The sequence below is a fragment of the Corallincola luteus genome (genome assembly GCF_004336975.1).
Lineage (GTDB): Bacteria > Pseudomonadota > Gammaproteobacteria > Enterobacterales > Neiellaceae > Corallincola > Corallincola holothuriorum.
In genome coordinates, this window is the sequence record NZ_SJXE01000014.1 from 1 (window position 1) to 53,544 (window position 53,544).

A 53,544-nucleotide genomic window follows, 5' to 3' on the forward strand; every position below is an offset into this window, starting at 1 on the left:
CATACATTATGGCTCTGGCTTTTAGCTAACCCACGAAGGCGGAGGTCAGCACCTTTTGTGGGAGTCATATTGTCTATACCTCACGGAGGATTTATGTTTGTAAATGGAGTTGGTGTAGTCCTTTGTGGAAGTGCAGAAGACTATGTCGGTATGTCTATCGCGTGGCTTACGAAGGTTGAAAAGGATCATGTTCTGATCTCAGTACCTAAAGGCGCACTAGGTACTGAAAAACTACTCGAAGAAGGCCGGTTCACGCTTAGTCTTTTAGCTGAAACTCAAACCGAAATTGCACGCCAATTTGGTGGCAGCAAGCAGAAAGTTGTAGTGGAGAAAGATCAGACTTTTTTGTTTTCAACTGACTGGGGCACGCCGGCTGTGGGGGAGTGTAGTGGGGTATTTCTTTGCGAAGTAATAAGTTCTTCTTAACTAAATGATCAAGTGTTGGTTACCGCGCAATTATCTGGCCCAGTAGATTCCACTGAGCTGAGCCCGCTGGTTTTTCGTAAATCAGACTTCTTCGCTTAGCGGCTGGGTTCAACAATGCAAGTCACTAACTCGTCGCTACGCTCCTCGCGGGGACAAGTGCCACAAAGCGGCTTTGCCGCTAACTTGACCCTTGTTTTAGGCGTTTTCTCAATCAGATTTGCAGGATGCAATGTCAAACTTAGAAATTACGTATCGCCCGATGAGCGCTGAAGAGTTCGTTGGTTATCGAGAGTATTCAAATAACTTCCGAGGCTCCGAATTAGCTGCTGCATACGGTCACTCTCAGTCCGATGCGATTTCGCTTGCTAACGAAGAACTGGATGAGTGCTTGCCTGATGGTCTTTCGACTGAAGGTAACCATCTAATGTGTATTGAACACAATGGTGCCGGTGTAATCGGATACCTGTGGTATGTGTTCAACTCCGGTGAAAACTCAGCGTTTATATACGACTTTCAAGTTATCGAGCAGTTTAGAGGAAAAGGCTATGGCCGAAAGATCTTTGCCAAACTTGAACAAACGCTGAGATCTGAAGGTGTTGAGCAAATTGAACTATTGGTAGCCTACGAAAACAAGCAAGCAGCCAATCTATATGCCGAGCTGGGATTTAAACCCACAGGCGTCAACATGGTGAAGTGCACGAAAACTAACAATACACGTCACTAACTCGTCGCTTTGCTCCTCGGGGACAAAGGCTACAGCGCTCTGCTGGTAACAAAGAGGCACTCTCCCGACGTTGATAGATCTAACTATATTGAAGGGTTTGTTTTCTCGGCGTCATGAATTATCGGGCGAACATCTATTCCGGCCACTGTCACTCTTTGTGCAAAAACCGCACGAAAGACGCCAGTAGCCGGAGGCCGTTGGCACCAGCGTTAGACTGTCATGGCTGAACCAATGAATACTGAAGCAAGTTCAACCTATTCTGGTATGTATACTTCTTTATAAATCATCGTCTGAGGTGCTGATTGGTGGGTCTATTTTGTGTCAGTAAAAAACGAACAAAACAGAGCCCCATTCCTAGTAGGAAAATGCTTGATGGTGTCGGAACAGGCTGGGGCAATGGTAGAAATTGGTCAATATTTCGCACTTGTATATCGCCGTTAAAACCTGCGCCTGTATCATCATAAAAATTGATGAATGCCGTTTCTGATATTGAGCCATTGGTGACGGTTAGAATGTCACCAAATGTGAAATCCACTCCGTCATCAAAGAAGTCTTCTACATCCATCTCCCAGCTTAAGAAGTTCGCACTGACAGCACCAAAAGTTGAAGTTTCAAAGGGTTCAAAAGAGGCTAGGTTGACCTCATCTCTTTTCCATTTGAGCGTGTAGATCATCGCCTTGCCATCAGAGGTTTTGAGGATCTTTACCTCTTTAGCTTTTTTCTGATCAGCTTTTGAGAAACTCATCTCAACGATGCCATCTCCATTGCTATCTTTTTTGCCTTGGGTTGCTATCTCTACGCCGCTAATGCTGCGCAAAATGGCTGTTGCATCGGTGTTTTTATCGACACTTATTTTAATCAATCCTGCTTGTGCTGAAAATGGCAAAACAAGTAGCGCCAGCCCCAATACAAGTATGTGTTTGCTCATGACGTTCATCAGCATATCTCCAGTCAATTAGAAGTAAGAAAGCTTCCAAGAACACTCGAAATGGAGCATTTAGCACATCAAATAAGAGGTTTTTCTCTGTATGGCTTTTTGAAGCGTAACAACATGCGGCGTTTGCCATTTTCTATATCTGAAATTATAGCTGCTATATGAAAACACTGAGCTTACACCCACGCAAAGTGAACAGCGCTAAGCGCCTTTCATCTCTGCTTAAGTGGTACAAGCAAGTATGCTGTGATGGTGGAACTAAGAGCTCGCAGGACACCTACCCGAGGCGATGGCCAACGGACTAAGATTTTGTTTTTTTGATATCTTTTTTAGCTTCTCGGTGAAGTGCTACCGTGTAAGTCATTTTTGCTGTCCTTGCAATGTTGAATACCCAGCTCATCCTTAAGCTGATCGAGTGTATTGGTATTGCCTGATGTTTTGTTCATCTTCAGCTCAATACTGCGTTTGGCGATGAGAGCCTTCTCTGATTGGCTCACTGATGTGTCCGTCATGGCTAATCCTCACCTAGTTGCTTTTTGAATTCTTCGAGTGATATTGCGTCGTCGGCATCATTGGCTCTATCTGCGATGACAGAAACCTCTTCGCTTTCATCGAGCTGATCAAGGAACCAGTTGTACTGATCCTTAGTGAGGATCGCACCGACAACTTCACCATTTTCAGTCAGTAATACCTCACGTTGACACGACTGGATCTCAGCGATGGCAGTAAGCGTCTGTGCTGTGTTGTTAATGTCTATTTCCTTTAGATCTATATCATCCATCCGTTATCTCCTTTGGGGAATGATGCGTAGTTTTTTAAAAGGGGTGAGTACGAATGAGGAGGGTATCTATGTGTTATCACAGCCTGTGATCATTCAAAACAGAATGCATGAATCCCTTCACCGCAACGAGTTTATGCCTGTGGTAACGGAAATACAATGTGAATGAAAGTTTAGCGAGCCACACTCCCGACGTTGACAGATCTAACTATACCGAGGCAGTTGTCCTCGTGGCGTCATACTTCCGTGTGTGGTGCGATTACTTTGTTTTAGCCTCGCTTGAATTTGAAGAGGTATTTGTCTCATTTGACCAAGCGCTGGAAGCAGTGCAAACAGTGACGGCTAATCCTGAACGACAATAGCGGGGTCTACAGCAGGCCTATCACGGCTCTGCTAAACCTCTGCACATTTGCTTTAGTTTTGGCAAGCCAAGGCACGCACGAAAACTGTTGGTCTAGGGCTTTGCTCTGGTGTGTATTAGAACGAAGCTTTTTACTTGGCGGAACCTATTTGCGGCACCAACATCCTGACGATGACCAAAATTTCATTAGATAGATCACACCTTTGTCATTGAACCGGTTCTGCCGCACCGGGATATCTCTAATAGTGTGAATTACCGCATTCGTTGCCAGATGGGATTTCCCTTATAGTTTCAGCATTCATCGGCAGTTCTCTATTTCACTGTTGATTCGCAACTCTATTTATCGAGATCCTATTTGTTGACCCGAAGAAAACCGATAACCACTTGGCTATCAGCTGTTCTGTTATTGCTATCCATGTTGACCTTTGCGGTAGATGCTGCGGCAGATGATGCTGCGACTTTGGTTGAGATAAACTCGATAAGACAGTTGATCAAAGAGGGCGATATTGGTCATGCCAAATTGCGGTTTCAGGGGGTAGAGCGCCCAGAAGATGATTATGCCAGTTGGATGGCTGAGTACTATCTGACTGAGGCTGAGTTGATGTTTGCCCTGAACCCCACTGAAGTTCGAGAGATCCGGGCTGTGATCGGTTTGGCCCAAGGGGAACTCTCTTTACGGATCGGCTCGCCGCTATATGCGGATGTATGGCTATTACAACTGCGCCTGAATGCGACAGATCGTGAACTGGATTCGGTCATGAGCCAAATTGACCAGGTCGTAGAGTTAGCGGTAAGCCACAAACGTCCAGAGCTTGCGATAGAAGCGCTGTTGTTTGCCGCCGAGTTAACGAATGAATATGGATTCAATTTGCTTGGTTTTGAGCTGCTTCAGCGTGCATCCGCCATTGAATCAGGTTTAGGCTCTGCGCGGATGGAAGCGGAACTCGCCCTTGCTTATGGCAAGTTTTATGGTTCCACGCTCATTTTAAAACGTTCAATATCAGAGTTGAATCTAGCGCTTGATTACTTCAAGTTGCACGGACCGTTTCGACGCTATATTGATAGCCATATTGCGATTGGTCAAAGCTACTTTCTAACGTCAGATTACCAACAAGCAGAAGCGCATATATTGCTGGCGGAACGGCTGGCCAGCGAATCGGATCTTGCCGCTCAGCACCGCGATTCTGCATACGCATTGGCCAGAATACGTTTGGCGCAAGGGGAGTGGCTACAAGCACGGGAATATGCTCTGAAGGCATTAGCCCTTAGCATTTCTCTGACTGATCAGTTTGATTTCTTTAAGATGCGCAGCAAAATCGCGCTGGCGCAAAACGACCTGTGGACGGCAGAAGCCGCGCTAAATCGTGCTTTTCAGCATTACAACCAACTTCCTCAATCAAAGCAGGAGACCCACAGTGGAATTGAAGTGTGGCAATTGTCTGCAATGCTGGCTGCGGGCAAGGAGCGTTTTCAACAGGCTTGGCACTACGCCCAAAAATATGAGGCGCTTGAACAACAGGCGCAACGAAAAGTCGGTACTAGCGGCATCGAAAGCCTATTGATTGAACTGGATGTGACGCAGTTGAACAGTCGTAACCGCCGCTTGCTTGATAGCAACCACGAGTATCAAACAAAATTGGCGGTTGCAGCAGAACGCTTGCGTATGCAGAACATCATTGATCTGCTGACGGTAATTCTTGTCGTATTCATGATCGCTTTCTTTGCTCGCCTGGTTTACGAGAAGCGGCGTTTGGCTATGCTTGCCAATACCGACGCTCTGACCGGACTAAATAATCGTCGAGTGGGCTTGGAACGCACGCAAACGTGGTTAAGCCAACACCCCGATAAAGAATTGAGCGTTGTGCTTATTGATATCGACTTTTTTAAGAAAGTTAATGACCAACATGGGCACCAAGTAGGGGATCAGGTGTTACAGCAGTTTGCGCAGATCCTTCGTGACCATTGTCGCGGCAAAGATATCGTTGCTCGTTTAGGCGGTGAGGAGTTTCTGTTGGCGCTTCCTTGTGATCAACATAATGCAATGCAACGCGCCGAAGCGTTGCGAGCGAGCTGTGAACAAGCGCAGTTTTCCAATGGCCTACGTGTTACCGCCAGTTTTGGTGTGGTCGTCGGCAAAGGTCATCCGTTTGAACTGCTGTATGAAAAAGCCGACCAAGCACTTTATCAAGCGAAGCGTGAACGGAATAAGGTGGAGCTGGTTTCGATAGCGTGAGCGTCGTTGCATCTTTCTTGCGTACAGAAACGAACCTCATAACGCCGCATTCTCGTTTTCACCGGCACAGATGGATGCAGGTAGTCTCCTCTTCCTGCTAACTGCTTGATAGTTATAAAGTCGAAAGCGTATATTGGTGATTGATTGGCCGGCGCTGTTAAGGGGTAAGAATAGTAGGTGAAAAAATCACAAATAGTAGAAGACAAAATTATTTCAGCAGTGAGAACGTTTGCTAGCTCTATAAACCCGAGTGGCAAAGTCGTAGCTGATATGTCTGAACTAATTGAAGTGACATCTCAGTTGCCTCTTTCGAGTTTTGATTACTGGGAACGTTTTATTCGTTCAGAATTTCATTCAGCTATTAGGGGGTCTACTCCCTCGAAGTGGAAAGTATGGTCAAAACCTAAGGAATTAGTAACTTGGATTGATCTTATTAGCTGGGATGGTTACAAACGCGAGAAAGCGCTGCGAGCCTTGTCTGGGACTGCCCCGAACACTTTCTTTTTTTCTCTTGCGGTTCGTCGACTCAACGATTGGGTGCCTCAAGTCCGCAGAGCCGCAAGGGAAAAACTTCCTGAAATAGCAAATTCGGCTGATCCTAAATATGTAGTTGAGGCTTTATGCGTCACGCTTTCGAATTGGAATTCATGGGGCAGAATAGAAGAAGCAGATAAAGAGGTGCTTTTGAAAATTATCTGTAAAAAGGAAATAGCAGAGTCCCTTCGGTCTAAGTTAGTTTCATCTGCTTCTGGACCTATGCCATCACTTTTTTCTCAGCTTGGGCGCACACCGATACTTGATGGGAGAATTGAAAAAATAGCTAAGTCCGCTATTCAGCCTTCGGTGCGAGCTAAGGCATACCGCAGCTTATTTGAAGGGCGAGTTGTATGGTTTGAAGGTCGAAAGTGGGAGTGGACGGATATACGGTACTGTGAAGGCAGACTAAAACCTATCGTTGGTGAACGAGCGTTGGAAGTTGAAACTCCACTATTAGACTTACTGGAACTGTCATCTGAAGATCGCTCATCTATCGTTAGACGCGTTTCAGCAGAGATATTGATACGGGAGTTAGGCAATCTAGATTCAAAAGCCAGAGCGCTTGCTGAGCGTTTTGCCTCAGATAACTCGCACTCTGTATCTGAAAGGGGGGATTTTGCCTTAAAGAAATTGGAGGAGGCGGCATGTGCCGATGTCTCTTAACAATCGCATGTTGTTGAACTGTTTTTCCAGTGCGCTACCAACCATCTGTGTATGAAAGTGTTATGGTTTTATTATGAATAAAGATCAACTCTGCAGAATGTTAGAACATGACCAAGGTTTAAGTTGTTCAGTGTGTAAGAAAGAGAGCAAGAAGCACTGGACTAACTCAGATGGCCTAGAAAACGACCTGACCAAGGTTGGTGACGTTGAACCCGAAGATAGTAGGGGATACGACGAATATAAAGAACGAGGTTCAAACCCTTTTTCGGAGACTGCGCCGCTTAGCCTATCTTATTACCCCTATAACTGTAGTAGCGTATATAAATGTGGCTCCTGTCATGCTGTCATCTTAATCTATTTAGAGACCGGTGGTCATGGTGCAAGGTATCAAGCAAGGTGGGCTCAAAGTGGCTTGGAGATAACGCCCTGATCTAGCCATGTAGCACAGCCACTGAGTGGCTGAGGCATCTTTCTAGGTTCGTTTTGTATTTACCACTTACGTCAGCACAAAGCGCTGTAAGCTAAGTTTGCCGTTGATGACTATGCTGGTGGAGCGCTTTATAAATACCTGTCTGGCAGAGTTGTGTGGCAGTTTGAGGTATTGTCTGTTCCCTGATCTTTATCCCCCAAAAACAATCTCCTCACGGTTATCCAGCCACAGTGGGTGCTTTGCCATGACTTTGGTGAAAAAGGGGCTCTGCAAGTAGCTGTTCAGCCATCGTCTTAGGTTAGGGTAGGCAGACTGTAGGTACCATTGACGCTCTACTTGGGCGAATTGGCGGATAAAGGGCAGCAGGGCGATGTCGGCCAGACCCTCTTGGTTATTGAATAAAAAGGCGTTGTTGATTAAGCGGTTTTCGAGCTGTTTTATATATTTCTCACAATCTATTCTGCACTCAATCATGTTGTCTTCATGATAGCGCTTGGCGCATCTATATTGTTCTAAGCAGGTTTTAAACTCACTGTCGAATATATGAATCAGACCTAGCATCTCAGTTAGGGCATGCGGAATCTCTTTTTGTAAGAGATTATCTGGGTCTGATTGGTGTAGCGCCCAAAGCATCACGTCTAAGCTTTCGTCGATGACGCTGCCATCGCTAAGCACTACAACTGGCACGGTGGCTTTAGGTGAGGCTTCGATCATCTCTTTGGGCTTATCGCTTAACACGACATTTCGCAGGGCGACGGGCTGTTTGGCCTTAAAAATCGCCATACGAGCACGCATCGCGTAGGGACAGTTTCTGAGTGAATAAAGCACGGGTAGCGCGCTAGCCTGGCTGTTGTCTGGGTTCATTGTTTTCGACTTGTTTTGATCTGGGAGTGACCCGCATAGCAAGCCACTTTAAGGTATTAATCAGAGAAATACATGAGTAATATTGCGCCCTTGATACTAAGCCGACTGACTTGCTGGATCCCCTTGCCACATGACTCCTAAAATCGAACTGTTAGCGCCCGGTGGCGACATTGATGCCATTAAAGCCGCAATCATAGCGGGTGCGGATGCCGTTTATTGTGGTTTGGATACCTTTAATGCACGAAATCGTGCCGCTAACATTTCATTTGATGAGTTGGTCGGTGTTATTCGGTTAGCGCATCACTATGACTGCAAAATCTTTTTGACGCTTAATATCGTTATATTGGAGCGCGAGTTTAAGCCGTTAGTTAAGTTACTGAGTCGGTTGGCGAATACCACTCTCGATGGTGTAATTGTGCAAGACTTAGGCTTGCTTTATGTGCTTAATGAGTACTTTCCGTCATTGGATATCCACGCCTCGACCCAGTTAACTACACACAATGTTGGTCAAATACCTTTTCTTAAACGGTTCGGCGTGTCGCGTGTGAATCTGTCCAGAGAATTAAACCTACGTGAAATCACTGCCATGGCGAGCGCTGGGCGTGAACACGATGTGCTGACAGAGGTGTTTGTTCACGGGTCATTGTGTATTGCCTTTTCTGGCCTCTGTTATTCCACATCCGCCAGCGCCGGGAACTCAGGTAACCGTGGCCGTTGCAGCCAAGCGTGTCGAGAAGAGTATGAAACGACGCCATCGGGCAATAACTTTCCGCTAAATATTAAAGATAATTCAGCCTTCTTCGACTTACCTAAGCTTATCGATGCTGGGGTGCACTCTTTCAAAGTGGAAGGGCGGATTAAAGGCGCTGGCTATGTTCATACGGTGATTGATAGCTTCCGCAAACAAATTGATGGTTTTGTTGCTACGGGCGAATTGCTCGAGGACGGTGAGCGACTGTATAAAGTCTTTAACCGTGATTTTTCCAACGCCTTCTTGCGTGGTGATCTAAACCAATCGATGTTTATTGAGAACCCGCGTGACAACTCTAAGTCTTACGCCATTGAGCAAAGCAATGCTATCTCTGTTGTTGAGATCCAAGAAGTTGAGCAGACGTTGGGGGATGAGAAAGAGCAAATCAATGTCGATGTATCCGAGAAAATAAAGCATTTATCGATAGAGAAGATATCCCTGCGTATCAAATTTTCTGGCACCGTCGGTCGCCCTTTATCGATCACTTGCGTTACCCAAGCGTATGTTCCCGGCAGTCTCTCGCTAGAGGAAAAAACGGTCACGCTGCAATCTCAGGGCGTGTTGGTGGCAGCGAAAGAGAACTGCATCGATCAAAGCGCCATTGAAAAACGGTTTAATAGCTTTAACAACGCCAGCTTTGATTTGATAGCACTAGAGTCAGGTGGGGTAGAGGAGGGCGTTAGCATTCCTTTTAAAGAGTTATCACGGTTGAAAAGAGAGCTGCATGCGGTATTAACGAATAACACCCCTGTGTATGCTGAAGTGACTCTGCCCAAGCTGGCACGTCATCGTAAAAATGAAGACGTTAGCGCGGGTTCTGGTGCCAGTGGGTCAGCAGCTAACCCAGCCAAGCTATCCATTTTGATATGTGACGATACCGATTTGGATCTGTCGCATGTCACTGATGCCGACATCTACTTCAAGTTGCCTGATGCCTATAAGCGGGGCTGCACCAAGTATGTTGATTTCTTCAATGAAAACCCCAATTTGATCCCGTGGTTTCCTGCTGTATTGATTGGCAAAGATTTTGATGTGGCACTAAATATTCTGGAGCAGGTGACGCCGCCGCTGATCGTGACAAACAACACCGGGATCGCCAACCGAGCATTTGAGCTGGGCATCAAATGGATCGCCGGTCCGTTCTTAAATACAACCAATTCATACAGCTTGCTGGCGATGAAAGAATACTTTGATTGTGCGGGTGCGTTTATTTCCAATGAGATAAGCCAGCAGCAAATGAAGTCGATTGCCCGGCCTGAAAACTTCAAACTGTTCTACAGTATTTACCATCCGATTTTGCTGATGACCAGCAGGCAGTGCTTCTTTCAGCAGAGTGTGGGGTGTGAGAAGCCACGTATAGATAATGGTTGTATGTTGTCTTGTGATAAGTCGACCAGCATTACCAACGTGAAGGGAGCGTCTTTTGCTATTGATAAGCAAAAAGCGGGCTACCCCAGTATTTACAACAGTGATCAGTTTTTGAATATGGCGATTATTAGCGAGCTGTCAGATCTGTTTGATGGTTTCATGATCGACCTGACCAATATCGGCTCTGGTGGCAAAGAGATGCCAGACAAAGCCACTCTGATCAAACAGTTTGAACACCTACTCAATGAGCAAGGCTCATCCGCAGCATATGAGACTGCGCAAGCGACCATCAACGATATGGTGATTGAGTCGACCAATACGCAGTATCACAAGGGGCTGTAATCTCCCAAGATTTACGCTTCTGAGTTCTATATGGCTAGCCGGCTTATGAGTCTCCTTTAAGTCGGCTAATGCCTACGTAGAGCAGGCCAATGGTCAGTACTATCGGGAGCAAAGGATTACTTCCTTCTGCTTCCGGTTGTACTTCGATAAATAGATTGTATCCAATCCACCCGCCAAGTATTAATCCCAAGCCTAAACAGATAATGCCAAATAGTTTTCCTAGCATCTGGTTTACTTCCCTTTAAACGGATAGAGCAACTGGCCAATGAACGTGCGCGGCAACCGTGATGTGGTGCCGTAGTGCGCAGGCCAATGTTGGGTTGGCATGTGGTAGGTGCCAAATAGGCGGTCAAACAGCGGGGTATGGGCGCTGTAGTTGGTATCTAACGCCGGTTTTTCCGAACTATGGTGCCAATGGTGGTATTGCGGTGTGACCAGCAAATACTTGATAGGACCAAATGGAATGCCGAGGTTACTATGGATGATGATCGCCTGCAGGGCGGCAAAGGTGACGTAGAGATCCAGAGCTTCTTTGCTTGGTGCTAACAGATACAGCGGGATCATCACCAATGAGCGTTCGATAAACACCTGCACGACGTGGCCGCGAGAGCCTGCCAGCCAATCCATGCACTCTACTGAATGATGTACGGCGTGAATTCGCCACAGTTTTGGGATCTCATGGAAGATCCTGTGTTCCCAGTACAGGACGAAATCAGCACAAATAATGATCAGCACCACCTGTCCCCACAAGGGGATGGATTGGATAAAGCTTTGTAGATCTGCACTGACGGCCCAGTTGAAGTGGCTAACAAAGAAGTTCGCGACCAGCAAGATCACTGAAATCAGTAGATGATTAAAACAGAAATAGAAAAAATCCAATCCCCACTCTTCCCGCAGGATCACTTGCTCTTTGTATTTGGGGAACAGTTTTTCTAGCGTGGTAAACACGATAGTGGAACCGAGAAACGCCAAGATCAGCCAGTCGACACCCAAAGAAAGTGGCGCAGGATCAACCGGGCCCACCGGGATCATATAGCCACCTAAAGCAAAGCTGATCAGGGTTAGGCTGATCCCTGTTGCTCCCATGCGTTTACGTTTGTTGAGGGCAAAGGTCATTACGCCAAAAAATAGTGAGAAGTACATGGCGTATTTCAGCAGGTGTTGTAACGATTCTGCATTGTAGGCGGCGCGTAATTCAGGTGTGGTGAGATACGAAGGGTATAGGTAGGCAAGCACCGCCAATAGGCTTAATCCGCCGAGAAACATTGATAGGTAGCCACTGATACGGCCTTGCCCGACCACAAACATTTTCTCGGTACGTGGGGTAACCTGGCGTTGCTGGTATTGGTAACTCATAAACGATCTATCTTCCTTAATCTAAACGCGTGAGTACGTTGCCTGTTGCTCCGTTGGCGTAACTATTGGCGTGTCCGTGACTTTCGCTGGTTGCGCTACTATAACGACACTGCTGTCTGGGAGACAAATCTAATCTGAATTGCTGATCTTTGCAGTTGCCTGTGTGGCGGGTTGTTGCACAGGAAAAAATCAGATGCACGGTCAGCGGAATATTTTGTGATCGTTTCAGGGCGGTTGGGTAAGTATGGGGCTATTCAAATGAGCCCGCAGATGCGGGCTCATTTTATCATCGTGCTGTGGCTAGTTAAGATCAGAAGGCGCCGTCGGCGCTCTGAGTTTGACCGGAATTAAAGCCATTGTTACTGCCGTTTTGCCAACTAAGGCCTGCAATAGCATTGTTCTCTTCCCGCTTTAAGCATTTCCATTCAAAGTCAGTGTTATTGGGCAGATTAATGCTGCCACTCCAACTGGGGTAGCTGGTGGGATCTAACTTCACTGCTTGGGCGGGGTCCCAGTTGCCGAGTTTGTCATGGTTGCCTACCACATAAACACTTTGTCCCATGTAGGTATCCCCGTTGTGACAGGTAAAGTTGATATCGACCGTGGTTGTTTGTGTGCCTTTAAAGCTAATGGTAGTGCTGGTGCCAGCACTGCCGCTATGGAAGAGCTGAGATTGCGAGGATGCCTGCCGCGCATCGGGATCTTGCTCGTCGCGTTTCAGGCAGGCCCAGCTGATATCCATATTGGCGGGTACATCAATAGTACCTGTCCACGTAGGGTAGGCGGTTGGGTCCAGTTTAACTGCCTGCGCTGGGTCATTGTTGCCAAGGGCAGGGGTGTTGCCGGTGACATAAACGCTTTGGCCCCAGTCGGTTTCAGCGTCAGCACAACTAAAGTTGACCGGCACTTCTGGTGGGCAGACACCGCCGTCGCAGCTGCAATCGAGACCATAGACATCACAGGGATCTTGGATCATTGCGCCGACATGGATAGCCGATGCTGACATAGCCGGTACCGAGAAGTGTGCATTACCCGCCCCATCAACCGTAATGATGGGACCGGTACAGGTGAACTTGTTGCTGTTGAAATCGCCATTGATGATGTCACAGTAGTCACCTTGCGGCATGTCGGTCGCAAAGGTTCGATCTAAGGTTTGATTACCTTCCCTGTTAATCGCGACAAAGCCTAAGCCACCGCGACTAAAGGCGATCTGATGATTGCCGTTGTCCCACCAACGCGAGGCCACAAACTGTTCTGCGGTATGGTTTCTGAAGCTCACCATATTGGCGATGCCGCGCCAACGATGTTCACATACCCAGTCACCGTCAAAGCAGCCATTGCCACTGTAGGCACCGCTGGATGGTGGACCTTGGTCATGGTCGTCAAAGTAGTAGCTAGACATTACTTTGGGATAACCATAGGGGTAGGCCAGCATGAAAACATTGCCCAGATGATAGGCGTCACCATCTTTGTAAGTCAGGGTGTCGTTGGTTTTTTGCCGCTGATCATCGTGATTGTCAGTAAATATCACCGCGTTGTCTGATGGCAGCCAGCCACCCCAATGGGTGTCGATGTTTTTCAGATCTGCGATGGGACCTCGACCTTTAAAATAGTGGCCCATCGTACGTTCGAAGTTGAATTCAGTGACATCGCCCAGGTGCGTATATTCAGAGGGCTGGATCGGCTCATCGGCCGCGCCAATCACTTCCTGGAAGATATATGGATTACCTTGAACTTTATTCAGGATCGCTTCGATATCTTGCACCGGTATATGTTTGGCAGCATCAATTCGGAACCCTTTGACGCCCATAAAGATCAGGTCGTTAAAGTAGTCGGCGATCTTTTGGCGAACATACTCGTTTTCTGTTGCCAGATCGTTCAGGCCGACCAGATCGCAATTTTGTACCTGCCAACGGTTGCTGTAATCGATAGGCGTGGTGCAGCTATGAAAATGCTCGTTGTAGTAGGGGACGGAGGGAAAGTAGCGGTCGTGGGCTGCCATGTGGTTGATCACCATGTCGGCGTAGATATCAACCCCAACACTATTACAGCGCGCCACCATGTTCATAAATTCGGAGCGGCTGCCGCTACGGCTTTCGATGTTGTAGCTCACCGGCTGATAGCGCGTCCACCATGGTGATCCGCCGACATGTTCCTGTGGCGGTGATATCTGCACCGCACTGAAACCTTTCGGGCCCAAGTGCTGTTCGCACTCGATACCGATTTCATTCCAGCTCCATTCAAATAAGTGTACAAAAGCTGTCCTTGGCGCAGCCTGGACATTGCTTACCATACTGGCAGCGCCCAGTATCAGGGCTGCCGCCGCTGATGGGAGTTTGTTGTTCATTCCATTAATCCTGTTTCTTATGTTTATTTTTTACAGACCTTTCGCTCGTGGGAGCGGTAACATCAGGCTAGTTTTTGACTTGCTCAGCGTCAAAATTTGGTCGTTTGAATTGTGAAGATTCTCTCGGCGGGCAAAATTTATTCGCACTGTGGTGCGTAAGTTCAAGCTTGGTGAGAGGGCTTACATTGGCAGAATGGCCTTTGCTGTGCCGCTCAGGTGCTGTGATTTAGTCAAGCGATTGGCGTCTAGTTTGGCTGTGATACGAAACAGATTGTGGCGCTGATATGGGGGCATCAATAGATTCTGTCGGTTTGAAACCATATACTGCTTTGCAGTTGTATTTTAGGCAAAAGGTGTCGCACGGAATGAAGCGAGAATTACTGGTTATGCTGACACTTGTGTCAGTGGTTGCTTGCAGTAGTACAGACGATGAGGTGCCAGAGCAGGTATTTAAAGGAGAGCAGCTTATCCAACCCATGCCTTTGCCTGGTGGAACCTGGGAGCGATTTATCTATACCTACCCTGATGCAAAGAGGATTAACTGGGGTTTGGTCGGTAAAAAGGATGTGCTGGAAGTCGTCGAGTTTTTTGGTGAAGAGTTAGGCGATCTCGCTGCTTATCGGATGCGCCAGGACAAAGCGGATGCGGCCAAATGTGCCAGCTTTGAATCTGAGTTGTTAGATACGGTGGTCAGGAACGGCTATCAGGAGATGTTATGGCAGACTCAGTGTGTAGAGCTGGAAACGGAAAGATCACTATTTAGCTATCATCTGTCTATCTCCGGTCATGACTCTTTTTTCGTACTTTCGCGTCGCTGGCCTTACATGCCTAAGCAATCATCGAAGAATGCGTGGTTGGATTATTTCTCCGACGTCATGTTATGTGATGACCGACTTGAAGCGCGTCCTTGTCCATATTAGTCAGGCATCAATAATCAGGCGGCGTTCACACCTTGGAGTTAAAGAGGAAAGCGATGGATCCTATCTCTATCACCTGTGGCGATCAGCAATTTTCCCTCCGCTTGTTGCATCGTGATGATGGCGCTGCGCTGGCTCGCTACTTTGCTCAAATGGGCGAGGATACGCGCCGCCGCTTTGGCCCTCATCCCTTGACGGAAGCATTTGCTGACGAATTGGTACAGAAGGTTGATGACAGCGCTGACCGCTTTGTGATGACCACCGATGATGGCAAGATCGCGGCTTATTTCATTTTTGAGCGGCAAGCCTTTCCCCATGAGATGCAACGTTATGCTGAGCAAGGCATTGTTTTGGCCGCTGGTCAGGACATCAGTTTTGCACCCTCAGTGGCGGATGCATATCAGAACAGTGGTGTTGCCTCTGCGGCAATGCCTGCACTGATTGGTTATGCCCGCAGTATGGGCGCCAAATCGTTGGTGTTAATGGGCGGGACACAGGCCACGAATGAGCGTGCTGTGCGCTTCTATGAGAAGTTCGGTTTTCGTCGTCATGGCGGTTACCAAACCGAACTGTATAATCATGATATGCGGTTACTCCTCACGGAATAGATAAGATTAGGGGAAGGTATACTTGTGTTTGTTACTAAATTAACTGACCCTAGTTTTATTGATCATCATGTGGAGGGCGCGTAATGGACCATGTCACTAACGCTGTAGAACTCTCTGCATTGGAAGTGCCTGATTATTTCCCTTCATGGTTAAAGCCGTTAAGGGCTTTTCCTATTGTTCAGCATCTGATGTCATCACCAAAGCTTTCTGGGCAGGATATGGCGACTTTAGTGGCGAGCTGGCCTTGGCCTGAACCCGATGCTGAACAGACATCTGATGATAGTCCCCATTTTCGTTATAGAAATACTGACAATGATGAACAGTTTTTAAGCTGGCTTGCGGCCACCGATTGGCCTCAGGCGGGTGAGTGCTGGGTGTGGTTATGTCAGGAGAGTCCACTGTTACGTTGCCCCGTCTCTATGGTCATGCCGCTGTTACAAGAAGTGCGAGAAGCGCTGCATGCCAGCACTGATTTCTCATTGGCGATTGTTGATGTTGATGGTCGCTATGGATTGATCATGGACACTTATGTGGGTTATTTGCCCGGCGACGATGAACTACATGAACCGATTGTTCACGAAGTGACTGATTGGGGGCTGAGCAGTGTCGAATGACAGTCTGAATGACAAAGGGCAGGTGAGTTCCACACTGTGGCGCTATTGCCCACAGTGTGCCAGCCAAAGTATCAGTGTGACTGAGGGCAAGGCGTTACAATGCGGTGATTGTGGCTTTCTCTATTTTCATAATGTGGCGGCTGCTGCAGGGGTTTTGATACGTTGCGGCGATCAGTTTCTATTTGCTGAACGGGCGAAGCAACCTTCGCTAGGTATGCTCGACCTTCCCGGTGGTTTTGTTGATGCTGATGAGTCATTAGAGCAGGGCTTGTGCCGAGAGCTCAATGAGGAGCTAGGGTTAGCGTTAAAGCCCGATGCGTTGACCTACTTGGGGTCTATGCACAACCGCTATCTCTATGCCGAGGTTGAATACTGTACCGTCGATGCGATCTTTTCCCTCACCTTGGCCGACAAACCCAATCTGGTGGCTAAAGATGATATCTCTGCGTTTCAATGGCTGACGCGGCAACAAGCTGCCAGTGTCCGCTTTGCTTTTCCTGCCGTTGAACAGGCGGTTGCTCGCTGGGTGTTATCAGCCAAGTAAGCTAAATGCTTCTGTGGCTTGGTTTGAGCTTTCGCATGAATCTATTTCTATTAAAACAATATAGCGTCTATCACGCTTGACCCCCATCGGAGCAGCAATGCAGTTAAACAGGTTTTGGATGTGGTGTGGCGTTATCTTGTCTGCCACAGTGCTGATCGCTTGTGAGCCAGCGAACAAGGTCACACCAGAGAGTGCCAGCAGTTTGATGGTGCCGCAGGATAAGGCTGCTGACACCGATCCTGTCGCCATGTTGCAGCCTTTGGTGGTTGACCGCTATGTCAGCTTTTATGGTGAGATCCATTGTGATGTTTGTATAGAGAAAATGATGACGGTCACGTTGCGACCTGATTATCGTTATCTGCTCAAAGTGGAATCGGCAGACCCATCGGTTGAAACTGCATTTCAATTGGGTTACTGGCAACAAATGATGGAGAGTGGTCGTCAGACCATCAAGCTGCTTGCTACCCCTTATCAATTTGCCGTTTCATCGTCCCATCAATTGCACCTGATTGCGCCCGCTAGCTTAACCTCTGATGATCCGCAAAATCATAGCGTTTTGGCGCAGAGCAACGAGCACCTGCACTCCAAGCCGCTACCGATATTTGCTGTTTATCGATATATGGCAGACGCTGCGATGATGCTGGAGTGTGGCTCTGCATTGCGTTTGCCTGTACTACAGCAGGGAGACAGTCTGGCGCTTGAGCAAGCCTATTTGGCGGCTGTAGAGACACCTGGACAACCTTTGGTGGTGGCGTTACAAGCGTCCATTGTTGCTACGCCAGGAGAGGAAGGTGGCGATGAGCGTTGGCTTGTCGAATCGTTTGAAGCGATTAGTGCCTTGAACTCCTGTGAGGCAAAGTTGGCTGAGCCTGGGGTTACCCACACTTATTGGAAACTGCTATCTATCGATGGTCAGCAGATTCTGACACCAGAAAACCGCAGGGAGATACATCTTGTGTTGGGTGCTGATGGCAGAGCGCATGGTTTTGCTGGTTGTAATCGATTTTTTGCCCAATATGAGTTGTCTGGCGAGCAACTTCAGATTGATGCTATCGGTGGTACTAAGATGGCATGTCCCGATGAGATGGCAGCAGAGAAAGCGTTCTTAGCCGCCCTTGGGGTGATTGACAGCTTTAAGATCGAAGGGCAAAAACTGATCTTACTGCAAAACGGTTCGCCGTTAATGCAACTGGAAGCTGTCTATCTTTACTGAGGTAGAGGGCTAGTCGGTTTGTTTGGCATCACTTGGAGCCACAATAAACCGATTCTTGCCTTGCTCTTTTGCCACATACAGCGCTTGGTCTGCAGATTTCACCATATCGTCTGCCACGAAAGAACCTGGCGGAATGATGGTGACGCCAATACTGACGGTAATGGCGGTGGCAAACTCTTCCAGTTGCAAAGGAGCTGAGATCCGTTGCAGCAGTTGTTCCGCCAAATGATGCACATCGTCCGGCGTTGCCAGTTGCTCTAACAGCAGTGCGAATTCATCTCCGCCCAATCGTGCGACAGTATCGCCTTCGCGTACCACTGCTCGGATCCGCTTACCGACCTGGACTAACAATTTGTCACCGGCAGGGTGGCCGTAGGCATCGTTAATGGCTTTGAAGCCGTCAAGATCCAGCATCAACAGCGCGGCGTATTGTGTTCTTCGCGTGGCGAGCGTGTGTTCTAGCCGTTCTTGTAGCAGGGCGCGATTGGCAAGCCCGGTAAGGCTGTCGTGGAAAGCCAAATAGGTCAGTTGCTTGGTGCGACTCTTCAGGTGTTTTAGTTCGGTGACATCATGTCCTGATGAGAAGTAGTAGGTTCGATGGCCATCATTCAAACTCTTAAAAGGTGTGATCACTTTCTCTTCGTAGTAAACCGAACCATCTTTGCGTCGGTTAACGAAGATAGATTGGAACGTTTGCCCTGATTCTATTTTTTTCCAAAGCTGTTTGTAGAAAGAGTCATCATGGTAGCCAGACTTCAGCATATTGACTGATCTGCCGAGGCACTCTTTTTGGCTGTAACCGGTGACTTGTTCAAAGGCTGGGTTTACATAACTGATATAGCCGCGCTCATCAGTGAGACAGATGATCTCCTGACTCTCTTCGATGATCTGGGCAAGCCGCGCCATCTTCGCAACCGTGCGGCGTTGGCGTTGACTGACAATATGCCAACGGTAGGCAGCAATAATTGCGATTAGAAGGAGTCCTAAGAGTATCGGTCCACCAAGCTTTGCCCGCTGATTTGCGTAAGGGGTGAGGTTGTTTAACGGCATGGTGGAGACGACTTTGAAAAAACTCTCTTCTAGATCCAGCGACGCAATGCTCTGATCTTTCGCTAACCGCTGATAGCTAATCACATCGTGGAGGTAGAGACGGTCTTTGCCTTGGGCTACGCCGCGAGAGTTTCTAACGGGCATCGGCCAGATAGTGCCCAGTTGATCACTTCGAGTATCACTTGTTTCAGCGTCTATTTCACCAAATAACCACAACCCTTCGCCGTTGACGAAACTGAGGTGGCCATCAACGGAATTGTCCAAAGAAACGAGGTGCTGGCGTAGGTGCTCGCCGTTGAGATTGATTACGACCCCACCAACAAATTTGTTGTCGTTGTCATAAAGTGGCATCGAAAAGCGGATCACCGGTCGAAATGGGCGCTCAATTTTGCCGTGCTCACGATTGAAGTCAAAACGGGAAATATGCACAGTCTGCGGACTTACCTTAGCCAAACGCTGAAAATAGCGCTGACCTGATTTACTCTGCAGGCGTTGACCAGTGGTGAGTTTGCTGAGGTTGCCTTTGACTTCTACTCTGACTACCTCTTTGCCGACAGCGTTGATCTGTCTGACTTGATGGTAGCGTGGGTGATGCTTGGCAAACTGCAGCAGCAGGCTCTGCGCTTCATTGGTTTTTTCTGATTCACTGAGTCCTTTCGATTTTGCTATCAGCGACAGTCGGCTTTGTAGGAAACGAACGTCTGAGATGGCGCGGTTGAGATCCTCTTCTAAATTGGTGGTAAGCAGCTGCAGAACTTTGCGTTCTTGAGTCAGGTGGCGATCTTGCTCTAGTTGCTTGGTATAAAAATGCAGAGCAACAGCAATCACCGCCAGGATGATGGAAACAAACCAGAGCCATAAATAACCGCGGCTGGGGGAAGACTCTGTGCCTACCAATTGACTCAATTTAGAATTCTCTTGATTTGAATGGGCGGGGCAAGATGCCCACTTCAACGAATAATCACTATGATTCATCTCAAATATCATTGAGATAGTAACCAAGCGGGGCTATTTACCCAACTTGATTACTATAGCAATTTTATTTCGCGGCCAGTATTTCTTGCGCAAGTTGATCGGCTAATTCGCCAGTGGGTCGATTTTCTTGGCTGGCACGTTGATAGAGAGTGCTTAGCGTATCGTATATCTTTTCTACTTTTGTATTGGCTTTATTTGCACAGTAGCCGCTGCGCTCAAATGAGATATTGATAATACCTCCGGCGTTAATGACGTAATCCGGCGCGTACAGGATCCCAGCATCGGTGAGCGCCTGATCAATGTCCGGCGTGGCTAACTGGTTATTGGCACAGCCTGCGACGATCTTCGCTTTCAGTCGTGGTAACGTCTGACTATTCAAAGTCGCGCCCAGTGCACATGGGGCGTAGATATCGACCTCTTGATCGTAAATCTCGGCTGGCTCAACGACGCTGGCGCTGAAGTCATTTACAACCCGGTTCAGGTTAGCTTGATTCACATCGGTAACGATCAACTTCGCGCCAGCATTGGCTAAGTGTTTGCAGAGGTAATAACCGACGTGGCCGACCCCCTGCACAGCAACCGATTTACCCTCCAAACTATCACTGCCGGTTAGGTGTTTTACTGAGGCTTGAATGCCGACGAAGGTACCTGTGGCAGTAAAAGGTGAAGGATCACCGCTGGTATGTTCGAGACCAGCAACAAAGTTAGTCTCTTTTGCTACTTCGGCAATATCTGCCGGTGTGATTCCTACATCTTCGGCGGTGTAGTAGCGACCACCAATGCGAGCGACCGCGCGACCAAAAGCCTGCATCATCGCCGGGGTTTTCATGTTGCGGTCGGCGATAATGACCGCTTTGCCGCCGCCAAAGCCAACACCAGCAACGGCGTTTTTATAGGTCATGCCGCGGCTTAGTCGGAGTGCGTCTGTCAACGCTTCCTTATCGTCAGCATAGCGCCACAGTCGGCAACCACCGACAGCCGGGCCGAGTTTGGTGCTGTGTACTGCAATAATGGCCTTTAAGCCTGTAGCAGCGTCACTGAAATAAGCGACTTCTTCATGGTTATCGAATGCATTTAGATCGAAAAAAGACACGTAGTTACCCTTATTTACGCCGAATATGTGAACCATATCACTGTCGGTGGAAAGCATCTACTACAGGCGCTTGGCATTTTTTCTGCGGCTGTCATTCAGGCTTTACAAAAAGGTCATTCGCGCTTGAAGTCAGCGCTACTGTGTCATAAGGTTGCTGGCGATTGATTGGGAGGATGTTTGATGTCGGAAGCAGAAGAAAAACGGGACGCACTGCAGGGTTGGGTGCGAGAGCAGTTTCAGAAGGCGCAAAAACATTTAGCGTCGAAAGGCATCGTGCCCGCTCAAGTATTAGAGAAAGAGAGCCGCTATTTACCGCCTTTGGTTTCTATCTGGAAGATTGTGACTGCTGATAAGCCGGCACAAACAGTTTGGGTGATCAGTGGCGACTTGCCAACTGACCATGTTGAAGTGGGTGCTGCCGCCACAGCGCGTGATGCATTGCGCTATTTTGGTTTACGCTGGCAGCTTCAGGCCGAGCAGTTGTTTCAAGTGCCAAACAAAGATAAAACCAAGGTAGATTTCGCTAATTTGCTGGTGAGCCGAGCGGAAGGGTTGGCACAGCTGCATGAAAATGATGCGCTGTGGGCTAATGAAGGCCAGGCGTAGTTACCTGCTGCTTTAGTGATGCTGATCTGACTGGTCAAGCTCGGTGATTTTGCCGAGCTTGCACTTCATCCGCTGTCTTGGGATCCCCGCTTCCATAAATACTGGGGCGATCGCCTTAAACCCCTGCCGCTTAAAGTTGTCAGTGGCTTCCAGTGCGCTGTTAATAAATACGGCGTCCATCTGTTCCTTACGCGCGATATCTAGCAGCGCGTTCACTACAGCTTTGGCAACCCCTTTGCCCCGTGCCGGTATGATGACGGCGATACGACCAATATGACCGTTAGGTAACAAACGCCCTGAAGCGATTGGGTTTTGCGCTTCATCAACGGCGAGGATATGAAAGGCGTTTATATCCAGATCGTCAAACTCGATAGATTCAGGGATACGCCACTCGCAGCAAAATACTCGGTGACGAACCTGAAAAAGTGCATCTTTGGCAGCAAGCCAGTGGACCTGCCGGACTTCGTAGTGACTCATTTATTCTTCAAACAGTAAACCCTGATTAACAAGTGTAGTCAGTACTTCGGTGAATAGTGAACTATTGTCGGTTAACGCTAAGCGTTCTGCGTCGAACTGCAAGTTGTCGGCCAGGATCTGTTTATCATTAACTGATAGTTTTGAGTCAAAGCGTTCGCCGTTGATATAAAGCTCACCCGGTTGAAACAGCGCCGGCTTGTTGCAATAGAGCGCTTTTACGCCACTGTGCCAAGTGAGTGAGTGACCTTCCGCTAATAGGCTTGCAACATCTTCACTGGCTAGCGCTGGCTCGGGAGTGTCTATGGCAACAGTGCGATTAGGCGTTGATAGCTGTGCCAGTAAGAAAGGATAGAGTAGGGCATCATCTTCTAACAAAGTGCGCATGCTGGCTTTCAATGTTTGCATATCTGCTGCGGATAATTCGCCGTGGTGGCTAAACAGCGCTTGGCGTCCAGCATCGCTAAAACGCTGTTCGCCCAGCTCATTGTCGACCATGTAGTCAGCCAGGCCATTAAATAGATCGCGCTGACTGGGAGCGCGAAAGCCGACTGAGTAGTTCAATGATGGCTCAATGGCGTAACCTTCATGGGGGCAGCCAGGAGGAATATAGAGAATATCCCCGGGCAGCAGCTCTGCATCGATAATCGCTTTGAACGGCTTGACCTGAAGCAGATCTGGATGAGGGCAGTGGGCTTGGGTCGGCTGGTGTTCACCGACGCGCCAATGGCGTTTACCTTGACCCTGAATAATAAAGACATCGTACTGGTCGAGGTGTGGTCCAACACCCCCTCCCGGCATAGAGAAACTGACCATTAGGTCATCGATACGCCAGCTGGGGATAAAACGAAATGCGTTCAGCAGCGTTGCCGAATCGGGGATCCAGTGGTCGACCGCTTGCACTAGCAAGCTCCAATCGGTTTCTGTCAGCTGGGAAAAATCATCGAATGGACCATGGCGAACTTGCCAATTGGTTTTGCCAGTGTGGCTGACAATACGGCTGTCTACCTCTTCCTCCTGGGCTAAACCGGCTAAATCGTCTGCGTCGATGGGATCGACAAACTGAGCGAAGCCCTGTCGGATCAGCAGGGGCTTTTTCTGCCAATATTCAGCAAGGAATTGTTCTAAATCGAGGGTCAGTTGATAGCGGGCAGAGCTGCTCATGGTGGTAAGCCTTGTTGGTGGCAGGTTGAAGAGGTTTGAGGCGAGTGTCGTGCGCGCCTCATGGGTGCTTGTTTACTGAGGTTATCTAACTAATTGGAATCGCGCCAGTTGTGCTTCTTTTCTGGCTCGTAGGCATAAAAAAACCACCTGAACTCAGGTGGTTTTTTTGCCCAGATAAACGTCTATTTCAGGTCGTCAACAAAGGCGATGGCACGACCGATATAGTTCGCTGGTGTCATCGCTTTCAGATCGACTTTAACTGACGCTGGTAGCTCCAGGTTATCGATGAACTCAGCCATTGCTTGCTGGTCAACACGCTTGCCGCGAGTTAACTCTTTCAGCTTTTCGTATGGCTTTTCGATGCCGTAGCGACGCATGACTGTTTGAATTGGCTCGGCCAATACTTCCCAGTTCTGGTCTAACTCAGCCAGCAGGTTGACTTCATTCACCTGCAGCTTGCTGATCCCTTTCAGGGTAGCTTGATATGCGATCACTGCATGGGCTACACCAACGCCCAAGTTACGCAGGACGGTAGAGTCAGTCAGATCGCGCTGCCAGCGGCTGATTGGCAGTTTGGTCGCCAAGTGGCCGAACAGTGCATTGGCGATGCCTAAGTTACCTTCCGAGTTTTCAAAATCGATAGGGTTAACTTTATGCGGCATGGTGGATGAACCGATTTCACCGGCAATAGTTTTCTGTTTGAAGTGACCTAAAGCAATATAGCCCCAAACATCACGATCGAAGTCGATCAATACGGTATTGAAACGAGCAATGGCATCGAAGATTTCCGCGATATAGTCATGAGGCTCAATCTGGGTGGTGTATGGGTTCCAGGTGAGGCCTAAGCTAGTCACGAACTCTTCAGAAAACTTGTGCCAGTCCAGTTCAGGATAAGCAGAGATGTGAGCGTTGTAATTACCGACCGCACCATTGATTTTGCCTAACAGCTCAACGGCATTGATCTGGGCGATCTGGCGCTGCATACGGATATAGACGTTGGCCATCTCTTTGCCGAGCGTTGAAGGCGATGCTGGCTGTCCATGGGTACGTGACATCAGCGGAATGCTCTTGTATTCGAAAGCGAGTGCTTTAACGGCATCGCTAACTTCGTTTAGCATAGGTACCAATACCAGGTCGCGGGCTTCGCTAAGCATCAGGCCGTGAGACAGGTTGTTGATATCTTCTGAGGTACAGGCGAAGTGGATAAACTCTGATACCGCAGCTAATTCAGCCAGGCTTTCGGTTTTTTCTTTCAGGAAGTACTCAACCGCTTTTACGTCGTGGTTGGTGGTACGTTCAATCTCTTTAACACGCAGCGCGTCAGCTTCACAAAAGTCAGTGACGATGGCATCAAGCAGGGCATTGGCTTGTGCTGAAAATGCTGGTACTTCCGCTATTTCCGCAGTGGCGGCGAGTTTTTGCAACCAACGCACTTCAACTGTGACGCGGTATTTAACCAAGCCGAATTCGCTGAAGATGCTGCGCAGTGCATCGACCTTGTTGCCGTAGCGACCGTCAACCGGTGAAATGGCGGTTAAACTGGATAATTGCATGTTTGCTCCTGCTAGAGAGTTAGATTACCTGGGTTTGGAGGTAACGGGCTGTGTCCAATATTTTTTTACGACTTAATAATAACTGTCGACGTTTACCGCCAACTTGTCGCCACAGTACGGCTGCACGTAGGCCTGCCAGCAGCGACGCACGGATCTGGTTCTGACACAGATCCTGCTTCAGATAGGTGGGTGAACCTGCGACCTGGATCCGCGGCCCCAAGGGGCTGATCAAGTCACTGTAGATAGCTGCCATATTACGCACCACTTGTGCGTCGATCTCCGCGTTGTGATCTACCTGTCGTTTTACTTGAGAGATCCGTTCGCCCAACATGGCTAAAAGGCCACGTTGTTGCGACACCTTACGTTCAAGGCTAAGCAGATTGACAACGTATCGGGTTAGCTCGGCGTCTTTCGAATCACCACTGGGGTTGAGTTGGTTGACCAACGTATTAATTCCCAATTTGAGATTGGCTGAACCGCCGAAGACATCTTCCGTCGATTTTGGATCGGTGACTAAGATACTGCTGAGCGTGGTCTGCAGGGCCTCGTTGTCGGCCTGACCTGTTTTAGCGATCTGTTGTACTAAAGCGGTGGCCTGACAGATGCCAGAAAAACTAATCACTTGGTCAATCAACGGTGTGCTCAAGGTCTACTCCTATTAATCCCTGATAGGTGAGTCGATGATGGCGCCGCCAAGGCAGACATCACCTTGATACACCACGACTGACTGTCCAGGGGTGACGGCTGCTTGCGGCTCGTCGAACCGTACTTCGATTGTATCTTCGCTCAACCGTTTTAGCGTACAAGGCACATCGGTTTGGCGATAACGGGTTTTTACCGTACAGCGTAATGTATCTTGTGGGCCTTGACGATCCACCCAATGCAACTGGTCGGCGACCAATCCGTTGCTAAACAGGCGAGGGTGATCATGCCCTTGGGCAACTAGCAATACATTTCTTTCGAGGTCTTTATCAACCACATACCAGGGGTTGTCATTGCTATTCTTTAAACCACCAATTCCCAAGCCCTTGCGTTGGCCTAAGGTGTGATACATCAACCCTTGGTGTTCGCCAATAATGTCACCGTCGACTGTTTCTATCTTGCCGGGCTGTGCCGGTAAGTAACGCGCCAGAAAATCACGAAACTTACGTTCGCCGATAAAACAGATGCCAGTGCTGTCTTTTTTCTTTGCGGTGACTAAATCCTGCTGTTCGGCGATCCTGCGTACTTCAGGTTTTTCTAACTCACCGACCGGAAACAGGGTTTGTGCGATATGTTGCTCAGCCAACGTATAAAGAAAGTAGCTTTGATCTTTGTTGTTATCTAGTCCACGCAACATCTGCCATTTGCCGTCCACTTGCCCGCGTCTGACGTAGTGACCGGTAGCGATGTAATCAGCACCGAGTGCCTCAGCGGCAAACTCAAGAAAGGCTTTAAATTTGATTTCGCGGTTGCACATGATGTCGGGATTGGGCGTGCGCCCCGCTTTGTATTCAGCGAGGAAATACTCGAATACATTATCCCAGTATTCGGCGGCGAAATTGACCGTATGCAGTTCAATGCCCAATTTATCGCAAACCGCCTGCGCATCTTCTAGATCTTCGGCGGCAGCGCAGTACTCGTCGTTGTCATCCTCTTCCCAGTTTTTCATAAACAACCCTTCGACCTGATACCCCTGCTGGAGCAGCAGGTATGCCGATACGGAACTGTCTACGCCGCCGGACATGCCGACGATAACTTTGGTTTGACTGTTGTCTGTCATATAGGAAAAAACCGCCAAGGATCTAAGTGAATACGTTTCAAGGCGCGGGATTTTACCACAGTGGTAGGGGTCTGTTTAAGATCAAACTTTCAGAAGATTCAACTTGACCGGTCAATTTGTTGATCAGGGCAGTAGTGAAGCAGTGTGAGTGGCGCTCTTTGGCCGGACAAATAGTCTTCAATTCCCTTTAAAACAAGGCCACTGCGATGACGAGAAGAGGCGGCGACCAACTCCGCTTTTGTCATCCAATGGGTGCAAGATATCTCTGGATCCAGAGGCTTACTGGTCGGTGGGAGTGAGTCATATTTGTAATAGAAACAAAATCGAAGATAACTGCGGCCTGCTTCTGCAGTCGGAGCTAGGTACACACCGACTAGGCCTTGGGGTGAAATATCGAGGCCAGTTTCTTCCAGTATTTCCCGCTGCGCGCCCTGAATTAAGGACTCCCCAGGCTCTAGATGGCCTGCCGGGTTATTGAGCAGCATCTGCCCCTGCTTTTGCTCCTCAACCAACAAAAATTTGCCATCGTATTCGATCACGCAGGCGAGGGTCACTTCAGGTTTGAACATATAATCTCTCCTGCAGACTATTGGCTGCACTGCGTTGGTTGCTAAGTCGGCAGTCGCCACTAAAAGTGGTTGTGATCGCCGGTTACTCGATCAACTTTGCTTCGCCATTAGCGAGTCCATCAATGGTCCAGTTACCAATGCGGTAGCGAATTAGGCGCAGCGTTGGGCAGCCAATGGCGGCCGTCATTCGTCTCACTTGACGGTTTCGTCCTTCGGTAAGCGTAATTGATAGCCAGCAGTCGGCAATCGATTTGCGCTCTCTTACCGGCGGAGTGCGAGGCCAGATGTCGGGGGCAGGCATGCGCTCAACAGTGGCGGGTAAGGTCATCCCATCTTTGAGCTCTATACCTTGGCGAAGTTGCTCAAGGGCTTCATCGGAAGGAATATTCTCAACTTGAACCCAATAAGTTTTACTGGTCTTACGTCCAGGCTGAGTCAATTTCGCCTGTAGTGCCCCATCATTGGTCAGAACCAAAAGTCCTTCGCTATCTCGGTCTAAGCGTCCAGCGGCATAAACACCGGTTTCTGAAACATAATCTGCGAGTGTTGCGCGGCCTTGGTCGTCAGTGAATTGGCACAACACATCAAAAGGTTTGTTAAGTAAAACGACCTTTCTTGGTGCAGCAGGTTTATCCCGTTTGGGGGATTGTTTTTTTAAACGACGGTGATGTGGTTGTTTACGAGAGGGCTGGGGCATGTTAGGCGCTTTGAATCTGTCAGACGATCTATTATGATGGCGCAACTTTAAAAACGCCAACCCTTAGAAAGGGGCCAGGAGAGAAGCTAAATGGAAAGCAAGATTGTTGTGCCTGCAGACGGCCAGAAAATCACAGTGAATGCCGATGGCAGCCTGAATGTTCCTAATAACCCAATTATTCCTTTCATTGAAGGTGATGGCATCGGTGTTGATGTTACTCCTCCGATGATGAAAGTACTTGATGCAGCGGTAGAGAAAGCCTACGGCGGCGAGAAGAAGATCTCTTGGATGGAAGTGTACTGTGGTGAGAAATCTACCCAAGTATACGGCGAAGACGTATGGTTGCCGGAAGAGACTCTGACAGCAGTTAAAGATTACGTTGTTTCAATCAAAGGTCCTTTGACTACGCCTGTTGGCGGCGGTATTCGTTCTTTGAACGTTGCTCTGCGTCAGATGCTTGACCTTTACACTTGCTTGCGCCCAGTTCGCTACTATGAGGGCACACCTAGCCCACTGAAACAGCCTGAACTGACTGACATGGTGATCTTCCGTGAAAACTCAGAAGATATCTATGCGGGTATTGAGTTTAAAGCGGGTACAGACGAAGCGAAAAAAGTTATCTCATTCCTGCAGAATGAAATGGGTGTGACTAAGATCCGTTTCTCTGAAAACTGCGGTATCGGTGTCAAGCCGGTGTCAAAAGCAGGTACTGAGCGTCTGGTTAAAGCAGCGATTGATTACGCTATCCAGAATGATCGTCCTTCTGTGACTTTGGTTCACAAAGGTAACATCATGAAGTTCACTGAAGGTTCATTCAAAGATTGGGGCTACGAGTTGGCTCTCAATGAGTATGCCGGTGAACTGCTCGATGGCGGTCCTTGGGTTAAGATCAAGAACCCTAACAACGGTAAAGAGATCATCATCAAGGATGTGATTGCTGATGCATTCCTGCAGCAGATCTTGTTACGTCCAGCAGAGTACGATGTGATCGCTACTTTGAACCTGAACGGTGATTACGTTTCTGATGCATTGGCTGCGCAAGTTGGTGGTATTGGTATTGCACCTGGTGCCAACATTGGTGACGGTATTGCTTTGTTTGAAGCAACACACGGTACAGCACCTAAGTACGCAGGTCAGGACAAGGTAAACCCTGGTTCACTGATCCTTTCTGGTGAGATGATGTTACGCCACATGGGTTGGACTGAAGCTGCTGACCTGATCGTTAAGGGCATGGAAGGTGCGATTGCCGCTAAGACTGTGACCTATGACTTTGAACGTTTGATGGAAGGCGCAACCTTGCTGAAATGTTCTGAGTTCGGCGATGCGATGATTACCAACATGTAATCATTTTTATCATCAGCAAATTAGCTGATGATAAAATGGCGAAGAACGTCAAAAAAAAGACACCTAAGGGTGTCTTTTTTATTTTGCATGTTTTATCTGCAAATAAAAAAGCAGGCTTATGCCTGCTCTTTATTCTCCCACTCCGTCACAGGAAACCTACTTAGAGGCATCCGGTACTTTTATGTCGTGGGCATGCATGCCTTTCGGACCTTCGTGAAGTTCAAACTCTACCGGTTGCCCGGCTTTAAGCGTGCGGTAGCCTTCCATTTCAATCGTTGAGTAGTGAGCGAAAATATCTTCACCCCCTTCATCAGGAACGATAAAACCAAAGCCCTTAGCGTTGTTGAACCACTTAACTGTACCCGTTGCCATAAATTCTACTTCCTTACCTCAGTTCCTTAAGACTTGAACTCCTTGAACTCACGGTTGTGATGTTTTGACTCTGCCCATATATATGAGAAAGTAATATCACGCACCAGTGTCAAAAAATAGTCGATCTGGTATGACAGTCAAGGTTTTTACTGGGTTTTTTTAACGTTCGTGGCGAAAAATATATCTGAGCCAGATCAGAGTTCGCGGCGTATCTAAGACGTACTACTATTGAATTATGGCTAAGCAAGACGAGCTAGAGCAGCATCACGGTTTAGAGGTGGCACCGGCAAAACCGAAAGTACAACCGCCGCCGATGTACAAAGTGATACTGAACAACGATGACTACACCCCGATGGATTTCGTTGTAGAGGTTTTACAAACGTTTTTTAATTTAACTGCCGAGCAGGCCACGGAAGTGATGCTGTCGGTACACTATAAAGGTAAAGGGGTTTGTGGGGTGTTTACTGCTGAGATAGCAGAGACCAAAGTGGCACAAGTGAATAGTTATGCCAGACAGCATGAGCACCCGTTGCTATGCTCTATGGAGAAGGCTTAGTTTGCTGCAGTAGCAGCTGGTATGGTGAACAATTGTGAGGTACGCCGATGTTGAATAAAGACCTCGAGATATCCCTGAACGGTGCCTTCCGCGAAGCGCGTGAAAATCGCCATGAATTTATGACCGTTGAACATTTGCTGTTGGCGTTGCTCGATAACCCAGCAGCCTCCGAGGCCCTGTCTGCTTGTGGCGTAGGTTTAGATAAGCTCCGCACTGAGCTGACCCGCTTTATTGCCGAGACAACGCCACTGATCCCTGAACATGACAACGAGCGGGAAACTCAGCCTACCTTGGGTTTTCAGCGTGTACTGCAGCGTGCGGTATTTCATGTTCAGAGCTCTGGTGCCAGCGAAGTCAGCGGTGCCAATGTATTGGTCGCTATTTTCTCAGAACAGGAATCCCAGGCGGTTTACCTGTTGAAAAAAGAAGATGTCAGTCGCCTTGATGTGGTTAATTTCATCTCTCACGGTATTAGCAAGGTCGACCAGCACAGCGGCCCTGAGCAACCGCAATTAGATCAAGAGAGAGAAGGTGAGGGCGAGAACGCCAGCGAAGATAATCGCCTGGAAAGCTTCTGCACTAACCTTAATAAGCTGGCTGAAGATGGCAGCATAGATCCATTGATCGGGCGCGACCAAGAGTTGGAGCGGACGATCCAAGTGCTGTGCCGTCGCCGCAAGAATAATCCATTGCTGGTGGGCGAGGCGGGCGTAGGTAAGACTGCCATTGCTGAAGGGCTTGCATTCCGCATCGTCGAAGGCAGCGTACCGGAAGTTATCGAAAAAAGTACTATCTATTCGCTGGATATGGGTGCCTTGTTAGCTGGCACCAAATACCGTGGTGACTTTGAAAAGCGTTTTAAGAATGTGCTGAAAGAGCTGCGTAAGGACCCTGGTGCGATCCTGTTCATCGATGAGATACATACCATCATCGGTGCAGGAGCTGCCTCAGGCGGCATGATGGATGCCTCTAACCTGATAAAACCCCTGCTGTCTGGTGGTAGCCTTCGTTGTATTGGCTCTACAACCTATCAAGAGTTTCGTGGGGTATTTGAAAAAGACCGCGCTTTAGTACGTCGTTTCCAAAAAATTGATGTTCTGGAACCTAGCGTTGCCGAAACCACCAAGATCCTCAAGGGACTTAAGTCTCGTTATGAAGAACACCATGGCGTTCGGTATACGGTCAGCTCGTTGAAGGCGGCGGCAGAGCTATCTGCCAAGTATATTAATGAGCGCCATTTGCCGGACAAAGCCATTGATGTCATTGATGAGGCCGGTGCGCGTTTACGTTTAGCTCCGCAAGGCAAGCGGAAGAAAACCATCAGTGTGCATGACATCGAAGATGTGGTGGCACGTATTGCCCGTATCCCCCAAAAAACCATTAACCGTTCAGACAAAGATCTGCTGAAGAATTTGGATAAGAACCTGAAGATGGTGGTGTTTGGTCAGGATGAGGCGATCGATGTGCTGTCTGAGTCGATCAAACTTGCCCGTGCAGGATTAGGTAATGAGCAGAAACCTGTGGGTAGCTTCTTATTTGCCGGGCCAACAGGAGTGGGTAAGACGGAAGTTACGCAGCAGCTCAGTAAAGCCATGGGTGTCGAGCTTGTGCGCTTTGATATGTCTGAGTACATGGAGCGTCATGCCGTCAGCCGTTTGATTGGTGCGCCTCCTGGCTATGTTGGTTATGACCAAGGTGGCTTGCTGACTGATGCCGTTCTCAAGCACCCCCATTGTGTGGTTTTGCTGGATGAGATCGAAAAAGCCCATCAAGACGTTTACAACTTGCTATTGCAGGTGATGGACAATGGCACGCTCACCGACAATAACGGTCGCAAAGCGGATTTTCGCAACGTGATATTGGTGATGACTACCAACGCCGGCGTTCGTGAAACTGAACGCAAGTCGATGGGCTTTAAAGAGCAGGATCGTAGCTTTGATGCGCTGTCAGAGATTAAACGCATTTTCACACCTGAATTTAGGAACCGTTTGGACAGTGTGGTTTGGTTTAATCATTTAGATGAGCTGGTGATCCAGCAGGTGGTCGATAAGTTTATTGTCGAACTGCAAGCACAGCTGGATGACAAACGGGTGTCGTTGGAGGTGAGCGAAGAAGCGCGGTTATGGTTGGCTAAAAAAGGCTATGACAAGGCGATGGGCGCACGTCCGATGGCACGTTTGATCCAGGAACAGTTGAAAAAGCCGCTGGCTTCGCAGCTGTTATTTGGCGAGCTTGCTGATGGTGGTAGCGTGAAAGTCACTGTTGAAGATGATGAGTTAAACATCGACTATCACTGTCAAGACGAAACCTGCTTGGCGTAATACAGGCAACAGAATAGTAAAAGCCCGGACATGATCCGGGCTTTTTTAATTTTGTAGCTAGGCGCTTAACGGGCGCGGAAGACGATACGGCCTTTTGATAAGTCGTATGGGGTCAGCTGCACAGTTACTTTGTCACCCGTTAAAATACGGATGTAGTTTTTGCGCATTTTACCGCTGATGTGTGCAGTCACTACATGCCCGTTTTCCAATTCTACACGGAACATGGTGTTTGGAAGTGTATCCAGCACAGTGCCCTGCATTTCAATATTGTCTTCTTTCGCCATCTCTAGTTGATATTCCTGTTACCGCCCAAATTTTAGACCGCGGAATTTTGCCCAAATTTAGGCTTTGTGTAAAGCACAACCCTCATTCATGTTGATGCCACTGCCCATTTTGCAATATTTGATACGGTTTATAGCGTATTTTGTAGCTCATTGCGGGACAGTCATCAATCTGGAAACCCAGATAGAGAAAAGGCTTTTGTTGTGACTTGGCTAATTCCAGTTGCCGCAGTATGGCATAGGTTCCCAGAGATAGCTTGGAATAGTCTGGGTCATAAAAAGTGTAAACAGCAGAAAGACTGTCTTCAAGGGTGTCAGTAACCGCCACAGCCACTAATTCTTCTTGATCATAAAACTGCACGAAAAGAGGGGAGTGCCAGCGGCTAAAAAGAAAATTCTCATATTGTTCGTAACTGACAGGATTCATGCTGCCTTCTGCATGCCGGGTTTCGACATAACGGCAGTAGAGAGGGAACACTTCTTGTCGGTCAATTTCTCTGCTGACAACCGTAGTCAGATGTTGCTTGCCAAGTTTTTCCGTGCGTCGCTGACTTCGACTTGCGACAAAACTCGTGACCGGTAATCGTATCGGCTGGCATGCATTACATTCTGGACAGTGCGGGGCATATAGACTGTCGCCACAGCGCCGAAAGCCGTGTGAAAGTAGATGGCGATATCTGAAATCATCATGTTCCTCTTCAGGATCCATAATGACTAGTCGCTCAAACTCTCCCTCTAAATACTGGCAGGGAACCACTTGGGTGATGCCTAAACGAATACTAACTGAGTCCGACATAATCGAATACCTGATGGGTGATATTGCGGGGTTGCCATAACGTGTTGTCGGTGTTGTAACAGATCTCCATATTGAGCTGTTCGATATAGTCAGCTCTGCTGACCTCTATAGCACCTAAAGAGGTCAGGTGAGGGTTGGTAATTTGGCAGTCTATCCACTTCGCGCCGGTACCGTGCATGATACTAATAAGTGCGACTAAAGCGACTTTACTGGCATCGGTCATACGGAAAAACATCGACTCACCGGAGAACTGGCGGCCACTGCAGACACCATAGAGACCGCCCACCAAAGCATTTTCGTGCCAGATTTCGATTGAATGGGCGACACCCTGTCGATGTAGCTGGTTATACGCCAGCGCCATCTCTGGCACGATCCAAGTGCCGCTTTCCGTTACCCTTGGCGCTGCACAGCCTTGTATAACCTGATCAAATGCTTGGTTTACCGAGATGGTGAATCCACTACGGCGGAGGCTTTTACGCAGGCTGCGAGGAGTGCGGAACGTTTCTATTTCAAATACGCAACGGGGATCCGGTGACCACCACAGTAAAGGCTCGTCTTCCGAAAACCAGGGAAAAATACCTGATTGATAGGCGCGTCTTAAGCGTTCAGCAGAAAGATCACCACCAATAGCCAGCAGTCCGTTAGGATCCTGTAACGCCTGTTCTGTTGGTGGAAAGGCGTAGTTAGTTGGATCTAATTCGGTAATAAATTGGGTCATAACGTTGGTTGTTGTGAGCCTAATATCAGCATAATTGAGCTGGCGAAAAAGAAAAGCCCGGGCGAGCCGGGCTTTACTAAAGGGGAATCGTTGGTTGTGATCTATTGTGCGTCGAGAAAACGCTCTGCGTCCAAGGCTGCCATACAACCCGTTCCAGCAGAGGTAATCGCCTGGCGGTAAATATGATCCATCACATCACCAGCGGCAAAGATCCCTTCGGTGCTGGTTTGTGTTGCATTTCCTTCTGTACCGCTTTCTACTTTCAGGTAGCCATCTTTCATATCTAGCTGACCAACAAATAGGTCGGTGTTTGGCTTATGACCAATAGCGATAAATACCCCTTGCAGAGCCAGCTCTTCGGTAGCGTCTGATTTGGTGTCTTTAATGCGTACACCGGTGACGCCCATATCGTCGCCTAGGACTTCGTCCAACGTCCGATCCAAGTGCAGCACGATATTGCCATCAGCAACTTTTTGCATCAGTCGGTCAGTCAGGATTTTCTCTGAACGGAACTGATCACGACGGTGGATCAGGTGCACTTCTGCAGCGATATTTGACAGGTATAGGGCCTCTTCAACCGCCGTGTTACCACCACCAACAACGGCAACTTTTTGATTGCGATAAAAGAATCCATCACAGGTCGCACAGGCAGAAACACCACGTCCTTGGAACGCCTCTTCTGATGGTAGACCCAGATACATCGCGGATGCACCGGTACAGATGATCAGTGCGTCACAGGTGTAGCTACCCGCATCCCCGGTTAGTTTGAAAGGGCGCTGGGTCAGTTCAGCGGTGTGAATATGATCGAAAATGATTTCGGTATTGAAGGCTTCAGCATGCTCCCGCATACGCTCCATCAGTGCCGGGCCAGTGAGATCCTTTGGATCACCGGGCCAGTTTTCAACCTCAGTCGTGGTGGTTAATTGACCACCTTGCTGCATACCGGTGATTAGAACCGGGTTGAGGTTAGCGCGTGCTGCATAAACGGCAGCTGTATATCCTGCAGGGCCTGAGCCTAGTATCAGGAGGCGGGCGTGTTTCACGTCACTCATGCTGCTCTCCGAGTCGAGTTACTCAAAAATCGAATCTATAAAAACGAAAGGGGCCGATAATATCGGGCCCCTTTGCTAGGGTAAAGCCTATCGTGAGACTTTATATGTGGACGTGATCACAGGGTTTCAAGGGCTGGAACAAAATCGTAACCCAGCTCTGTGGCGACAGATTCACAGGTCACTTTTCCATGGCGAACATTAAGCCCTTCTAACAAGTAGTTATCTTGCTTCAAGGCGGCTTCCGCCCCCAGGTTTGCCAGCTTGATGATATAGGGCAGGGTTGCGTTGCTTAATGCATAGGTGCTGGTGCGCGCAACAGCGCCCGGCATATTGGCCACACAGTAGTGCACGACATCATCAACAATGTAAGTGGGTTCTGCGTGAGTGGTGGCCTTCGCAGTCGCAAAGCAGCCCCCTTGGTCGATGGCAACGTCAACGACCGCCGCGCCAGGCTTCATCTTTTTCACCATTTCTGCACTGACTAGCTTAGGTGCTGCCGCACCGGGGATCAGCACGCTGCCGATCACCAGATCCGCCGCCAGTACTTGTTCTTCCAGCGCCAGCGAGGTGGAAAAGATGGTCTTAACACGACCATCAAATTCGGCATCAATGGCGCGCAGCACATCAATACTGCGATCCAGTATGGTGACATCAGCGCGCATGCCGACAGCCATCTGGGCAGCGTTTCGGCCAACCACGCCGCCACCAATAATGACCACTTTTGCCGGGCTAACGCCAGGCACTCCGCCAAGCAACATGCCGCGGCCAGCGCGAGATTTCTCTAATGCATAGGCTCCAGCTTGGATGGACATACGCCCTGCGACCTCTGACATTGGCGCCAGTAGCGGCAGGCGACCTAACGCATCGGTTACGGTTTCATAAGCGATACAGGTGGCTTGGGAGTTAACCAGATCTGCTGTTTGTTCCGGGTCCGGCGCCAAATGCAGATAAGTGAAAAGCGTGTGCTCTTTGGTCAATCGTGCGCGCTCGATTGCTTGCGGCTCTTTTACTTTGACGATCATCTTGGCAGTGGAAAACACTGCTTCGGCGTTCTCTAGGATCTCTGCGCCAGCATGTTGATAGTCGGCATCAGCAAAACCGCTCCCTGTGCCTGCTGTGGTTTCCACTACAACGCGATGCCCATTTTTCACTAATTCAGCCACGCCTGCAGGCGTCATGGCTACTCGAAACTCGTTGTTTTTAATCTCTTTTGGTATGCCGACAATCATCTTGTAAACCTTCATCCAAGTTGGGGTTGATACACTTCAAATTATAGGGGCTCTCGGTTAGGTTTTTCCTTTAAATAACTTGTTAATTTTGTGTAAAACAGCTATAAAATAATCAATGAGTAGTGGAATTCACTAGTTTTATGCAATCAAAGCAGATTAAAACACTTGATCGTACTGACCGAAATATCCTGCGTGAGCTGCAGCAGGATGCCCGCGTCTCCAATGTGGAGTTGGCGCGTCGTGTTGGATTAAGTGCTACCCCTTGCCATGAGCGGGTCAAACGTTTAGAGCGAGATGGCTATATTCGTGGATACCAAGCAGATCTGGATCCGTTCAAGCTCGGCTCTACGCTATTGGTATTTGTCGAGATTACGCTTAACCGCGAGGCGCCAGATCTGTTTGAGAAATTTAATCGTGCGGTCATGTCGTTAGATGTGTTGCAGGAGTGTCATCTGGTCTCAGGTGACTTCGATTACTTGTTAAAAGCCAGGGTAACGGACATGTCGGAATATCGCCGACTGATGAGTGATACCCTATTAAAACTGCCCGGGGTGAGCGATAGCCGCACCTATGTTGTGATGGAAGAGGTGAAACAACGCCCCGCTGTATTGATTACCTGAGCATTCAATGAGATCTTATAGGGATCTGAGTGCAGGGAGTGTGTGTGAACAGGATAACTAAGCCAGCGACCCTTAATGGCGTACAGCGCCTATTGGAAGCGGCATTAATCGTCAGCAGTGTCAGCGCAGTGTTTTTACTACTGGCGTTGTACAGCTATGCGCCTACCGATCCGGGCTGGTCTCAGACCGCATTCGGTGCTGACGTTAAAAATATGACCGGCGCTGCTGGGGCGTTAGTCGCAGATCTACTTTTCTTTATTCTGGGTTACCAAGCGTACTTGGTGCCTTTTCTCGTCGCATTTTTAGGTTGGTACAGTTTCCGCCGTTACTACCATGTGTTTGAAATTGATTACACAGCACTGTCGTTACGCCTGTTAGGCGGCTTGCTGCTGTTACTGGGGATATCAGCCCTTGCCAGTATTAATTTTGATGACTTTTACTTCTTTTCTGCCGGAGGCATGCTGGGCGATGTGATCGCTGCCAGCATGTTGCCAGCGTTTAACTTACTCGGTACCACTGTCGTATTGATGGGCTTGGTGTTAGCCGGATTTACTCTGGCAACCGGTCTGTCCTGGGTGACGATTGCTGATTTTATTGGCGCTACGCTTGTTTGGATTGCTATTCAAGGTATTTACCGTCCAATTCAAGGGTATCTTCAGCGTCGTCAGTCGCAACGCGAAGAGCAGTTTGAGAGTGATGAAGACAATATTGACGAATCACCATTGCGGGTAGAAGAAGCTCCGAACCAATCAGCGGTGGAGCCGTCATTGCGTTTGGAGGAGTTAGCGCCTTTTGAGCCGGAAGATATCTCAGAAGAGGAATACGACTATGAGGATGAGTTTGATCCGCTAGCCGTTGAGCCGCCGGCACCTAGTTATTCATCTCACTCTTCTGCACCTGCACCTGCTGCATCGCCAGCTGTCGCTGACGCATATCAACCGCCTAAACAGGTGGTGAATGGCAATCAACCTGCAGCGATCCCCGCTGTCGCGGCATCAGCTGAAGTGACCGATATGCCGACTATCGGATTATTGGATCGCGCCGATAAGCAGACTAATCCAGTCACCCAAGAAGAGATGGATCAGGTCAGTCGCCTGGTTGAAGCGAAACTGTTGGACTTCGGTATTCAAGCAACCGTGGTTGGCGTATTTCCCGGGCCTGTGGTGACCCGTTTTGAACTAGATCTTGCCCCAGGGGTAAAAGTTTCCCGTATCTCTAATTTGTCGAAAGATTTAGCGCGCGCATTGAGTGCCATTAGTGTGCGGGTTGTAGAAGTTATCCCTGGAAAGTCTGTTATCGGTTTAGAGCTGCCGAATGCGCATCGTGAAATAGTGCGTCTATCGGAAGTGATTGAATGCCCAGCTTTCGAAAACAACAAGTCGAACCTGACCATGGTGTTGGGTAAAGACATCGGCGGTAAGCCGGTTGCTGTCGATTTGGCAAAAATGCCACACCTCTTGGTCGCAGGTACCACAGGCTCTGGTAAGTCTGTGGGTGTGAATGTGATGATCGTCAGTTTGCTTTATAAATCGAAGCCTGAAGATGTTCGTTTCATCATGATCGATCCGAAAATGTTGGAACTGTCAGTGTACGAGGGGATCCCTCATCTGCTTACTGAAGTGGTCACCGACATGAAAGATGCCGCCAATGCGTTGCGCTGGTGTGTTGGTGAAATGGAGCGCCGTTATAAGCTGATGAGTGCGATGGGTGTGCGAAATCTGAAAGGGTTCAACACCAAAATCTCTGAGGCGATTGAAGCAGGTGCACCGATAAAAGATCCACTATGGACCGCGGCTGATAGCATGGATACCACTGCGCCGGAACTGGAAACCTTACCAAGTATTGTGGTTGTGGTGGATGAATTTGCTGACATGATGATGATTGTTGGCAAAAAAGTAGAAGAGCTAATAGCCCGCTTAGCGCAGAAGGCGCGAGCGGCTGGCATTCATTTAGTTTTGGCGACTCAACGTCCCTCTGTGGATGTGATTACTGGCTTAATCAAGGCCAATATCCCGACCCGTATGGCGTTCCAGGTATCGAGTAAAATTGACTCTCGTACCATCTTGGATCAGCCCGGAGCCGAGCAGTTGCTAGGGCAGGGCGATATGTTATACCTGCCGCCAGGCACAGGTGTGCCGACGCGTGTTCATGGGGCTTTTGTCGATGACCACGAAGTACATGCGGTGGTTGAAGATTGGAAACGTCGCGGCAAACCGAACTATATTCCTGAGATCCTCAGTGGGGAGATCACCGCTGAAACCGTTTTGCCGGGAGAGCGTCCAGAAGGTGAAGAAGAGCTGGATGTGTTGTATGACGAAGCGGTGGCGTTTGTAACTGAATCACGGCGTGGCTCGATTTCCAGTGTGCAACGCAAATTCAAGATTGGTTACAATCGCGCTGCGCGTTTGATTGAACAGATGGAAATGGACGGTGTCGTATCTTCACAGGGCCATAATGGTAATCGTGAAGTGTTGGCACCACCGCCACCAAGAGACGGATATTAATGATAAAAGTTTTGCTAAAACAGCTGACTTCTAAGTCAGCTCTTTTCGTTTTATTGACCTTGCTCGTGGGCACTACGTCACAAGCCTATGGGGCGCCGCAGACGTTGCGAGATCGCCTCACGGCTCACCGTTCGTTTATTGCTGAATTTACTCAGCAGGTACACAGTTACGATGGTGAGTTAGTGCAGGAAGGTCAGGGGGTTATTAAAGTCTTAAGTCCGGACCATTTCATTTGGCAAACTGTGTTGCCGGATGAGCATTTAGTGCAATCTGACGGTAACACTGTCTGGGTATTCAACCCGCTATTGGAACAGGTTAGCCTCTATTCTGCGTCCGAAGTGATGCAGGACAGCCCAATATTACTGCTTGCGGAAAGCGATCCTGAAGTGTGGGCCCAGTACCGCGTGCGCGTGGTAGGTGAACGCTATGAGGTGACGCCACAAGTCACCGGTGGCAATATCGAACGATTCGAGTTGCAGTTTCAAGGTGACAAACTGACTGAGTTGTTGATTATTGATAGCCAAGGCCAACGTAGCCAATTCACACTGACCTCTTTCACCGCCCCAGCCAAGCTGACAGAGCAAGAGTTTCTTTTTACTATTCCTGCTGACGTCGATATCGACGATCAACGCACCCAGCCTGATGCCGGATAATCTCTCTTTTAGTTTCGCTGACACCTCACAACATCAGCCCTTGGCCGCACGCATGCGGCCTGCTTGTATTGATGAATATGTTGGCCAACCTCATTTGCTGGGTGAAGGAAAGCCACTACGCCGCGCCTTAGAGCTGGGGCAGGTTCATTCGATGATCCTTTGGGGACCACCGGGGACGGGCAAGACGACCTTAGCGGAGCTATTTGCCAGCCACTGTAATGCCGAAATCGAGCGGATCTCTGCGGTGACAGCTGGTGTTAAAGATATTCGGGCAGCGATTGAGCGTGCCCAATCAAATGCGACGGATCTTGGCCGTCGAACCTTGCTGTTTGTTGACGAGGTACATCGTTTCAACAAATCGCAACAGGATGCCTTTTTGCCACACATTGAAGCTGGCACTGTTACTTTTATTGGCGCCACTACAGAAAATCCATCATTTGAGCTAAATGCGGCATTGCTTAGCCGAGCGCGGGTCTATGTGATTAAACCGCTCGATGAAGCATCGTTACGCCTTCTGCTCAACCAAGCGATGAGTGATGCCGAGCGTGGCCTTGCGAGCCAGCAGTTGACCTTGGCTGAGGAAGCGGAAGAGCTGTTGATAGCCTTGGCATCGGGTGATGCTCGGCGCTTGCTTAATCTGCTGGAGATGGCCAGTGACTTGGTTGATGGCGATGACCGCCTGATCACTAAGCAATTGGTTGCAGATGTTTCAGGCAGTCAGGTCGCGCAGTTTGATAAGCAGGGTGATCACTACTACGACCAGATATCAGCGTTACATAAGTCGATACGAGGTTCCTCCGCTGATGGTGCCCTGTATTGGTACGCACGTATGCTCAATGCGGGCTGTGATCCTTTGTATATTGCCAGACGCTTGCTCGCTATCGCTTCTGAGGATGTCGGCAACGCTGATCCTAAGGCGATGGAAGTTGCACTGAACGCGTGGGACTGCTTTCAAAGGGTTGGCCCTGCTGAAGGTGAACGCGCTATAGCCCAGGCGATTGTTTACCTTGCCGTTGCCCCTAAGAGCAATGCAGTTTATACCGCGTTTAAGCAAGCGTTGCGAGACGCGGCTGAGTTGCCACAATACGAAGTGCCTGTGCATCTGCGCAACGCACCGACCAAGCTGGCTAAATCGATGGGGCACGGTGCTGAATATCGCTATGCCCATGATGAACCTGGAGCCTATGCGGCGGGGGAATCCTATCTGCCGCCGGAATTGAACGGGCGCCATTATTATCAACCGACAGATCGTGGTCTGGAAAAGAAGATCCAACAGAAACTGGCTTATCTGGCCGAGTTGGATGCCACCAGCAATAAAAAGCGTTAACTGTCTGGTTAGCAAGCTTGGTTTCGCCTGTGCCTCTGGTACACTTGGCTGCCAACTAATTTGGCAGGTTGTACATTGGGTACGATCTGCTTGAAATGAATTTCAACTAACGAGTTTAAAGCAACATGCTGGACGCTAAATTTCTTCGCAACGAGATCGATGAGACGGCAGCGCGATTAGCCACCCGTGGTTATGTGCTGGATGTAGAACGCTTTAAGGCACTGGAAGAGCAGCGCAAGTCGTTGCAGGTGAAAACAGAGCAGCTACAGAATGAGCGTAATACTCGTTCCAAATCCATTGGTCAGGCCAAGGCGCGCGGCGAAGATATCGCCCCATTGCTAGCGGAAGTTGGCTCGTTAGGTGAAGAGCTGGATAAAGCCAAAGCCGAGCTTAGTGAGTTGCTCGAAGAGATTAAAGTTCAGAGCCAAGGCATTCCTAACCTGCCTGATACGTCAGTGCCAGAAGGTAAGGATGAAGAGGAAAACCAGGAAGTACGCCGCTGGGGTGAGCCGCGTCAATTCGATTTTGAACCTAAAGATCATGTGGATCTAGGTGACTTCGGCAAGAGTATGGATTTTGAAGCCGCAGTGAAGCTGTCTGGCTCTCGTTTTGTGGTGATGCGTGGCGAGATGGCACGCCTGCATCGAGCGTTGGCGCAATTTATGTTGGATCTGCACACGCAGCAGCATGGCTATCAAGAGATGTATGTTCCCTACTTGGTTAATGCCGATTCTCTGCGCGGCACTGGCCAACTACCTAAATTTGGTGAAGATCTATTCAACACGCAACCGGCGACGGAAGAGGGTGTTGGCATGTCGTTGATCCCGACGGCTGAGGTACCACTGACAAATTTGGCTCGTGATACCATTACAGACGAAGCGGATCTGCCTGTCCGAATGGTTGCACATACACCGTGCTTTCGCTCTGAAGCGGGCTCCTATGGCCGCGACGTGCGCGGTTTAATTCGTCAGCATCAGTTCGATAAAGTTGAACTTGTACACTTGGTAAAACCGGAAGATTCTTTTGCCGCGCTTGACGAACTGACGCTGCATGCCGAGAAAGTACTGCAGCTGTTGAACTTACCCTACCGGACAATGCTGTTGTGTACTGGCGATATGGGCTTTGGTGCCTGTAAGACTTATGATCTTGAAGTATGGATCCCAACTCAGGGCACTTATCGTGAGATCTCTTCTTGCAGTAATATGTTCGATTTCCAGGCGCGTCGTATGCAAGCCCGTTACCGTGCTAAAGGTGCGAAGAAGCCGGAGTTGTTGCACACGCTCAATGGTTCGGGGTTAGCGGTTGGTCGTACGTTGGTGGCGCTGCTTGAGAACTATCAGCAAGCAGATGGCTCAATTGAGATACCAGAAGTGTTGCGCGACTATATGGGTGGTAAAACCCATATCCTGAAGCGTGGTGAGTAAGCATCATTTGCTGAGGAATGAGTTAGAAATCTGATAAAAAGGGAGCTAGTTAGCTCCTTTTTTATTGCCTACTACTGGTGTTAGATACACTTTACTGGTTTTGGTAAGCCAGCGATTTTGGTGGCTTGTTTTGCGGGTCCTTTAGGGAAGAGCTTATACAGATAGCGGCTGTTTCCTTTCTCCTCGCCATATTTTTTAGCCATTGCTTTTACCAGCACACGGATCGCCGGGCTGGTGTTGAATTCGAGATAGAAATCCCGTACAAAATGCACGACTTGCCAATGGCTTGGCGTCAATTCAATATTTTCATTGCTGGCGATCAGGGCGGCTAATGATTCGCTCCAATCATCAATATTTTCAAGGTAACCGAGTTTATCTGTGGCAATCTGTTTGCCATCAAAATCGTACATGGGTTTGTCTACCAACTGATCACGGGTTGATGGGTTAAGGTCAGATCAACCATTTCATCCATGGTGATCAAATGGAAATCTTGTGAGCCCGGTCTGACGCCGCGTGCCGTCGCATCATCGGCTAACACCAAACATTCGCCCGAATGTTGCGTTAACCAAGCATATTGATCGGGCTGATGTAGCATCAGGCAAGCCTCCGCTCTTAGCAACAGGGTGCTGTCACTTGGCAAGCTTGTTGCTGTCGCTGCCGGCGTTGGCTCGGATAGAATAATCAGTGGCTTCATTTAGATACTTATCACGATGTCGAATGTCGGGAGTAGGGCCGCTATCTCAGCCGCTGAACGACTTTCCACCCCAGTTCTAAGTTGATGCTCTGCTAGCCCTTGCAGCGCTAACGCATCAGCGCACACCACTGTTTCCGCTATTTCATACAGCTCAAAAGCACCAAATTGTTTAAGAAAGTCGGTAAACCCAGCTCGCACAGGCTCAGTGGATTCACAACAGGCTAATACCGCTTGCTCAGTAAAGATTAACGATACGGATTGGTCAAAAGCAGCGTAAGCTAAACCTATATCAATGGTTTCTTGTAGCTGGTTGCCTGTGAACGGGGATTGGCGCAGGAGAATCGCTATCTTTTTCATTGCAGGACAGTACTCATTTAAAATGGATGACGCGATCAACATCTAAAGAGTGAGTCACCAACTCCCCTAATCCGCCAAGCCGAAAGGCTGGATGCAGATTAAACTGAGCGGAGTCTATCTGAGCCGCTTCATCTTTATTTATTACTCCCCGGCGCAGCGCAGAGGCGACACAGAGCACTAACTGCGTCTGTGCGCCGCTACCTGTCACTATCTGTTGTTCTGCAAAACTTGCCCAGCGCTGAGCCCAGTTAGTTTCATCGCCGGCAGGAGAGAGCAGGGCAGAGCCCGTGTTAACGCCATCCTGAAAGAAGAATAACTGTTTAATGTCGTGGCCTTGCTTCCTAGCCGCCGTCGCGAACTGGAAAGCACTATGGTGAGCTTGGTGGCTCACAGGGCTTGCATTGATGATGATAGAGAAACTAGCCATGCTGCTATTATCGGCTGGCTAGGAAAAATTGGAAGTATTTAAGTGATTGTCGGAAAAATTGATGCACTTATAGCCACGCTTGGCTAGATATTGAGCAAACGATATTGTTAGTTAAAATAGGGGCTTTACAAGCGTAATTATCCGCCGTATTATTCGCCGCGTTCCGGAGGGGTGCCAGAGTGGTTGAATGGACCGGTCTTGAAAACCGGCGTAGGCTTATACCCTACCGTGGGTTCAAATCCCACCTCCTCCGCCAAACAACGGAAAGGCCGTCTATTTAGACGGCCTTTTTGCTTTCTGCGATTAGCAAATTTTTGCTTGAACCAATATGATGCGATAGTTGATCAGCTTCACAACACTGCTATAAACCTCTGTGATCTTTTGGCAGACGTTGGTGATAGCGCAAGTTTCAGCGTCGAATGGCTTTATTTCTATCACCGCATTTCGCTATGATGTTGCCACGGATTTGTTAATGGATATCCGTGTTGCCAACGGATTAGAGGCGCAGTTTTCTCGTTTTCTTTTTTTGGAGTGCCATCCGTGATCCGAGTTTATCTCGTTGATGACCATGAACTTGTACGTACAGGTATTCGTCGCCTTTTAGAAGATGTGCGCGGTATGCAAGTCATTGGTGAAGCTGACAGTGGTGAGGCCGCAGTGAAGTGGTCTCGTGAAAATCATCCCGATGTGATCCTGATGGATATGAACATGCCGGGTATTGGTGGACTGGAAGCGACGAAAAAGATACTTCGACATTCTCCAGACAGCAAGATCATTGTATTGACTGTTCATACCGAGAACCCCTTTCCTAGTAAGGTGATGCAGGCAGGCGCTTCTGGCTATCTGTCAAAAGGCGCAGCCCCTGAGGAAGTGGTGAATGCGATACGCTTGGTTAATAGCGGCCAGCGCTATATCTCTCCGGAGATCGCTCAGCAGATCGCGTTAAGTCAGTTTAGTCATTCCAATGAAAACCCTTTTCAGGAACTGTCTGAGCGAGAGTTGCAGATCATGCTGATGATCACCCGTGGTGAGAAAGTCGGGTATATCTCAGAGCAGCTTAATCTCAGCCCCAAAACAGTGAACAGCTATCGTTATCGATTGTTTAAGAAGTTAGAGATCGATGGTGATGTTGAGCTTACCCATCTGGCTATTCGCCACGGAATGTTGGACGCCGAAAAACTCTGATTATGGATTTTGACGCGAAGGCGTTTCTGCGCTCGGTGACAGACCAACCGGGCGTATATCAGATGCTGAACGACAAAGATGAGGTTATTTATGTCGGCAAAGCGAAATCGTTAAAGAAGCGCCTTTCAAGCTATTTCCGCACTAATGTAGATTCCACAAAAACCCGCGCATTGGTTGCGAATATTGCCAATGTTACGGTGACGGTTACTCACACCGAAGCCGAAGCGCTGATCCTCGAAAACAATCTAATTAAGAAGTTTCGCCCGCGTTATAACGTGTTGCTTCGTGATGACAAGAGTTATCCCTACCTGTTGATCTCCGGTCATAAACACCCTCGTTTGGCTTACCACCGTGGCGCGAAGAAGGCCGCGGGCGAATACTTTGGCCCCTTTCCAAGTGGTAGCGCCGTGCGGGAGTCATTGAATCTCCTGCAAAAGCTGTTTCAGGTTCGTCAGTGCGATGATTCCACCTATCGTAATCGGTCGCGGCCTTGCTTACAGCATCAGTTGGGACGCTGCACCGCACCTTGTGTGAATGGTTTTGTGTCAGAGCAAGCGTATGCAGACCAAGTGGCTAAAACACGGCTGTTTCTTAAGGGGCAAAGTGAAAAAGTGATTTCGCAGATGGTCTCGGAGATGGACCAAGCTGCGATGGCGTTAGACTTTGAACTGGCTGCCCAGCTGCGGGACCGGATCACCACCTTGCGGCAGGTCCAGGTGCAGCATAGTGTCGAAGCTGGCAAAGATGCGATGGATGTTATCGGTCTGGCGATTAACGGCAACCAATGTTGCCTCCACCTGCAGTTTATTCGTGATGGCAAATTGCTCGGAAACAAGAGCGTGTTCCCGACAGTGCCTTCAGCGACGGAGGCTGAAGAGCTCCTAGTGGCCCTGTTAACGCAGTTTTATGGTGCTGAAGGGCGGGGCGGACAGGTACCTGCGACTATCGTGTTGCCGTTTAAGCTGGCAGAGAAAGATGAATTAGCGAATGACCTGTATTTGCTGACTGAGCGAAAAGTTAAGTTGGTGGAGAGTCCACGAGGTGATCGTGCACGGTTCCAAAAGCTGGCACAAGTGAATGCCGATACTGCACTGCAGAGCCGTTTGGCCCATAAGAAATCAATTCAGCAACGTCTACATCAATTGACAGAAACGCTGGCACTAGACAGCTTGCCAAAGCGGATGGAGTGCTTCGACATCAGTCACACCTCGGGTCAGCAGACTGTTGCATCCTGTGTCGTGTTTAACCAGGAAGGGCCGAATAAGAGCGAATATCGCCGTTACAACATCGCTGGTATTACCCCTGGTGACGATTATGCGGCAATGAAGCAAGCACTAGAGCGGCGCTTTAAGCAGTTAGGCGCTGAAAGTAAGATCCCCGATCTGCTGTTTATCGACGGCGGTTTAGGTCAGCTAGGTATTGCTGAGCAGGTGTTCGCTGAGCTCGACTGGAGTGAAGCGCCACTAAAACCTTTACTGATTGGTGTCGCGAAAGGTGAGTCTCGTAAACCAGGTTTAGAGACACTGATCATCGGGGAAAGCCACGAGACGTTTAATTTGCCGGTCGATTCCCCTGCGCTTTTGCTGATTCAGCAGGTTAGGGATGAAGCGCACCGTTTTGCCATTACAGGCCATAGAGAGCGCCGGCGTAAAAATGCTAAACGCTCAACATTGGAAGATATTCCAGGGGTAGGCAGTTCCCGTCGCCAAGCACTGATTAGTTATCTTGGCGGTATGCAACAGGTCAAAAATGCATCGGTTGATGAATTAGCTAAAGTGCCAGGGATCAGCTTAAAGATGGCGCAAACCATCTATGACCAGTTTCATTAGTAAGATTGCGTGGTGATTTGTAACATTTTCGGATATAACTAACAGGTCGTTAATGAGGTATTTCTTCTTACATGTTGACTGTTCCTAATATTCTAACCGTTTTCCGTATCGCGCTTATCCCCGTCTTTCTGGTGTGTTACTACCTCCCTTGGGAGCACGCGATGTTCACCGCGGCTGTGTTTTTCTGGCTAGCGGCAGTGACAGACTATTTTGACGGTTATCTCGCTCGTCGCCTTGGGCAGGAGACTGCTTTTGGCGCTTTTCTAGACCCCGTCGCCGATAAGGTGACCGTTTGCGCTGCTTTGATTATTCTGGTGGATTTCTACAACACACTTTGGATCACTATCCCTGCTATCATCATTATCTCCCGTGAGATCCTGATCTCAGCATTAAGGGAATGGATGGCGGAAGCGGGTAAGCGTTCGGAAGTGGCCGTTGCCAATATCGGCAAGTGGAAGACAACGGCACAGATGTTGGCGCTGATTGGCCTGATATCCCATTTTAACGATTTTATTATCTACCTTGCCTATCTGTTGCTGTATATCGCTACTGCGTTGACTCTTTGGTCTATGGTGATTTACCTCAAGGTGGCATGGAAGCAGATAGTCGCTATCGATTCAGTTAAAAAATGAGCAGTTGAACCAAAAGCTGATCGAGAAATAGGCAATCAAACCAAACAGCTGTTGACTCACTTTCATTGTTAGGTAGAATGCAGCCCACGTTTGAGGGCTAACACCCAAAAACAGAGTGATGCGGCACTAGCTCAGCTGGTAGAGCGCGACCTTGCCAAGGTCGAGGTCACGAGTTCGAACCTCGTGTGCCGCTCCAATTTCTCTCTAGAGTGATTGGTATTCACAAGCAAGACCCTGGCGGGTTGGCAGAGTGGCTATGCAGCGGATTGCAAATCCGTGGACCTCGGTTCGACTCCGGGACCCGCCTCCATTATTTATCCCTTCGCTGGTTGTTTTCCGTGATTAAACGGCGCCAACGATGAGATTGAACAACAAGTTTAATCGTGGAACTCAGTGTCGCCCGGGTGGTGAAATTGGTAGACACAAGGGATTTAAAATCCCTCGCTTGAAAGAGCGTGCCGGTTCAAGTCCGGCCCCGGGCACCAATTCTTAATCAATATATCCCTTAGTTCATCAATCTATTTGTGCCCCTTTTAACGGGATGGCAGATGGTTCAGTGTCGTGATCAATTCAAAATGAATTTAGATTGTGAGCAACGGAGTCCGCTGCTCTGCAAAAATCTTTATCGAGTTCGGTTGTTACTGGATTGCCGGACACCAATACGGTATCAGCACACACACACCATCCACTCGACTCAATATCTGATGAAATAGCTTCGCCGTCCCATAGTAGGCTTGGTGATTTTCCATGCTGTCGAGAAACTGTTTCGGGATGCGATACAGTTCATACGGCAACATTCCTTGGGCAATCACAATATCGCTCGTTCAGTCATCATATTTGATAGCGTCGAGTACCATCCGGACCAAGATAGGGCATTGTTAAACCGGGTGTTAGCTTTCATTTCTTTCTTAACTAGTCGAGTTAAGCACGCAAACGCAGGTTGTTTAGGTGGGGCCTTGGTTAACAAAACATAACTAATTTAGTTTGGTTATGTAGACCACTAATTGCTCTCTGCAAGCATTAGGTCTACACTAAGTTACATATAAAGTTATTTTGTGTAGACCTAAATGACCAGGACCGACGAGTTGCTGAGTGTGTTAGCCAATGCCGTCAAAGCGGGCGGCGGTATTCATACTGCTGCTGAGTTGGCATTTATGCTGGAGGCGCCCTGCGATCCGGCCTTTATCAAATTTCTGTCGGATAGGGTTAAAAAGGGTCAGCTTAGGCGTGTCGTGAAAGGCTTGTATGAAAGCACGCTGACGCCACCACCTCCCAATGCTGCGATCTATAAAATCATCAAAAAGATGCGCAGCGGTGTACTTAACTACATCAGTCTGGAAAGTCAGTTGAGTTATACCGGTGACATCTCACAAGTCGTGATGGACAGAGTCACTGTGGTGACTAAAGGACGAAGTGGCGTTTTTTCTACACCCTACGGCGTTATTGAGTTTACCCACACCAAAAAGCCAATCGAGCAGATTGCCCCCAATCTGTATTTTGATCCCGACATTCAAATGTATCGTGCGACAACCGAACAAGCGGTAGCAGACCTAAAGCACTGCCGGCGCAACCTGCATATGCTGGAGAGTTAAAATGCTGAAAGAGCAGATCCGCCAAATCGTTCAAGCCAATCCTGATTATGCAGCTGTTGCCCCTGTGATAGAAAAAGAGATCCTGCACCACGACATTATGGATGTGTTGATTAAACAGGGCGCAATGCAAAAGCTTACCTTCATTGGTGGTACCTCATTGCGTATGTGCTACAACAGCGCCCGTTTGTCTGAAGATCTTGATTTTAATGGTGGCCACGACTTTCGACCGGCAGATTTTGATGGATTGGAAACTGAGATCCAACAATATATCCAGCACAAATACGAAACCGATGTCTGGGTAAACAAACCGACAGAAGACAGGCAGGGCGATACCGCATCCTGGAAGATCAGTATCGTCAAAGAAGCTAACCGGCCGGATCTGCCCAGGCAAAAAATGCATATTGATGTGTGTGCTGTCCCATCCTTTGATGTAGATAAAAAGCCTCTGCTGAATCACTACAATGTAGTCGTGCCAACAGAAGGCCTCTTAGTTCCGGTGCAATCGCTGCAAGAGATACTGGCTGACAAGATGATCGCGCTGGCCTATCGCGCAAGAAGGATAAAACCCCGAGATATCTGGGACATCGTTTGGATAAAGCAGCGCGGTATCGCGTTGTCAAAAGCCTTGGTTGATAAGAAATTAGTTGCCAGAAACAAGCAAGCCCATGACTTTCGATCAGCGCTTGCCACTCAACGGACTAAATTGATGAATGACGATGAAGTGCGCAACGATTTCAATATGGAAATGAGCCGCTTTGTTCCGCAAAAGATAAAAGAACGGACGCTGGATAACCCCGAATATTGGCCGTACCTGCAGTCCGAAGTCAGCGAGGTAGCATCTGTGCTGATCAACGATGAAGTAGCCAAGAGCAAGTTTGATATGGGGTTGTGACGACCTCGAAGAATGCAGCGTTTACAGCGTAGCGTGACAGCCCCTATTGCTGGCTGAACTAAATCAGCCTGTTTGAGTTCTTCAAAAGGCAAGGATGCTTATATGACCTGCTCCCGCTCGGGATTAGATTTACCCACCGTTCCCCTTTCTTATCACTGTGTTTACTGTCGAATTGTGTGCTTATGCGGTGATTTCCAATCATTGTCATTTAGTAAACAGAGAAGTATCTGAACGTGGGCTGCCATTATGGTGGGTCATTATCTAGCAGGAACGCTCATCAAGGATGCGGAAAAGCTGGTCGTTGTCGAGATCATCCCGAAATGAGGTCGTTAACAAGCCTCAAGTCATTTTTTAGCGCTAGCGCTATTGAATCAATCTTACTCGAAGGTGACTATTTGCTTTCATCTAGAGATGGCTGGTGTCTTTCAAGTTCTATTGACGATGGCTTATTAACGCCTGAAGCGTCAGAAGATTTGGTCAAGGTGCTTCTCCGGTCTAGATCCAAGCTATGCGCTTGATACAGTCAATAGAGCTGTCTCAGAGTATGATGATGCTAAAGGTTCAGCGCACCAAATATTGCGTTTTCTTGAGTTGATGGATGATGGTAGGCGCATAATTCGTTTGGAAGACAAGCGCATAGTAGCAGGCCCGATAGGCAATCGAGTTGACGATATTTATTGTGCTGTATTGAAAGCCGATGGCAGTGTCGATTTCTTTGTAAGAGAAGAGGTTAAGGGGTGGACGCTTGCAACGATCAAGCGCAGTCTGTCTAGCAAAATTAGCCTTGGTAAAGTAAAAAATGCTGCAGGTGAGGAAAGTGAGCAGGGCGGCCAGATGCTTTTAGATTTTATAGATATCGAATCTGGTAACCTAGAGTGGAATGAGATGAAATGGTTTTTTTCAGCTGATTCTGGTACAGAAATTGTTGAGCCAAAAGTGGTTAAAGATTTAATACGTAGCGTCGTTGAAAGAGAAACCTTTAAGGATGAGTTCATAACTGTTATGAAAGGTATTAATCCGCATTATAACGATAATTTATTTGAAAAATTTGTGGATAAGTTTATTGGGAATTCAGATAGCATGTTTATATTGCAGCCGGCTAAGGTTAACTAATGAAATTAACATATGGTGATCTATGTGTCGAAAATCCCTTAACCGACTATACGGGTAAGGAGCTGTTAGATATATCGTCTGGAAATACATTTAGAGCCCATGGTTTAATTTTTTCCCTATCCTCGTTTTCAGGCTTTTATAATGTCGACTTAGTTAAAAGTGATAATCTTGGTAAAAACGTTCTTGTTGATTCGAAGAGTTTTTCTTTGATTAACAGCTGTGAGAAGGATTTAGCCCCACTTATTGACGTGTTAGCAATAATATCTAAGCATGCAAAAAAAACTGGGAATACATTTAGTAGTCTTAAGGTTATTAGGTTTGAGTCTTATGTTTTATATGTTGAATACTATTCTAGGTTTCGTCGTCGAATTATAAAAATGTGCAATGAAAGTCTTAAAGAAAAGTTCATTGAAGTTTACGGTGCTTTATACTTCTTTAGAAGTGAAATATTAACTGTAAGAAAAGGGCTTGTGGCTTGTTATAGTTATGATATGGAGCTCCTGTGGGAACGAAAATTTTCATTTTCATCAGATATAGAAGATTATCGATGTGTTGATTGTGATAACGGGATTTTATTTGTTTTTTCCATTAATGATAGAACTTCAGATATTTTCTTTTTAAATAGTACTAGTGGGGATGAATTCTGGCATACTTCTCTTGATTTTGACTTTGGATTTAATCCAACGCTTGATTGTCTTATGGTTGATAAAGGTGTTCTCATTCACGCTGTTGATGATAGATTTATTACCGTTGACCTAAAAGATGGACAGGTGACAAGTCTGGTCTCCAACTCAAATATAAGCAGATTTCAACCGCCAACTTACTCTAGGGGAATAAATCATCTTCAGGTCTGTGGTGATTATATTATTGCTGCTGACTTAAGAGATGCTAAAATTTACTGCCTGAATAAATATACAAACGAGTTGATTTACTCATATTCTATGCCTAGTGATATTTTATTAGTTGGTACAACTAGATCTTTTGTTTGTGATGGCATCGCATTCTTTCCTGTCGTATACATGAAAGACGATGTTACCTTCGGTTATCGCTGTTTGCTAGCTATCTCACCTAATGATGGTGACGTGGAACTACAATTCGAAGAGAAGCCTGAATTATTTCTTGAAGAGATAAACGTCGACGAAAAAATTGATCTTAAAATTGAGTTGAATGTGGGGTCTATCGACGAATTAGTGAGATTTGGCGAGGCTGAAGCGCTGTATTATTTGAGAAAGTATGGTTATCAACGTCTTGGTGAAAACAAAACGTCTAATCCACTTTTCTCTGGAACGCTGGAACTTATTATTCGCTCTGCCACATTAGATGAACTAGAAGTAAGTAAAGTCATTCGACTACTGGAGAGGTCCATAAAATTAAAGTCAGATGATGATATTTTTGCTGGTGATGCAAAAAGTCCTGTGATGGTAACTTGTAGATTCGAAAAAATAGAAGTGTGACTGCCAACGTCGATCGTACTATTTGGACTCTGGACTATGGGGTAGGGTGACACTCTGTACAGGAAGGCGCGTCGACCTCATCGCCTTATAATTTACACAGCTCTTGCTTATACTCGTGTCCCGTATCAAGCCCCTGTCAGAGTGCTTGGATTCATATACTAACCGCAACAAGCCCTCGTATTAGAACGATGAACTGTGGTATTTCCTGTGTCTCGCTCC

General features: G+C 48.2%; 56 protein-coding genes and 4 tRNA genes. 33 read left to right on the forward strand and 27 right to left on the reverse strand.

Annotated elements, in window-relative coordinates:
* The coding region (locus EZV61_RS18160; RefSeq protein WP_205695410.1) for a flavin reductase at positions 1-426 on the forward strand (426 nt) is incomplete at its 5' end.
* 229 nt (positions 427-655) lie between these two features.
* The gene (locus EZV61_RS18165) at positions 656-1,150 is read left to right on the forward strand and encodes a GNAT family N-acetyltransferase (RefSeq protein WP_205695411.1); all 495 of its coding nucleotides are present in this window, start codon (positions 656-658) and stop codon (positions 1,148-1,150) included.
* 283 nt (positions 1,151-1,433) lie between these two features.
* Here the strand turns inward: EZV61_RS18165 and EZV61_RS18170 are convergent, their stop codons facing one another.
* The 3 genes from EZV61_RS18170 to EZV61_RS18180 all read right to left on the reverse strand — a co-directional run bounded on the left by EZV61_RS18170 (position 1,434) and on the right by EZV61_RS18180 (position 2,865).
* Positions 1,434-2,087: a hypothetical protein gene (locus EZV61_RS18170; protein ID WP_165569660.1), complete on the reverse strand. Its 654-nt coding sequence runs from the start codon at positions 2,085-2,087 to the stop codon at positions 1,434-1,436.
* Between the two features lie 326 nt (positions 2,088-2,413).
* Positions 2,414-2,596, reverse strand: coding sequence for a hypothetical protein (locus tag EZV61_RS18175; RefSeq protein WP_131417414.1), 183 nt, complete (start codon positions 2,594-2,596; stop codon positions 2,414-2,416).
* Between the two features lie 2 nt (positions 2,597-2,598).
* Positions 2,599-2,865 carry a hypothetical protein gene (locus tag EZV61_RS18180; RefSeq protein WP_131417416.1) on the reverse strand — a complete coding sequence of 89 codons (267 nt, stop codon included), beginning with the start codon at positions 2,863-2,865 and terminating at the stop codon, positions 2,599-2,601.
* Positions 2,866-3,023: 158 nt separating this feature from the next.
* On the opposite strand from EZV61_RS18180, the gene EZV61_RS18185 reads away from it, so the two are divergent.
* The 4 genes from EZV61_RS18185 to EZV61_RS18200 all read left to right on the forward strand — a co-directional run bounded on the left by EZV61_RS18185 (position 3,024) and on the right by EZV61_RS18200 (position 7,086).
* Positions 3,024-3,224: a hypothetical protein gene (locus EZV61_RS18185; protein WP_131417418.1), complete on the forward strand. Its 201-nt coding sequence runs from the start codon at positions 3,024-3,026 to the stop codon at positions 3,222-3,224.
* Positions 3,225-3,581: 357 nt separating this feature from the next.
* Positions 3,582-5,456, forward strand: a complete 1,875-nt coding sequence (locus tag EZV61_RS18190) for a GGDEF domain-containing protein (protein WP_131417420.1) — start codon at positions 3,582-3,584, stop codon at positions 5,454-5,456.
* A 177-nt stretch (positions 5,457-5,633) separates the two neighbouring features.
* Positions 5,634-6,656, forward strand: coding sequence for a hypothetical protein (locus EZV61_RS18195; protein ID WP_131417422.1), 1,023 nt, complete (start codon positions 5,634-5,636; stop codon positions 6,654-6,656).
* A gap of 73 nt (positions 6,657-6,729) precedes the next feature.
* Complete coding sequence (locus tag EZV61_RS18200; protein ID WP_131417424.1) at positions 6,730-7,086, forward strand: hypothetical protein; 357 nt, start codon at positions 6,730-6,732, stop codon at positions 7,084-7,086.
* A 189-nt stretch (positions 7,087-7,275) separates the two neighbouring features.
* Here EZV61_RS18200 and EZV61_RS18205 read toward each other — a convergent pair whose 3' ends face one another.
* A complete protein-coding gene (locus EZV61_RS18205) occupies positions 7,276-7,950 on the reverse strand; it encodes a glutathione S-transferase (protein WP_131417426.1) in 675 nt (224 codons plus the stop codon).
* Positions 7,951-8,080: 130 nt separating this feature from the next.
* Here EZV61_RS18205 and EZV61_RS18210 point away from each other — a divergent pair, with 130 nt between their 5' ends.
* A complete protein-coding gene (locus EZV61_RS18210; protein WP_131417428.1) occupies positions 8,081-10,411 on the forward strand; it encodes a peptidase U32 family protein in 2,331 nt (776 codons plus the stop codon).
* Positions 10,412-10,454: 43 nt separating this feature from the next.
* Here EZV61_RS18210 and EZV61_RS18215 read toward each other — a convergent pair whose 3' ends face one another.
* The 3 genes from EZV61_RS18215 to EZV61_RS18230 all read right to left on the reverse strand — a co-directional run bounded on the left by EZV61_RS18215 (position 10,455) and on the right by EZV61_RS18230 (position 14,114).
* A complete protein-coding gene (locus EZV61_RS18215) occupies positions 10,455-10,637 on the reverse strand; it encodes a hypothetical protein (RefSeq protein ID WP_131417430.1) in 183 nt (60 codons plus the stop codon).
* Between the two features lie 5 nt (positions 10,638-10,642).
* Positions 10,643-11,767, reverse strand: coding sequence for a sterol desaturase family protein (locus EZV61_RS18220; RefSeq protein ID WP_131417432.1), 1,125 nt, complete (start codon positions 11,765-11,767; stop codon positions 10,643-10,645).
* Positions 11,768-12,077: 310 nt separating this feature from the next.
* Positions 12,078-14,114 carry a carbohydrate-binding module family 20 domain-containing protein gene (locus tag EZV61_RS18230; protein WP_240695239.1) on the reverse strand — a complete coding sequence of 679 codons (2,037 nt, stop codon included), beginning with the start codon at positions 14,112-14,114 and terminating at the stop codon, positions 12,078-12,080.
* A gap of 365 nt (positions 14,115-14,479) precedes the next feature.
* Between EZV61_RS18230 and EZV61_RS18235 the strand changes: the two genes are divergently transcribed.
* The 5 genes from EZV61_RS18235 (at position 14,480) to EZV61_RS18255 (ending at position 18,010) form a co-directional block, all read left to right on the forward strand.
* Positions 14,480-15,034: a hypothetical protein gene (locus tag EZV61_RS18235; protein WP_131417434.1), complete on the forward strand. Its 555-nt coding sequence runs from the start codon at positions 14,480-14,482 to the stop codon at positions 15,032-15,034.
* 53 nt (positions 15,035-15,087) lie between these two features.
* Positions 15,088-15,639 (forward strand): GNAT family N-acetyltransferase, encoded by a 552-nt coding sequence (locus tag EZV61_RS18240; RefSeq protein WP_131417436.1) that lies wholly within the window; start codon positions 15,088-15,090, stop codon positions 15,637-15,639.
* 83 nt (positions 15,640-15,722) lie between these two features.
* Positions 15,723-16,253, forward strand: coding sequence for a hypothetical protein (locus EZV61_RS18245; protein ID WP_114336318.1), 531 nt, complete (start codon positions 15,723-15,725; stop codon positions 16,251-16,253).
* The gene (locus EZV61_RS18250; RefSeq protein ID WP_114336319.1) at positions 16,243-16,797 is read left to right on the forward strand and encodes an NUDIX domain-containing protein; all 555 of its coding nucleotides are present in this window, start codon (positions 16,243-16,245) and stop codon (positions 16,795-16,797) included. The genes EZV61_RS18245 and EZV61_RS18250 overlap by 11 nt, the downstream gene beginning before the upstream one ends.
* Positions 16,798-16,894: 97 nt before the next feature.
* Positions 16,895-18,010, forward strand: coding sequence for an META domain-containing protein (locus tag EZV61_RS18255; RefSeq protein WP_131417438.1), 1,116 nt, complete (start codon positions 16,895-16,897; stop codon positions 18,008-18,010).
* Positions 18,011-18,019: 9 nt separating this feature from the next.
* On the opposite strand, the gene EZV61_RS18260 is transcribed toward EZV61_RS18255, so the two are convergent.
* Positions 18,020-19,966 (reverse strand): diguanylate cyclase domain-containing protein, encoded by a 1,947-nt coding sequence (locus tag EZV61_RS18260; protein ID WP_165569661.1) that lies wholly within the window; start codon positions 19,964-19,966, stop codon positions 18,020-18,022.
* 133 nt (positions 19,967-20,099) lie between these two features.
* Complete coding sequence (locus EZV61_RS18265) at positions 20,100-21,128, reverse strand: Glu/Leu/Phe/Val dehydrogenase family protein (RefSeq protein WP_131417442.1); 1,029 nt, start codon at positions 21,126-21,128, stop codon at positions 20,100-20,102.
* Between the two features lie 180 nt (positions 21,129-21,308).
* Between EZV61_RS18265 and EZV61_RS18270 the strand changes: the two genes are divergently transcribed.
* Positions 21,309-21,734 (forward strand): DUF4826 family protein, encoded by a 426-nt coding sequence (locus EZV61_RS18270; protein ID WP_131417444.1) that lies wholly within the window; start codon positions 21,309-21,311, stop codon positions 21,732-21,734.
* Between the two features lie 12 nt (positions 21,735-21,746).
* On the opposite strand, the gene EZV61_RS18275 is transcribed toward EZV61_RS18270, so the two are convergent.
* From EZV61_RS18275 to EZV61_RS18305, 7 genes are all read right to left on the reverse strand, one after another.
* On the reverse strand, positions 21,747-22,211 hold the full coding sequence (locus tag EZV61_RS18275; protein ID WP_114336323.1) for a GNAT family N-acetyltransferase: 465 nt from the start codon (positions 22,209-22,211) through the stop codon (positions 21,747-21,749).
* The gene (locus EZV61_RS18280; protein ID WP_131417446.1) at positions 22,212-23,372 is read right to left on the reverse strand and encodes a cupin domain-containing protein; all 1,161 of its coding nucleotides are present in this window, start codon (positions 23,370-23,372) and stop codon (positions 22,212-22,214) included.
* A gap of 182 nt (positions 23,373-23,554) precedes the next feature.
* Entirely contained in the window at positions 23,555-24,925 is a 1,371-nt protein-coding gene (gene purB, locus EZV61_RS18285) for an adenylosuccinate lyase (RefSeq protein ID WP_114336325.1), read from the reverse strand.
* 19 nt (positions 24,926-24,944) lie between these two features.
* Complete coding sequence (gene hflD / locus EZV61_RS18290) at positions 24,945-25,571, reverse strand: high frequency lysogenization protein HflD (protein ID WP_130565789.1); 627 nt, start codon at positions 25,569-25,571, stop codon at positions 24,945-24,947.
* A gap of 12 nt (positions 25,572-25,583) precedes the next feature.
* Positions 25,584-26,687, reverse strand: a complete 1,104-nt coding sequence (gene mnmA, locus EZV61_RS18295) for a tRNA 2-thiouridine(34) synthase MnmA (protein ID WP_131417448.1) — start codon at positions 26,685-26,687, stop codon at positions 25,584-25,586.
* 98 nt (positions 26,688-26,785) lie between these two features.
* Positions 26,786-27,256, reverse strand: a complete 471-nt coding sequence (locus tag EZV61_RS18300; RefSeq protein ID WP_131417450.1) for an NUDIX hydrolase — start codon at positions 27,254-27,256, stop codon at positions 26,786-26,788.
* 82 nt (positions 27,257-27,338) lie between these two features.
* Positions 27,339-27,953 (reverse strand): pseudouridine synthase, encoded by a 615-nt coding sequence (locus EZV61_RS18305; RefSeq protein ID WP_130565786.1) that lies wholly within the window; start codon positions 27,951-27,953, stop codon positions 27,339-27,341.
* Positions 27,954-28,043: 90 nt separating this feature from the next.
* Here EZV61_RS18305 and icd point away from each other — a divergent pair, with 90 nt between their 5' ends.
* On the forward strand, positions 28,044-29,297 hold the full coding sequence (gene icd, locus EZV61_RS18310) for an NADP-dependent isocitrate dehydrogenase (protein WP_114336330.1): 1,254 nt from the start codon (positions 28,044-28,046) through the stop codon (positions 29,295-29,297).
* 156 nt (positions 29,298-29,453) lie between these two features.
* On the opposite strand, the gene cspD is transcribed toward icd, so the two are convergent.
* Positions 29,454-29,669, reverse strand: coding sequence for a cold shock domain-containing protein CspD (cspD, locus tag EZV61_RS18315; protein ID WP_114336331.1), 216 nt, complete (start codon positions 29,667-29,669; stop codon positions 29,454-29,456).
* A 235-nt stretch (positions 29,670-29,904) separates the two neighbouring features.
* On the opposite strand from cspD, the gene clpS reads away from it, so the two are divergent.
* Complete coding sequence (gene clpS, locus EZV61_RS18320) at positions 29,905-30,225, forward strand: ATP-dependent Clp protease adapter ClpS (RefSeq protein WP_114336332.1); 321 nt, start codon at positions 29,905-29,907, stop codon at positions 30,223-30,225.
* A 47-nt stretch (positions 30,226-30,272) separates the two neighbouring features.
* Entirely contained in the window at positions 30,273-32,546 is a 2,274-nt protein-coding gene (gene clpA / locus EZV61_RS18325) for an ATP-dependent Clp protease ATP-binding subunit ClpA (protein WP_130565785.1), read from the forward strand.
* Positions 32,547-32,611: 65 nt separating this feature from the next.
* Here the strand turns inward: clpA and infA are convergent, their stop codons facing one another.
* The 5 genes from infA to ald all read right to left on the reverse strand — a co-directional run bounded on the left by infA (position 32,612) and on the right by ald (position 36,622).
* Positions 32,612-32,830 carry a translation initiation factor IF-1 gene (gene infA / locus EZV61_RS18330; protein ID WP_016401030.1) on the reverse strand — a complete coding sequence of 73 codons (219 nt, stop codon included), beginning with the start codon at positions 32,828-32,830 and terminating at the stop codon, positions 32,612-32,614.
* An 82-nt stretch (positions 32,831-32,912) separates the two neighbouring features.
* The gene (locus EZV61_RS18335; RefSeq protein ID WP_114336334.1) at positions 32,913-33,623 is read right to left on the reverse strand and encodes an arginyltransferase; all 711 of its coding nucleotides are present in this window, start codon (positions 33,621-33,623) and stop codon (positions 32,913-32,915) included.
* Positions 33,607-34,341 (reverse strand): leucyl/phenylalanyl-tRNA--protein transferase, encoded by a 735-nt coding sequence (aat, locus tag EZV61_RS18340; RefSeq protein ID WP_130565784.1) that lies wholly within the window; start codon positions 34,339-34,341, stop codon positions 33,607-33,609. The genes EZV61_RS18335 and aat overlap by 17 nt, the downstream gene beginning before the upstream one ends.
* Positions 34,342-34,442: 101 nt before the next feature.
* Complete coding sequence (trxB, locus tag EZV61_RS18345) at positions 34,443-35,393, reverse strand: thioredoxin-disulfide reductase (protein WP_131417452.1); 951 nt, start codon at positions 35,391-35,393, stop codon at positions 34,443-34,445.
* Between the two features lie 116 nt (positions 35,394-35,509).
* Positions 35,510-36,622 (reverse strand): alanine dehydrogenase, encoded by a 1,113-nt coding sequence (gene ald, locus EZV61_RS18350; protein WP_131417454.1) that lies wholly within the window; start codon positions 36,620-36,622, stop codon positions 35,510-35,512.
* 140 nt (positions 36,623-36,762) lie between these two features.
* On the opposite strand from ald, the gene lrp reads away from it, so the two are divergent.
* From lrp to serS, 5 genes are all read left to right on the forward strand, one after another.
* On the forward strand, positions 36,763-37,242 hold the full coding sequence (gene lrp / locus EZV61_RS18355) for a leucine-responsive transcriptional regulator Lrp (protein ID WP_114336338.1): 480 nt from the start codon (positions 36,763-36,765) through the stop codon (positions 37,240-37,242).
* A gap of 44 nt (positions 37,243-37,286) precedes the next feature.
* Positions 37,287-39,746, forward strand: coding sequence for a DNA translocase FtsK (locus EZV61_RS18360; RefSeq protein WP_233496351.1), 2,460 nt, complete (start codon positions 37,287-37,289; stop codon positions 39,744-39,746).
* Positions 39,746-40,399: an outer membrane lipoprotein periplasmic chaperone LolA gene (gene lolA / locus EZV61_RS18365; protein ID WP_131417456.1), complete on the forward strand. Its 654-nt coding sequence runs from the start codon at positions 39,746-39,748 to the stop codon at positions 40,397-40,399. Before EZV61_RS18360 ends, lolA begins: the two co-directional genes overlap by 1 nt.
* The gene (locus tag EZV61_RS18370) at positions 40,389-41,726 is read left to right on the forward strand and encodes a replication-associated recombination protein A (RefSeq protein ID WP_130565780.1); all 1,338 of its coding nucleotides are present in this window, start codon (positions 40,389-40,391) and stop codon (positions 41,724-41,726) included. The genes lolA and EZV61_RS18370 overlap by 11 nt, the downstream gene beginning before the upstream one ends.
* 125 nt (positions 41,727-41,851) lie before the next feature.
* Complete coding sequence (serS, locus tag EZV61_RS18375; RefSeq protein ID WP_131417458.1) at positions 41,852-43,150, forward strand: serine--tRNA ligase; 1,299 nt, start codon at positions 41,852-41,854, stop codon at positions 43,148-43,150.
* Positions 43,151-43,230: 80 nt separating this feature from the next.
* Here serS and tusE read toward each other — a convergent pair whose 3' ends face one another.
* From tusE to tusD, 4 genes are read right to left on the reverse strand one after another with little or no spacing between them, the layout of a single operon-like run.
* Positions 43,231-43,560, reverse strand: coding sequence for a sulfurtransferase TusE (tusE, locus tag EZV61_RS18380; protein WP_114336342.1), 330 nt, complete (start codon positions 43,558-43,560; stop codon positions 43,231-43,233).
* An 8-nt stretch (positions 43,561-43,568) separates the two neighbouring features.
* On the reverse strand, positions 43,569-43,844 hold the full coding sequence (locus EZV61_RS18385; protein ID WP_131417460.1) for a DsrH/TusB family sulfur metabolism protein: 276 nt from the start codon (positions 43,842-43,844) through the stop codon (positions 43,569-43,571).
* Positions 43,845-44,201 carry a DsrE family protein gene (locus tag EZV61_RS18390; RefSeq protein WP_165419252.1) on the reverse strand — a complete coding sequence of 119 codons (357 nt, stop codon included), beginning with the start codon at positions 44,199-44,201 and terminating at the stop codon, positions 43,845-43,847.
* Between the two features lie 13 nt (positions 44,202-44,214).
* Entirely contained in the window at positions 44,215-44,628 is a 414-nt protein-coding gene (gene tusD, locus EZV61_RS18395; protein ID WP_131417464.1) for a sulfurtransferase complex subunit TusD, read from the reverse strand.
* 165 nt (positions 44,629-44,793) lie between these two features.
* Here tusD and EZV61_RS18400 point away from each other — a divergent pair.
* From EZV61_RS18400 to EZV61_RS18430, 8 genes are all read left to right on the forward strand, one after another.
* Positions 44,794-44,884: transfer RNA gene (locus EZV61_RS18400), tRNA-Ser, on the forward strand.
* A gap of 138 nt (positions 44,885-45,022) precedes the next feature.
* The gene (locus EZV61_RS19500; protein WP_165419251.1) at positions 45,023-45,172 is read left to right on the forward strand and encodes a hypothetical protein; all 150 of its coding nucleotides are present in this window, start codon (positions 45,023-45,025) and stop codon (positions 45,170-45,172) included.
* Positions 45,169-45,813 carry a UvrY/SirA/GacA family response regulator transcription factor gene (gene uvrY / locus EZV61_RS18405; protein ID WP_114336346.1) on the forward strand — a complete coding sequence of 215 codons (645 nt, stop codon included), beginning with the start codon at positions 45,169-45,171 and terminating at the stop codon, positions 45,811-45,813. The genes EZV61_RS19500 and uvrY overlap by 4 nt, the downstream gene beginning before the upstream one ends.
* Before the next feature lie 2 nt (positions 45,814-45,815).
* A complete protein-coding gene (uvrC, locus tag EZV61_RS18410) occupies positions 45,816-47,642 on the forward strand; it encodes an excinuclease ABC subunit UvrC (RefSeq protein ID WP_131417466.1) in 1,827 nt (608 codons plus the stop codon).
* A gap of 71 nt (positions 47,643-47,713) precedes the next feature.
* Positions 47,714-48,274: a CDP-diacylglycerol--glycerol-3-phosphate 3-phosphatidyltransferase gene (gene pgsA, locus EZV61_RS18415; RefSeq protein ID WP_114336348.1), complete on the forward strand. Its 561-nt coding sequence runs from the start codon at positions 47,714-47,716 to the stop codon at positions 48,272-48,274.
* 120 nt (positions 48,275-48,394) lie between these two features.
* Positions 48,395-48,470: transfer RNA gene (locus tag EZV61_RS18420), tRNA-Gly, on the forward strand.
* A gap of 40 nt (positions 48,471-48,510) precedes the next feature.
* Positions 48,511-48,584: transfer RNA gene (locus EZV61_RS18425), tRNA-Cys, on the forward strand.
* 88 nt (positions 48,585-48,672) lie between these two features.
* Positions 48,673-48,759: transfer RNA gene (locus tag EZV61_RS18430), tRNA-Leu, on the forward strand.
* A gap of 153 nt (positions 48,760-48,912) precedes the next feature.
* Here the strand turns inward: EZV61_RS18430 and EZV61_RS19505 are convergent.
* Positions 48,913-49,086, reverse strand: a complete 174-nt coding sequence (locus EZV61_RS19505) for a hypothetical protein (RefSeq protein ID WP_165569662.1) — start codon at positions 49,084-49,086, stop codon at positions 48,913-48,915.
* A gap of 255 nt (positions 49,087-49,341) precedes the next feature.
* Here EZV61_RS19505 and abiEi point away from each other — a divergent pair, with 255 nt between their 5' ends.
* The 4 genes from abiEi to EZV61_RS18450 all read left to right on the forward strand — a co-directional run bounded on the left by abiEi (position 49,342) and on the right by EZV61_RS18450 (position 53,325).
* Positions 49,342-49,866, forward strand: a complete 525-nt coding sequence (gene abiEi, locus EZV61_RS18435) for a type IV toxin-antitoxin system AbiEi family antitoxin (protein WP_131417468.1) — start codon at positions 49,342-49,344, stop codon at positions 49,864-49,866.
* A 1-nt stretch (position 49,867) separates the two neighbouring features.
* On the forward strand, positions 49,868-50,758 hold the full coding sequence (locus tag EZV61_RS18440; RefSeq protein ID WP_131417470.1) for a nucleotidyl transferase AbiEii/AbiGii toxin family protein: 891 nt from the start codon (positions 49,868-49,870) through the stop codon (positions 50,756-50,758).
* A 621-nt stretch (positions 50,759-51,379) separates the two neighbouring features.
* On the forward strand, positions 51,380-51,871 hold the full coding sequence (locus tag EZV61_RS18445) for a hypothetical protein (RefSeq protein ID WP_131417472.1): 492 nt from the start codon (positions 51,380-51,382) through the stop codon (positions 51,869-51,871).
* Positions 51,871-53,325 (forward strand): PQQ-binding-like beta-propeller repeat protein, encoded by a 1,455-nt coding sequence (locus EZV61_RS18450; RefSeq protein ID WP_131417474.1) that lies wholly within the window; start codon positions 51,871-51,873, stop codon positions 53,323-53,325. The genes EZV61_RS18445 and EZV61_RS18450 overlap by 1 nt, the downstream gene beginning before the upstream one ends.
* Positions 53,326-53,544: the final 219 nt, after the last annotated feature.

What these genes read in the sequence shown, in the direction of transcription:
- EZV61_RS18240 (WP_131417436.1), top strand. Translation starts at nt 15,088, where the DNA reads ATGGATCCTATCTCTATCACCTGTGGCGATCAGCAATTTTCCCTCCGC.
- EZV61_RS18280 (WP_131417446.1), bottom strand. Translation starts at nt 23,372, where the DNA reads ATGAGCAGCTCTGCCCGCTATCAACTGACCCTCGATTTAGAACAATTC.
- tusE (WP_114336342.1), bottom strand. Translation starts at nt 43,560, where the DNA reads ATGTACGATTTTGATGGCAAACAGATTGCCACAGATAAACTCGGTTAC.
- EZV61_RS18220 (WP_131417432.1), bottom strand. Translation starts at nt 11,767, where the DNA reads ATGAGTTACCAATACCAGCAACGCCAGGTTACCCCACGTACCGAGAAA.
- clpS (WP_114336332.1), top strand. Translation starts at nt 29,905, where the DNA reads ATGGCTAAGCAAGACGAGCTAGAGCAGCATCACGGTTTAGAGGTGGCA.
- EZV61_RS18215 (WP_131417430.1), bottom strand. Translation starts at nt 10,637, where the DNA reads ATGCTAGGAAAACTATTTGGCATTATCTGTTTAGGCTTGGGATTAATA.
- lolA (WP_131417456.1), top strand. Translation starts at nt 39,746, where the DNA reads ATGATAAAAGTTTTGCTAAAACAGCTGACTTCTAAGTCAGCTCTTTTC.
- trxB (WP_131417452.1), bottom strand. Translation starts at nt 35,393, where the DNA reads ATGAGTGACGTGAAACACGCCCGCCTCCTGATACTAGGCTCAGGCCCT.
- ald (WP_131417454.1), bottom strand. Translation starts at nt 36,622, where the DNA reads ATGATTGTCGGCATACCAAAAGAGATTAAAAACAACGAGTTTCGAGTA.
- uvrC (WP_131417466.1), top strand. Translation starts at nt 45,816, where the DNA reads ATGGATTTTGACGCGAAGGCGTTTCTGCGCTCGGTGACAGACCAACCG.
- EZV61_RS18255 (WP_131417438.1), top strand. Translation starts at nt 16,895, where the DNA reads ATGCAGTTAAACAGGTTTTGGATGTGGTGTGGCGTTATCTTGTCTGCC.
- abiEi (WP_131417468.1), top strand. Translation starts at nt 49,342, where the DNA reads ATGACCAGGACCGACGAGTTGCTGAGTGTGTTAGCCAATGCCGTCAAA.
- EZV61_RS18200 (WP_131417424.1), top strand. Translation starts at nt 6,730, where the DNA reads ATGAATAAAGATCAACTCTGCAGAATGTTAGAACATGACCAAGGTTTA.
- EZV61_RS18245 (WP_114336318.1), top strand. Translation starts at nt 15,723, where the DNA reads ATGGACCATGTCACTAACGCTGTAGAACTCTCTGCATTGGAAGTGCCT.
- EZV61_RS18390 (WP_165419252.1), bottom strand. Translation starts at nt 44,201, where the DNA reads ATGAAAAAGATAGCGATTCTCCTGCGCCAATCCCCGTTCACAGGCAAC.
- purB (WP_114336325.1), bottom strand. Translation starts at nt 24,925, where the DNA reads ATGCAATTATCCAGTTTAACCGCCATTTCACCGGTTGACGGTCGCTAC.
- lrp (WP_114336338.1), top strand. Translation starts at nt 36,763, where the DNA reads ATGCAATCAAAGCAGATTAAAACACTTGATCGTACTGACCGAAATATC.
- icd (WP_114336330.1), top strand. Translation starts at nt 28,044, where the DNA reads ATGGAAAGCAAGATTGTTGTGCCTGCAGACGGCCAGAAAATCACAGTG.
- EZV61_RS18385 (WP_131417460.1), bottom strand. Translation starts at nt 43,844, where the DNA reads ATGAAGCCACTGATTATTCTATCCGAGCCAACGCCGGCAGCGACAGCA.
- infA (WP_016401030.1), bottom strand. Translation starts at nt 32,830, where the DNA reads ATGGCGAAAGAAGACAATATTGAAATGCAGGGCACTGTGCTGGATACA.
- EZV61_RS18175 (WP_131417414.1), bottom strand. Translation starts at nt 2,596, where the DNA reads ATGACGGACACATCAGTGAGCCAATCAGAGAAGGCTCTCATCGCCAAA.
- EZV61_RS18370 (WP_130565780.1), top strand. Translation starts at nt 40,389, where the DNA reads ATGCCGGATAATCTCTCTTTTAGTTTCGCTGACACCTCACAACATCAG.
- tusD (WP_131417464.1), bottom strand. Translation starts at nt 44,628, where the DNA reads ATGGCTAGTTTCTCTATCATCATCAATGCAAGCCCTGTGAGCCACCAA.
- cspD (WP_114336331.1), bottom strand. Translation starts at nt 29,669, where the DNA reads ATGGCAACGGGTACAGTTAAGTGGTTCAACAACGCTAAGGGCTTTGGT.
- EZV61_RS18165 (WP_205695411.1), top strand. Translation starts at nt 656, where the DNA reads ATGTCAAACTTAGAAATTACGTATCGCCCGATGAGCGCTGAAGAGTTC.
- pgsA (WP_114336348.1), top strand. Translation starts at nt 47,714, where the DNA reads ATGTTGACTGTTCCTAATATTCTAACCGTTTTCCGTATCGCGCTTATC.
- EZV61_RS18170 (WP_165569660.1), bottom strand. Translation starts at nt 2,087, where the DNA reads ATGAACGTCATGAGCAAACACATACTTGTATTGGGGCTGGCGCTACTT.
- EZV61_RS18305 (WP_130565786.1), bottom strand. Translation starts at nt 27,953, where the DNA reads ATGCCCCAGCCCTCTCGTAAACAACCACATCACCGTCGTTTAAAAAAA.
- EZV61_RS18270 (WP_131417444.1), top strand. Translation starts at nt 21,309, where the DNA reads ATGTCGGAAGCAGAAGAAAAACGGGACGCACTGCAGGGTTGGGTGCGA.
- aat (WP_130565784.1), bottom strand. Translation starts at nt 34,341, where the DNA reads ATGACCCAATTTATTACCGAATTAGATCCAACTAACTACGCCTTTCCA.
- EZV61_RS18205 (WP_131417426.1), bottom strand. Translation starts at nt 7,950, where the DNA reads ATGAACCCAGACAACAGCCAGGCTAGCGCGCTACCCGTGCTTTATTCA.
- mnmA (WP_131417448.1), bottom strand. Translation starts at nt 26,687, where the DNA reads ATGACAGACAACAGTCAAACCAAAGTTATCGTCGGCATGTCCGGCGGC.
- EZV61_RS18235 (WP_131417434.1), top strand. Translation starts at nt 14,480, where the DNA reads ATGAAGCGAGAATTACTGGTTATGCTGACACTTGTGTCAGTGGTTGCT.
- EZV61_RS18450 (WP_131417474.1), top strand. Translation starts at nt 51,871, where the DNA reads ATGAAATTAACATATGGTGATCTATGTGTCGAAAATCCCTTAACCGAC.
- EZV61_RS18275 (WP_114336323.1), bottom strand. Translation starts at nt 22,211, where the DNA reads ATGAGTCACTACGAAGTCCGGCAGGTCCACTGGCTTGCTGCCAAAGAT.
- EZV61_RS18440 (WP_131417470.1), top strand. Translation starts at nt 49,868, where the DNA reads ATGCTGAAAGAGCAGATCCGCCAAATCGTTCAAGCCAATCCTGATTAT.
- serS (WP_131417458.1), top strand. Translation starts at nt 41,852, where the DNA reads ATGCTGGACGCTAAATTTCTTCGCAACGAGATCGATGAGACGGCAGCG.
- EZV61_RS18300 (WP_131417450.1), bottom strand. Translation starts at nt 27,256, where the DNA reads ATGTTCAAACCTGAAGTGACCCTCGCCTGCGTGATCGAATACGATGGC.
- EZV61_RS18230 (WP_240695239.1), bottom strand. Translation starts at nt 14,114, where the DNA reads ATGAACAACAAACTCCCATCAGCGGCGGCAGCCCTGATACTGGGCGCT.
- EZV61_RS18335 (WP_114336334.1), bottom strand. Translation starts at nt 33,623, where the DNA reads ATGTCGGACTCAGTTAGTATTCGTTTAGGCATCACCCAAGTGGTTCCC.
- EZV61_RS18180 (WP_131417416.1), bottom strand. Translation starts at nt 2,865, where the DNA reads ATGGATGATATAGATCTAAAGGAAATAGACATTAACAACACAGCACAG.
- clpA (WP_130565785.1), top strand. Translation starts at nt 30,273, where the DNA reads ATGTTGAATAAAGACCTCGAGATATCCCTGAACGGTGCCTTCCGCGAA.
- EZV61_RS18210 (WP_131417428.1), top strand. Translation starts at nt 8,081, where the DNA reads ATGACTCCTAAAATCGAACTGTTAGCGCCCGGTGGCGACATTGATGCC.